The following is a 57671-nucleotide window of genomic DNA, read 5'->3' as shown; positions in this document are numbered from 1 at the left end:
CGTCACCCGCCCGGCCGGGCGTGAGTTTCGCCCGCTGGTGGAGACCATCGCCGCGGTCGGACAGACTTTTCCGCCGGTGGCGGTACTGGCGATTGCGGTGCCGGTGATGGGATTTGGACAGCAGCCCGCGATTATCGCGCTGATCCTTTACGGAGTACTGCCGATTCTGCAGGCGACGCTGGCGGGGCTGGCGTCAGTGCCCGCAGCGGCCATCAGCGTGGCGGAAGGGATGGGGATGAGCGGTTGGCAGCGTCTGCGCAACGTGGAGTTGCCGCTCGCCGCGCCGGTTATGCTGGCCGGGATCCGCACCTCGGTGATTATCAATATCGGTACGGCGGCCATTGCCTCCACGGTGGGGGCCAACACGCTGGGGACGCCGATTATTATCGGCTTAAGCGGGTTTAATACGGCCTATATTATCCAGGGGGCGCTGCTGGTGGCGCTGGCGGCGATTGTGGTGGATCGTGCCTTTGAGCGGCTGGCTAAGCGCCTCAGCCGACACCGCCACGGACAATAAACGAATACCCTGCCAGCATCACGCCGCCAATACCGCTAACGGCCATGAGAATGAACAGGGTGATAACCGCGACTTTGGTTGCCTTCATAATGTGCTCCTGATGTTAACAGAGCGATTATACGGTGAAGCACGGCTGTTAATGAACCATTAATTGCCTTTCAGCGGGAACACGGGATAGCCATGCGCCTGCCACTGCGTAAGCTGTTGCTTCTGCGCTGCGGTAGGGGACTCGCCGCACCAGACCAACAGCGTCTGCCCGTCGAACAGCTCCGGGCGCAGCTGCACCAGCGAGTGCGCCAGCACGTCGACGCGCCAGCCCTCCTGCGCGGCTATCCACGCCTCCAGCCAAAGGCGGGTGGTATCCTGCACATTCCAGCCCACAACCAGCGCATCCTTGCTGTTCTTCTTTCGCGCGGTGGCCAGACAGATGCAGATGTAGTTGATCAATACCCCGTCCAGCGCACTCAGCAGCGCCTGCAGCGTGGGCTGCTGGGACTGGAGTCGGCGGCGTAACGGGACGAACAGGTGCGAAATTAAGGTTTGCGCCGGGTATTCGCTGCCGCGCTCCTTGAGCCACACGCGCAGGCGATGCAGATGGCCGGATTGCAGATAACGCAGCAGCACCTCCTGCTGTTCGCGCCAGATGTCCTGCTCCTCCTGGCCCTCCGGGCTCAGTAGCGTCTTGACCTTGCCGACCTGCACGCCGTTATCAATCCAGCCCTTGATCTCCCGGATGCGATCGATATCTGCATCGGTAAACAGCCGGTGCCCGCCGTCGGTTCGCTGTGGTTTGAGTAGTCCGTAACGTCGTTGCCATGCGCGTAACGTTACAGGGTTGATATCACACAGGAGTGCCACTTCCCCAATCGTGTAGAGCGCCATGTTTTCCCCCGGCTTGCACATGCCCAGATTAACTGTAGACGCAGTTTGCTGAACCAGGAAGGATTGCTCTTTTTTTGCACTATTAATATGAATTTCGGAATACGTTGAGTAAAAGGTGTGATGCCTGACACGAAAACACATTTTTATCCGCGTGCTGCCAGGCAAGTTAAGACGCTTCAGTGTATGTTACGCGGTTTTAGCGTTGTGGTTTGTGGGCATGTACGAATTTAATCTGGTGTTGCTGCTGCTTCAGCAGATGTGTGTGTTTCTGGTCATCGCGTGGCTGATGAGTAAAACACGCCTGTTTATCCCCCTGATGCAGGTCACCGTCCGCCTGCCGCACAAGCTGCTCTGCTACGTTACCTTCTCCATCTTCTGCATCCTTGGCACCTATCTCGGCCTGCACATTGAAGACTCCATTGCCAACACCCGGGCGATTGGCGCGGTGATGGGCGGCCTGCTCGGCGGCCCGGTGGTCGGCGGGCTGGTGGGCCTGACCGGGGGGCTGCACCGCTATTCGATGGGCGGAATGACAGCGCTGAGCTGTATGATCTCGACCATCGTCGAAGGGCTGCTCGGCGGCCTGGTCCACAGCGTGATGGTCCGGCGCGGTCGCCCTGATAAAGTCTTTAGTCCGCTCACGGCGGGGATGGTCACCCTGGTTGCCGAGCTGGTGCAGATGCTGATCATTTTACTCATCGCCCGCCCGTTCGAGGATGCCCTGCATCTGGTCGGCAGCATTGCCGCGCCGATGATGGTCACTAACACGGTGGGCGCCGCGCTGTTTATGCGCATTCTGCTCGACAAGCGGGCGATGTTTGAAAAGTACACCTCCGCCTTCTCGGCCACCGCGCTGAAGGTCGCAGCCTCGACGGAGGGGATCCTGCGCCAGGGCTTTAACGAAGAGAACAGCATGAAGGTGGCCCAGGTCCTGCATCAGGAGCTGGATATCAGCGCCGTCGCCATTACCGATCGCGAAAAACTGCTGGCCTTTACCGGCACCGGGGACGATCACCACCTGCCCGGGAGACCGATTTCGTCCCCCTATACGCTTCGCGCGATTGAGACCGGTGAGGTAGTCTACGCCGACGGTAACGAAGTGCCGTACCGCTGCTCGCTGCACCCGCAGTGCAAGCTGGGCTCAACACTGGTGATCCCGTTGCGCGGCGAAAATCAGCGGGTGATGGGCACCATTAAGCTGTACGAAGCGAAAAACCGCCTGTTCAGCTCCATCAACCGAACCCTGGGGGAGGGGATTGCCCAGCTGCTGTCGGCGCAAATCCTTGCCGGACAGTACGAGCGGCAGAAGGCGCTGCTGACCCAGTCTGAAATCAAGCTCCTGCACGCTCAGGTCAACCCGCATTTTCTGTTTAATGCCCTGAACACCCTGAAGGCGGTGATCCGCCGGGACAGCGAACAGGCAACGCAGCTGGTGCAGTTTCTCTCGACCTTTTTCCGCAAGAACCTGAAGCGGCCGTCGGAGATTGTCACCCTGGCCGATGAGATCGAACATGTGAACGCTTATCTGCAAATTGAGCAGGCACGGTTTCAGTCGCGCCTGCATGTCACGCTCTCGGTGCCGGATGAACTGGCCTGGCAGCAGCTGCCGGCCTTTACCCTGCAGCCGATCGTCGAGAATGCGATTAAGCACGGCACCTCACAGCTGCTGGGCACCGGAGAAATTGCCATCACCGCCAGCCGCTTTAACCGCTATCTGGTGCTGGATATTGAAGATAACGCCGGGCTCTATACCTCAACTACCGAGGGCGGCGGCCTGGGGATGGGGCTGGTGGATAAACGCCTGCGCGCCCATTTTGGTGAGGATTGCGGTATTACCGTTGTCTGCGAGCCGGACTGCTTTACCCGCATAACCTTAAGACTGCCTCTGGAGGAGCACGCATGATGAATGTGCTGATTGTCGATGATGAGCCTTTGGCGCGGGAAAACCTGCGGTTTTTGCTGCAGGAGCAGAGTGATATCGAGATTGTTGGCGAATGTTCCAACGCCATCGAAGCCATCGGCGCGGTGCATAAGCTGCGCCCGGACGTGCTGTTCCTGGATATCCAGATGCCGCGCATCAGCGGCCTGGAGATGGTAGGAATGCTCGACCCGGAGCATCGACCCTACATCGTGTTTCTCACTGCTTTTGACGAGTACGCGGTCAAAGCCTTTGAAGAGCACGCATTTGACTACCTGCTGAAACCCATCGAAGAGCAGCGGCTGGAAAAGACCCTAAACCGTCTGCGCCAGGAGCGCAACGTGCAGGACGTGTCCCTGCTGGCGGAACATCAGCAGCCGCTGAAGTTTATCCCCTGTACCGGCCACAGCCGCATTTATCTCCTGCAGATGGACGACGTGGCCTTCGTCAGCAGCCGGATGAGCGGGGTATTTGTCACCAGCGGTGAGGGCAAAGAGGGCTTTACCGAGCTGACCCTGCGCACTCTGGAGAGCCGCACGCCGCTGCTGCGCTGTCATCGCCAGTATCTTGTCAACATGGCGCACCTGAAAGAGATCCGCCTGGAGGAGAACGGGCAGGCGGAGCTGGTGCTGCGGGCCGGGCAGACGGTGCCGGTCAGCCGTCGCTATCTGAAAAGTTTGAAAGAGGCGATAGGGCTGTAAAACTGGTACACTGCGCGGCAGAGCATCATCGACAGTTAAAGGCACACATGATTAGCAATGACATTCTTCGTAGCCTGCGCTACACCCTGAAAGCAAACAATAACGACATGGTGCGCATTCTTGCGCTTTCCGATATGGAATCCACGTCGGCAGGTTTCGACACCTGGATGACCAAAGAAGATGAAGACGGGTTTGTTCGCTGCCCGGACATCATCCTGTCAGGTTTCCTGAACGGTCTGATCTACGACAAGCGCGGCAAAGATGAGTCCGCGCCTGAGCTGGCGCTGGAGCGTCGGGTGAACAACAACACGGTGCTGAAAAAGCTGCGCATCGCCTTTTCCCTGAAGACTGACGATATTCTGGCGATCATGACCGAGCAGAAATACCGCGTCTCAATGCCGGAAATCACCGCCATGATGCGCGCCCCGGATCATAAAAACTACCGCGAGTGCGGGGACCAGTTCCTGCGTAATTTCCTGCGCGGATTGACGCACCGGGTGCATCACCCGAAAGCGTGATGCGGCAGGGTGCGGCCTGATGCCCTCACCCCGACCCTCTCCCACGGGGAGAGGGAGAAAACAAAATGCTATAAAAAAAGCCGGATGATTAATCCGGCTTTTTTGTTATTTCACCTGCTGACCAGGCTTCGCGCCTTCATCAGGGCTTAACAGGAAGATGTCCTTCCCGCCAGGACCTGCGGCCATCACCATCCCTTCCGAGATGCCGAAGCGCATCTTGCGTGGGGCGAGGTTCGCCACCATCACTGTCTGACGACCAATCAGCACCTGCGGGTCCGGGTAAGCAGAACGGATGCCGGAGAAGACGTTGCGCTTCTCGCCGCCCAGGTCCAGGGTCAGACGCAGCAGCTTGTCAGAGCCTTCGACGAATTCCGCGTTCTCAATCAGCGCCACGCGCAGGTCAACTTTGGCGAAATCATCAAAAGTAATGGTCTCCTGAATCGGATCGTCCGCCAGCGGGCCGGTAACCGGTGCGGCTGCGGCTTTCACCTCTTCTTTCGACGCCTCAACCAGCGCTTCGACCTGCTTCATCTCAATGCGGTTGTACAGCGCCTTGAAGGCGTTCAGCTTGTGGCCGAGCAGCGGCTGGTTAATGCTGTCCCAGCTCAGTTCGGTGTTCAGGAACGCTTCGGTACGCGCGGCCAGCTGTGGCAGTACCGGCTTCAGATAGGACATCAGCACGCGGAACAGGTTGATACCCATGGAGCAGATCGCCTGCAGGTCGGCATCGCGGCCTTCCTGTTTGGCGACTACCCACGGCGCCTGCTCGTCAACGTAGCGGTTAGCCAGATCGGCCAGGGCCATGATCTCACGCACCGCTTTACCGAATTCACGGCTTTCCCAGGCTTCGCCAATCACGGTAGCCGCGTCGGTGAAGGTTTTGTACAGCGCCGGATCCGCCAGTTCAGCCGCCATTACGCCGTCAAAACGTTTGGCGATAAAGCCGGCGTTACGGGAGGCCAGGTTGACCACTTTATTGACGATGTCGGCGTTGACGCGCTGGACGAAATCTTCCAGGTTCAGGTCGATATCGTCGATACGGGAAGAGAGCTTCGCCGTGTAGTAGTAGCGCAGGCTGTCGGCATCAAAGTGGTTCAGCCAGGTGCTGGCCTTGATGAAGGTGCCGCGGGATTTGGACATCTTCGCGCCGTTCACCGTCACATAGCCGTGTACGAACAGGTTGGTAGGCTTGCGGAAACCGCTGCCTTCCAGCATTGCCGGCCAGAACAGGCTGTGGAAGTAGACGATGTCTTTGCCGATGAAGTGGTACAGTTCGGCGTCGGAATCTTTCTTCCAGTATTCCTCGAAGCTGGTGGTGTCGCCGCGTTTGTCGCACAGATTCTTGAAGGAACCCATGTAGCCGATTGGCGCATCCAGCCAGACGTAGAAGTATTTGCCCGGCGCGTTCGGGATTTCGAAGCCGAAGTAAGGCGCATCGCGGGAGATATCCCACTGCTGCAGGCCGGATTCAAACCACTCCTGCATTTTGTTCGCCACCTGCTCCTGCAGCGCGCCGCTGCGGGTCCACGCCTGCAGCATTTCGCTAAAGGACGGCAGGTCGAAGAAGAAGTGTTCGGAGTCACGCATCTCTGGCGTCGCACCGGATACCACGGATTTCGGCTCAATCAGCTCGGTCGGGCTGTAGGTCGCGCCGCACACTTCGCAGTTATCGCCATACTGATCCGGGGATTTACATTTCGGGCAGGTGCCTTTCACAAAACGGTCCGGCAGGAACATGCCTTTTTCCGGATCGTAGAGCTGAGAGATGGTGCGGTTTTTAATAAAACCGTTCTCTTTCAGACGGGTGTAGATCAGCTCCGACAGCTCACGGTTCTCGTCGCTGTGCGTGGAGTGATAGTTGTCGTAGCTGATGTCGAAGCCAGCAAAATCCGTCTGATGCTCCTGACTCATTTCAGTAATCATCTGTTCCGGGCTGATACCAAGCTGCTGAGCTTTCAGCATGATCGGCGTGCCGTGTGCGTCATCTGCACAGATGAAGTTAACCTGATGGCCGCGCATTCGCTGGTAACGGACCCAGACATCAGCCTGGATATGCTCCAGCATGTGGCCGAGGTGGATTGAGCCGTTTGCGTACGGCAGAGCGCACGTTACCAGAATTTTTTTCGCGACTTGAGTCATAGTGGACATTACTTCTTTGGTAGTGAAAAGGGCTTTGATAGTACCAAATGGGGCATTATTAAGTAAGCACAAACCATGGCCTTTCAGGTAAACTTGTTCAACAAAGCTCTTATCCACAATAACAAAAGGAGTCGGGATGAGTTCTCAATCCCAGGCCAAATCACCGGAAGCCTTGCGCGCAATGGTCGCCGGAACGCTGGCTAATTTTCAGCACCCCACCCTGAAGCACAATCTCACTGCTCTCAAGGCGTTGCATCACGTGGCGTGGCTGGATGATACCCTGCATGTTGAGCTGCAGATGCCGTTCGTCTGGAACAACGCGTTTGAGACGCTGAAAGAGCAAACCAGTGCTGAGTTGCTGCGCATCACCGGGGCGAAGGCCATTGACTGGAAATTGTCCCACGCTATCGCCACCCTGAAGCGGGTGAAAAACCAACCGGGCATCAACGGCGTGAAGAACATTATCGCCATCAGTTCCGGCAAGGGTGGGGTGGGCAAATCCTCCACCGCCGTGAACCTGGCGCTGGCGCTGGCTGCCGAAGGGGCGAAGGTCGGTATCCTCGATGCCGATATCTACGGGCCTTCCATTCCGAACATGCTGGGCGCCGAAAATCAACGTCCAACCTCGCCGGATGGCACCCATATGGCACCGATCATGGCTTACGGCCTGGCAACCAACTCGATTGGTTACCTGGTGACCGACGACAATGCCATGGTGTGGCGCGGGCCGATGGCCAGCAAAGCGCTGTTGCAGATGTTGCAGGAGACGATGTGGCCGGATCTTGATTATCTGGTGCTGGATATGCCTCCGGGTACCGGTGACATTCAGCTGACGCTGGCGCAAAACATCCCCGTTACCGGGGCGGTAGTGGTTACTACGCCGCAGGATATCGCGCTGATCGACGCCAAAAAGGGCATCGTGATGTTTGAGAAGGTTGAAGTGCCGGTGCTGGGCGTGGTCGAAAACATGAGCATGCATATCTGCAGTAACTGCGGTCATCATGAAGCGATCTTTGGCGCAGGCGGGGCAGAGAAGCTGGCGGCGCAGTATCACACCCAGCTGCTGGGGCAGATGCCGCTGCACATTACGCTGCGTGAAGATCTCGACAGCGGGAAGCCGACCGTGGTCAACCGTCCTGAAAGTGAGTTTGCTGAGATGTATCGCCAGCTGGCGGATCGCGTCGCGGCCCAGCTCTACTGGCAGGGGGAAGTGATCCCGGGCGATATCGCGTTCCGCGCGGTGTAACATTTGGGTGCGGCCTGATGCCCTCACCCCGGCCCTCTCCCACGGGAGAGGGTGCAAACACAAAAAACGGTCACCTCAGGGCGACCGTTTTACGTTTACCTTGCGATTAACGGTGGTAGAAGATATCGCCGTTATACGCTTTGTAGATCTTGCCGTCGGTATCACCCACCAGCACGTAGTTCTCACCCATATAGGTCCAGTGCGTGCCAGCTTGTGGTTCAGGCAGGTTGCGCAGCTTATATTGCTTGATGGTGTACTCGGGTGTCAGATACTGTGCCGGGGCGAAATCACCAATCTTAAATTTCGTAAAATCGGCTACAAACTCCTGTTCCTCATAGGCCTGGATGCCAGAGGGTGCCGCTGCGGCTTGTGGTGCAGCAAACGCCGCGCTCGCCAGTGACATCAGTACGCCCAGAAGTAGAATTTTACCTTTCGTCATTTTTTCTCCAGATTAACCGTGGCCATTACTCTTGGTCTGCTGATTCGTGACCGAGCAACAGATACTCTATTTTATGTTTTGCCGGCTGGCTGGGCTGGTAAAAAATGTAACAAATCAACACATCCTTGTACATGCCGGGCTGGTTCTAATTATTTTTATCGTGAATGCATTGTTATTTTACCTTTATATTTTCTATGTTTCCTTTTATAAAATCCGAAAGCCATCCCCAATGCCACTATAGTCGTGTTCCAGTTGTATTATTTTGTTTGTAGAATGCTTATGATAAAGCCTAATTTATTGGTGTTGTTTTTGCTTTCTCCTATCTAAAGAAGTTACCAGACAATCGTCAGCCCGGCTGGTGCATTTCTTTTGTCAGGTTATTTTATTGTAACTCTCTGATATTAATTAATATTTTAAATATTAATTACGTATATCTATTGCCGGGAGTTATCCAGGAATTAATGGGCTATTAACGTAATTCGTAGAGTATTATTAATTAATGACAATCCCACTCCGCACCGGCGCGGGTTTTTTGGCCGCTCTGTTATTAGCAGTCTGCACAATTACGCCCGGCCAACATATCAATACTTCTGGGAAAAATAACGTTGCTGTCGCCGACAGTTCGCTTGATTTGGATAAGAAAGTGGATGTCTGGCCGTTAACACCCTCCGTCATTGAACAGCTCCGCGGCGATCGTGAGAAATCTCAGTCAAATCCGAATCTGGACGAGGAATTAAAAAACTGGGAATACCGGATTGGCCCCGGGGATGTGCTGATGATCACCGTCTGGGATCACCCGGAACTCACCACGCCGGCCGGGCAGTATCGTAGCGCCAGCGATACCGGTAACTGGGTTGGTGCCGACGGCACGCTCTTTTATCCCTATGTCGGTAAGCTCCAGGTTGCAGGCAAGACCCTCGCTCAGGTGCGCCAGGAGATCACCGCCCGGCTGGACAGGGTGATTGAAAGCCCGCAGGTCGATGTCAGTATCGCGGCGTTCCGTTCGCAGAAAGCCTATGTCACTGGCGAAGTGGTCAAATCTGGCCAGCAGCCGATTACCAATATCCCCCTGACCATTATGGATGCGATCAATGCGGCGGGTGGGCTATCGGCCGATGCCGACTGGCGCAACGTGGTACTCACCCACGACGGCAAAGATACGCGAATTTCCCTCTACGCCCTGATGCAGCACGGCGATCTCACGCAAAACCGCCTGCTGTGGCCCGGGGATATTCTGTTTATCCCGCGCAATGATGCCCTGAAAGTCTTTGTCATGGGCGAGGTGGTGAAACAGAGCACCCTGAAGATGGATCGCAGCGGTATGACGCTGGCAGAAGCGTTGGCCAGTGCCGGTGGTCTGAATCAGGACATGGCCGATGCGACCGGCATCTTCGTCATCCGCTCCACCACCGGGAAAAGCCCGGACGGCAAAATTGCGCGCATCTGGCAGCTGAATGCCCGCGACGCGTCTGCCATGGTGCTCGGCACAGAGTTTCAACTCCAGCCCTACGATATCGTCTATGTGACGACGGCGCCGGTCTCTCGCTGGAACCGGGTGCTGACCCAGCTGGTGCCTACCATCAGCGGTGTACATGATCTGACGGAAACCGTGCGCTTTATTAAGTCGTGGCCTGAATAATGATCCAGTCCATTCTGGTGGTGTGTACTGGAAATATATGCCGCTCCCCGCTCGGGGAGCGGCTCTTACAGCAGCAGTTACCGGCATTATCCATCGCTTCGGCGGGCATTTGCGGTCTGGCCGGTCATCCGGCAGATCGCCATGCCCAGCAGATCGCGGCGATGTATGGCCTGTCGCTGGCAGATCACGTTGCCCGCCCGCTCACGGCGGCAATGATGCGGGAATACGATCTGATCCTCGCCATGGAGTCAGGGCAAATTAACCGGATTTCGCTCATCGCACCGGAGGCGCGTGGTAAGGCCTTGCTGTATGGGCAATGGCTAAGGGAACAGGAGATCCCCGATCCGTACGGTAAAGGCATGGAAGCCTTTGAATATGTTTTTCGCCTGCTTGGCGAAGCAAGTCAGGAATGGACTAACCGACTTACAGTAAAGGGATTACGGTCATGTCGTCGAAAAACGTGAATGCACAGGGTTATGCTGTTGATAATCAAGAGTTGGATCTGGCACGTCTTCTGGGGGAGTTAATTGATCATCGCGTGTGTATTCTTAGCGTCACGCTATTGTTTGCGCTCTGCGGGACGTTGTATGCGTTATTTGCATCGCCGGTCTATGTCGCAGATGCCATGGTGCAAGTCGAAAATAAGCAGCAGAACAGCATTCTCAAAACCTTAAACCAGCTGGCGCCGGAGCGGGCATCGGATTCCGGCGCCGAGATGCAACTGCTGAAATCGCGGATGATCCTCGGTGAAACCGTGGAGGCATTGCGCTTACGCGATGAGATAACCCAGGTTCGTCTGCCGGTTATCGGTAAGGCCTGGGCGAAGCTTACCGGACAACCTGCCGCCGCAGTGATCCTCGATAATCTGACGCTTCCGGCCACCCAAAGCATGACCCTTACCGCCGAAGAGAACGGGCACTACCTGCTGGAAGGGGAGGGCTTTAGCGCGCGCGGTACCGTAGGGACACCGCTGCAGCACGCCGGAGTAACGATCGCCGTTCGCGAATTGACGGCACCGGCAGGGACGCGTTTCAGACTGCGGCAGCACGCGCAGCTGGAAGCGATAAACGCTCTGAGCCGCCAGTTTAGCGTCACGGAGCAGGGCAAAGAGAGCGGTATCCTCTCGCTGAGCCTGACCGGGCAGGATCCTGCGCGCATCGCCACCGTGCTGAATCACATTGCGCAGAGCTATCTGCAACAGAACATTGCTCGTCAGGCTGCGCAGGACTCGCAGAGCCTTAGTTTCCTTCAACGCCAACTGCCACAGGTGCGCGGTGAGCTGGAGTTGGCTGAAGAGCGTCTGAACACCTACCGTAAGCAGCGCGATTCGGTGGATTTGACCCTCGAAGCCAAGTCGGTGCTGGAGCAGATCGTTAACGTCGATAATCAGCTGAATGAGCTGACCTTCCGCGAAGCCGAGATCTCCCAGCACTTTAAAAAGGACCATCCCACCTATCGGGCGCTGCGTGAAAAACGTCAGACGTTAGAGAGCGAGCGGGAGCGGCTGAACAAACGGGTAGGGACGATGCCGTCGACGCAGCAGGAGATCCTGCGCCTCAGCCGCGATGTCGATTCTGGCCGGGCGGTTTACCTGCAGCTGCTAACCCGACAGCAGGAGCTGAACATCTCCCGCTCCAGCACCATCGGTAACGTACGTATTATCGATTCGGCGGTAACGCAGCCTGCACCCATTAAGCCGCGCAAGGCGTTAATCGTGGTCATTGCGACCCTGTTTGGCTTCTTCGTCTCGACAGGCGGGGTGCTGGCGAGATCGGCACTGCGACGCGGGATCAACGCCCCTGAACAGCTGGAAAGTGAAGGGATTAGCGTCTATGCCACCTTGCCTCATTCGGAGTGGCTGCACGGTAAAACCCGGGTGGGCAACCGCTATTTCTTCCACTACTGCAGACGGCATAAAACCACCGATGTGCCTTTTTTACCGATCGACAGGCCGCTGGATAATTTTGTCGAAGCGGTGCGCGGGTTACGTACCAGCCTGCACTTCGCCATGATGGATGCCGAAAATAACATTCTGATGTTCAGTGGCCCGTCTCAGGACTGCGGCAAAACGCTGGTCAGCACCTCGCTGGCAGCGCTGGTGACCCAGGTCGATCAGCGGGTGCTGTTTATCGATGCCGATATGCGTAAAGGCTACGTGCACAATATTTTTGGCCTGCGCAATGATGCCGGCCTGTCGGACGTGCTGTCAGGTAAAGTGGCCTTCCCGCAGGCAATTCAGACTTACGCCAGCGGCCAGTTTGATGTGGTGACCTGCGGGCATTATCCGCCGAATCCGTCCGAGCTGCTTATGCACGACCGTTTCCGCGAGTTTATGGTCTGGGCCAGCGCGCAGTACGACATGGTGATTGTCGATACTCCGCCGATTCTGGCCGTTACGGATGCCGCGCTGGTGGGCCGGGTGGCAGCCACCACGCTGCTGGTGGCGCGGTTTAACGTTACCAGCGTCCGGGAGATGGAGGTCAGCCAGCGTCGCCTGCAGCAGATGGGGGTCAACATTAAAGGGGCAATCCTGAACGACGTCGTGAAGTCGGCGGCCAGCTATTATGCTTCGGGTTACGATGCTTACGGCTATTCCGCAGCGCAGAGCGCAAAGAATAAAGCGAGATAACGAGGGGAATAAAGACCCGGCAGCGAGCGCTGCCGGGTTGAACAACTTACTTCGCCAGCAGCTCGTGCGCCGTGCGTTCCACCAGTGACAGCAGGACTTTGACATCCTCCAGCGTCACGATTGGGTTCAGCAGGGTCAGCTTCAGGCAGGTGATACCGTTATGCTCGGTCACACCGACGTTGGCACGGCCCGATTCCAGCAGCGCATCACCGATCTTCTGGTTGAGCAGCGCAATGGCCGCATCGTCCAGATTCAGTTCAGGGCGGAAGCGGAACAGCACGCTTGCCAGCTGGGGTGGCATCACCAGTTCCAGCTGTGGCTGTTCAGTCACATACGCGGCAACCTGCTGCGCCATGGTGACACCGTGATCGATGATCTCAGCGTATTTCTTCTGGCCCAGCGCCTCCAGGCTCATCCACAGCTTCAGCGCGTCGAAGCGACGGGTGGTCTGCAGGGATTTGGACACCAGGTTTGGTACGCCAGCCTCTTCGTCAAACTCAGAGTTAAGGTACGCCGCCTGATAACGCATCAGCTCATAGTGACGCGCCTCTTTCAGCAGGAATGCGCCGCAGCTGATGGTCTGGAAGAACTGCTTGTGGAAGTCCAGCGTCACGGAATCCACCAGCTCGATACCGTCGAGATAATCGCGATACTTCTCGGACATCAGCAGCGCGCCGCCCCAGGCCGCATCCACGTGAACCCAGATGTTCTGCTTCGCCGCCAGCTCTGCAATCGCACGCAGCGGATCGATAGCACCCGCATCCGTGGTGCCGGCAGTGGCAACAATCGCCAGAATCTGTTCGCCGTTGGCATTGCACTGCTCGATTTTCGCCGCCAGATCGTTCAGATCCATACGCGAACATTCGTCAGTTTTTACCTGAATAACGGACTGGTAGCCGAGGCCCATCAGCGCCATGTTCTTCTGCACGGAGAAGTGCGCGCTGTCGGAGCACAGAACGCGGATCTTACGCAGATCGCCCACCAGACCATCCTGCTGGACGGAGTGGCCCTGACGCGCGAAGAACGCATCGCGCGCCAGCATCAGACCCATCATGTTGCTCTGGGTGCCGCCGCTGGTGAAGACACCAGCGTCGCCAGGCTGGTAACCCAGACGGGTACGCAGCCACTCGATCAGTTTTATCTCGATAATGGTCGCAGACGGGCTCTGATCCCAGGAGTCCATGCTCTGGTTAGTGGCGTTGATCATCACTTCCGCCGCCTGGCTTACCACCAGGCTCGGGCAGTGAAGATGCGCCACGCACTGCGGATGATGCACCGCCAGGCTGTCTTTCAGGAAATATTCAACGGCACGCTCGATGGCGGTCTCGTTACCCAGCCCTTCCGGGCTGAAATCCAGGTTGATACGTTCGCGCAGCTCGGCGACCGTTTTACCCTGGTACATTTCCGGCTGTTTCAGCCACTGCATAACCGCCTGGGTGCTCTGCTCGATGGCCTGCTGATAGGCTTCGATGCTTTGCGCCGACGACGACAAAATCGGGTTTAAATCTGACATTGTATCCATTGTCTCCGGTTAGACTGGGCGAACGCCCGCAGCAAGCAGCGCCTGCTCAAATTTGTCCAGGAACACGTTCAGCTCCTGATCGCTGATCAGCAGGGAAGGCAGCAGACGCACAACGTTACCGTTACGACCGCCACGCTCCAGAATCAGACCGGCTTCGAAGCATTTCTTCTGGATCAGCGCAGACAGCTCGCCATCACCCGGGAAGCAGCCCATATGGTCAGCAGCTTCGTGCGGTTTCACGATCTCGATGCCGATCATCATGCCCAGACCGCGCACGTGACCGATGACCGGATAGCGTTTCTGCAGCTCAACCAGCTTCGCTTTCAGCCACTCGCCCTGGGCGGCAACTTTATCGGCAATGTTCTGCTCTTTGAGGATCTGCAGGGTGGTGAGGCCAGTGGCCATCGCCAGCTGGTTGCCACGGAAGGTACCGGTATGGTGACCAGGAGACCAGGCATCGAACTGCTTTTTGATACCCAGCACGGCCAGCGGCAGGCCGCCACCGACAGCTTTGGACATCACGACGATGTCTGGCTGGATACCTGCGTGTTCGAAGGCGAAGAATTTACCGGTACGGGCAAAGCCTGCCTGAACTTCGTCGAGGATCAGCAGAATGCCGTGCTCTTCGGTCACTTTACGGATGCGCTGCAGCCACTCAACCGGTGCCGGGTTCACGCCGCCTTCGCCCTGAACGGCTTCCAGGATCACAGCTGCAGGTTTACGCACGCCGCTTTCAACGTCGTTGATCAGGTTTTCGAAGTAGTAGGTCAGGGCTTTCACACCCGCTTCGCCGCCGATACCCAGCGGGCAGCGGTACTCGTGCGGGTAAGGCATGAACTGCACTTCTGGCATCATGCCGTCAACCGCTTCTTTCGGAGACAGGTTGCCGGTCACGGACAGCGCGCCGTGGGTCATGCCGTGATAAGCACCGGAGAAGCTGATAATGCCGCTGCGGCCGGTCACTTTTTTCGCCAGCTTCAGCGCGGCTTCAACAGCGTCCGCACCGGATGGGCCGGTAAACTGCAGGCAGTACTCTTTGCCCTGACCTGGCAGCATGGAGAGCAGGTATTCTGAGAACGCGTCTTTCAACGGCGTGGTCAGATCCAGGGTATGTAACGGCAAGCCGCTGGTAATGACACTTTGGATGCTTTTCAGCACATCAGGATGGTTATGACCCAGCGCCAGCGTTCCCGCTCCGGCCAGGCAATCCAGATACTCTTTATTATCCGCGTCGGTGATCCACACCCCGTCCGCCTTAGTAATAGCTAAAGGCAGTTTGCGCGGATAACTCCTGACGTTGGATTCCATTTCAGCCTGACGGGCCAGATAGGTTTCGTTAGTTTTGAAAGAAGAGGCATTCAAAGTATCAATACGGACTTTATCCGTCATCATATCACTCCTACAACCGCAGCTCAGCACGTGGCCACGATTGAATAATTAATTAAGAAAATGAGAAGGGCATCAAAAATCGCGGCCAATATAGAGCCTTTTTGCGTAGGGCTCAATGGTTAATTGTTTATCGTTTTGTTACGCGCGTTGAAACAACGCGCGTAAGCCGTAACCCCGCATGGCAACTGAGGTTTCCTGGGGGGCACTCCGGGGGAAAAAGTGGGGTATTTTAGAATGCTTTAGGACTACTTTGAACAACGTTCAGAATCCCGTGATCGCGACCATGGGTTTTATTCCATGACGCATCAGTGACGCCGTCCGCGTCGAGAGAAATCGACAGGATATAACCGGCTCCTTTGATCTCGTAAAAATTAGCATTCAACCGCTTCACCGTGGCTTTTTTGCCGTTGATGATGGCCTGGGTGAAGCCATTGTTGATGGTGGCTTTGATACCGTTAGCGCTAAAAGAGGCTTCGCGCAGCGGATCGGCAACATGGGCCGCCTGGCCATGTTGTACGGCGTCATGGGCATTTTCTAAGGCCTGTTTTTCGGCAGCAGCATTGATCGTGGCCTGACGGTTCTGGTCTGCGATATAGCACGCATCACGGCTGACGCCTTTTGCTTCACACTGCGCTAACCGCTGCTCTTCAGAGACGCAGCCCGCCAGCAACACAGCAACTACACCCACCAACAGAATCTTTTTCATACATTAACCTTAAAGGAGTGAGGAAGGTTTTCCCCGGTTGTTGATTCGATAATTATTATTGGCCTGGCCACTTTTTGCTGGTGTCTATATTAGAGACGCAACAGTGGCGCGCGCTGAATATCACGCAAGGGGCGTTTTCTCAGGTTGACGAAGATCACATTTAGCACGGATAGCTAAAAACTTGAGATTTGTCCTGGTGAATGGTTACTCACGAGTTACGGGAAGGTTTAAGGTATGTATGTCCTAGTTGTGCTGAGAGAAACGTTAGAACTCAGAAAGGTTAGCGCATTCCATTTTGCACGCGATTTATTCTACTGCAATGTATGTAATTGATATGATCGGTCTTAGGCGATTTCTTTATAATAGAACTACAGGGGCATTGCTACCCCTGATTGTTCAGAAAATTATTCAGCTCTAAATTTAAACATAATTAATAAAACGATAAAGCACAATGTTCCAATTACCATTGAAAAATATTTTATATAAAACCATGAAATGTCACTTTTGTCTAAATTTTTAAAAAAAATAATTTCCTCTTGTGTTAATGTCTTTTTTGTTGCTGGAAAATTCGTGAAAAGCAATGCGCAAATCAAATAGGACTCTTTATAACCCCAAAAGAAAAAACCACCATTTTTCCCCACTATCATTGAGAATGGTGTATACCCAAACTGTTTTTTAAATTTTTCGACTATAGCATCAAATTTTCTTTCTGTTAATTTACCATAGATTAGATAGAATAAAAAAGATAGAAAAAATAAAGACAGTAAAATGATTAAAGATATATCAAAGGGTTTCATTCAGTCTCCTCGAACAGGGTATAGAGCGAGTTACCTACTTTCTCTCCTCCCCAGTTGCCAGCCGTACCACCAGCGAAACCTAGAGTTCCACCAGCGATAAGTGTACAAGCCAGGCCTGCTGTTCCAGCGGTTCCAATGCCAAGGGCGATACACGGAGGAACTGCAAGAGAGCCTGTTAAAATACTGCCACCAACTCTCCCTGAGAAACTGCCTATTTCAGTGTATTTCTTCCTGATGCATTTAGCTTCACGACCAATTGAGCAAGCCTCATTTATCTCATTCATTGAGTAAACCGCACTGAACCCAATACCTACGTAGCCAGTATATTTCATAGCTTTAACGTATTTAGCTGCTCGTTCAATGTGAGTGGCATAGCCTTCAATGTCACTGATCCCCGTTCCATTCCATTTGTGGGTAATAGAACTGCTGGAGAGGCCGAGCGCGTTTTTTATTTTGGTATACTCTCCGAATTTCATCGCCTTATTCAGGAAGCTAACTTTGAGTATAGACTCAAGCTCTTTAAATAACTGGCTACGTCTCACGTAAAATTTTTCACCAATCAACGCACCTCTTGTTAAGTAGGTATTCTTATATGTATCCTGGATCTCTTTAAGAATTTTTTCGATATTCTCAAAGTATTTCCCAACAGGATCAGCGGCAAGGCCAATTCCAGTATCAGCGTATCTGGTGAAATTAGCTATGGTGGCGTAATGCTTATGGAGGAAGTTAGCTTCCTGGTGTGTCAACGGTTCCAGTGCGGTATCAATGCGCTGTTTTGCCGCTTTCATGTGAGCGATTTGTTCGTCGTCCTGCATTTCAGGATCAACCAGAAGCATAATCGAACCGGCTTTAAAGCTTTTGGCTGCCCCGTTCAGCGTAGCGAATAGCTCTTTGGCACCTGCTGGTGGAGTGCCTGTAAATAGCAGACGTTGCCAGGCTTCTGTAGTACCGCCGTAGGGGAGCACGGCGAAACCTGCATCTGTGCCTTTTTTCCTTTTCGCTGTCTGGGCGTGTTGTTCTGGTTCTGCCTCTGAACTTAAGTTCGGCATAAGTGCATTTGGTACAAGAGCAACAGCCGCAGCACTTGAATTTTTTGATAGATATGGAGTTTCTTGTTCGTAACAGTCAGGAATAGAAGGGATGAATTTGGCTTTGCAGGGGCAGGAACTGATACTATCCAGTGTTCCAGCCAGTCTTCTACCTTTGCCCCAGATGTCAGTGGTACCACCCAGTATTTTATATGTACCAGGATGCTTTCCGCATGACACCAGGTCACCTTCGCGCGCTCCGGCTACACCATACCAGCTTAGTGTTTCATCCCCTGTGAGTATCTTCCCTTTACAGGTTGTTGGATCACCAACCCGTAGATAAAAACCTAGCGCCATAATTCTCTCCGTTTGTTATGTCAAGATTTATGATGGCTATTCTATAAACAAAAACCTGGCAAGCAACAAACATCATACTTAAGTTAAATTTATTTTGTTTATATCAGCTTGGTTGAGTGTTGATGTAAATCAACCCCCAATTTGCTTTTCACGTTGAAAATATCACGATGCTTTTGTAACTGTATCAAGTACCGCCAATCATTGCTTATTTCAGGGATGAAAAGTAGAGTGCAACGGCGATTATTGCATTCGATTCGTCATAATGTCTGCTTTTCGGCATTGGCTGACTGGGTGAAAAACATTCGGCACCTACAGCAAACCTGAGGTCAAAGGTAAAGAGGAGGGATCGCTAAACGATATTGACATACGTTCCCCTTATCCTCTGCTTCTTTTGTGATTGATGGGTTGGACAGGGAGTAAACGGTTAGAATGAGAATAAGCCAAATAAAAATATATTTGGCTTTTTTTGTCACGCTTTGATAAATAGATAAGAGGAAATGACATTAGAAAGGAGTAAAATAGTAGTTATCAAAAATAATGTGAACTTGACTTTTAGCCATGATGTCATTTCATTGGGTAAAGTTCTGATGAAATCATAATGGTCTGAGTTCATACCTCTAACTATGAAATTGCTTTTTTTTACAATGAGAGGGAAGAAGAAATAAAAATATTTTTGGAATGTAAAAAATAGCCCCCCTGCCTGGGCAAGTATTATTCCATTTGGTAGAAATCCAAATCGCTCGCGGAAAAGTTCACACAATATAATATGATGCTTATTTTTTAATGCGGAATACCCATATGTTATGATTGTAGAAACCATAAAGAGTACGAATAAAATAGCAGATGTAATATTCACGCTATTTACCTATCGAGTTATAAATCATCTCACCAAAGCCTTCACCTTTGTCTGAGAAGTATTCACCAGCAAGGATACCGCCACCACTCCCAAGTATTACACCACAGGCTAATGCGCCAGCCCCACCCACCTCTATTGTTGTAACACCCAAAACTAAAGAGCAGATACCCATACCAATAGCACCTCCTGCATATCCGCCAGCAAGCCCCCCTGCGAAACTACCAATCTCAGTATATTTTTTCCTATTACATGCAGCCTCTCGACCGGTTGAACAAGCCTCATTTATCTCATTGATTGAGTGAACCGCACTAAACGCTATTCCAACGTAACCAGTATAACGCATCGCTTTGGTATATTTAGCCGCTCGCTCGATATGCGTTGCGTAACCTTCAATATCACTTATCCCTGTTTCATTCCATTTATGAGTGATTGAACTGGTAGATAAGCCAAGCGCATTTTTAATTTTCGTATACTCACCAAACTTCATGGCCTTATTCAGGAAACCAACTTTGAGCACACGGTCAAGTTCAGTGAATAGCTGAGCACGTCTAACATAAAACTGTTCGCCGATTAATGCACCTCTTGTTATGTAGGTATTCTTGTATGTATCCTGGATCTCTTTAAGAATCTTTTCGATATTCTCAAAATATTTCCCAGCTGGATCGGCTGCAAGCCCTATACCTTTATCGGCAATATTAGAGAAGTTAGCAATCGTGGCGTAATGCTTATGGAGGAAGTTAGCTTCCTGGTGTGTCAACGGTTCCAGTGCGGTATCAATGCGCTGTTTTGCCGCTTTCATGTGAGCGATTTGTTCGTCGTCCTGCATTTCAGGATCAACCAGAAGCATAATCGAACCGGCTTTATAGCTTTTGTCTGTACCGTTCAGCGTAGCGAATAGCTCTTTGGCACCTGCTGGTGGAGTGCCTGTAAATAGCAGACGTTGCCAGGCCTCTGTAGTACCACCACAGGGGAGAACAGCAAAACCTGCATCAATACCTGTTTTCTTTTTAGCTGCCTGTGCGTGTTGTTCTGGTTCTGCTTGCGGTTGTTGAGATGCAGCAAAAGCGGCTGCTGCGGTTGCCGCTTCTGCCAGATACCTTGCCGTCGCCTGAGAAGGGGATTCACCTGGGCCTATCCAGCCCAAAGGGGCTATGATTCGGTTAGAACCAGAAGGGCATCCACATAAAACGATACAACTGTCTACGGCGACAGGGATCTGGTGAATTGTGCGGTGTGGCTCACCTTCAACAACTTTCCCTTCTTTGCCACATTTCAGGCAAGCGGTGGTCTTGTCACCCAGAACAATTGGGCGGCGACCAAGGATGTTACCAAAAGAAAGTGATGGGATGAGTTTTGCGCCAGTTGTAGTTTGATCACCAAACAAAGCCATTCCCCGCCCTAAAACGTTTGGACGCATTCCCCCCATTTACGCCACCTTTGCAACAGTCAGAAAATCGTCTGGCATTGATTCACTCTCGCGAACAGTGAACACTAATCCATAATCTGGGGTGCTGATAATCACATCTCCGTTATCAAGCAAGCTACCAACCAGCGCAACTCCTTTACCTTCCCATTCGCTTAACTGCCCGGCGCTGGAGATGATGACAGCCTTCGTTCCGTCTGGATAAGTAACGGTTGCACCTTCTGTAATCATGCTGACCCATTGACCGTTATCAAGCTGGACTTTCATACCCTGGCTCGGATCTGGGTTAGGTTCATCTACAATGCCACCCCGAAGAGTGAGACTTCCGGCAACGGCTGCGCGATAGATGGCTATAACTGGATGGTGTTTGGCGTACTCTTGCTGTTCGATAACGAGTTGGCGGGCTTCTTCATTCATTTCGGATAGTTGCTTGTCGGCATAACGGGCAGCTTCAAAAGATGCGCTGATTTCCAGGGTAAGATCGTTGTTGTACTGTTTCATAAGTCCCTCTACTTGTTATAGAAATAATCACAGAGGTCATTTTACAAGCAATAACCACATGCACAACAAGTATTAGGCCTAAGTGAAACTATGTTTCTTGCATCGCTCCTTTTTTGCTGGCTGGGGTGGGGGTTATAAAAGGGGTTATGCGTATTTTCACAGTGAAGAAGCGATAACCAGGAGGGCGAGCTTGCGTCAGCATGCCACTTCCCCTAAGCTGGCAAAAAGTAAGTTAATTTGTACCAAATGACTCGGGGTGCCCTTCTTCGTTGAAGGCTGAGAAATACCCGTACCACCTGATCTGGATAATGCCAGCGTAGTTTTTTCAGGTGTGTTGAAAAACAACAACTTACACAAGTTTCTACCACAACGTAGATTCTTGAGGTAAGTTCATGAAAGCACCACAGGCTGTAAAATATACAGAATACCGCTCTAACGGCTATCAAACTCAAATCCCTTTCCCGGATGGTTCACGACTCCGCAAAGCTCTACTCACGAAAGACGCTAAGCAAGCGGCTAGGGTGATGACGTTGCTCAATCCTCTTATCTCACGAATCAAAACAGGTGAGGTTAGTAAGGATGATCTTTGCTCACATATTGATGACTTGATTAATCCAACTCACGAACAGAGAACCTACTCAAAAGTAATCTCTAATCGGGCAGCTATTGCCTGTACTCCTGAGCCGGATAAATATCTATCCCTTGCTGATGCTTGGGAGTTATGCCAACACATTAAAGGTACAGGTAACAGTAAACCATTAAGAGGTAAGAAAGTTACTGGTGCATGGTCGCGTGATCGTTCTATTAACGTTAACCGTCATATGCAAGTGCTCTTTGAATTGTTTGGAGCCGATAAGAATATTCACACCATCACGGAAGAAGATATGTTGATGGTGAAAGATGTGATTAAAAATATGCCTAAGCGCCGCCTTGCTCAATACAGCGGTTTAAGTATTGGTGAATTACTTGCTTGCGATGATGTATCCGATGAAGATAAAGCGGGTAACTCAACGTTAGTACAGCATTTCAAAACCTTCTCGTTATTCTTCAAATCATTCCTTACAGATGAAGAAAGGATATTAGAGAGATCTCCTATTGAGCGTATCAGCATCAAAGAAGTATGAATCGCCACGGATAATCTAGACACTTCCGAGCCGTTGATAATACTGGTTTTCATATTCTGTCGGTGACATCTGATCGCTGGAACCATGCCGACGCTTACTGTTATAAAACATTTCGATGTAATCAAAAATATCACTGCGGGCTTCTTCCCGCGTTCCGTAGCTCTTTTTCTTTATCCGTTCGCGTTTCAACAACTGGAAAAAGCTTTCTGCAACCGCATTATCATGGCAGTTACCGCGACGGCTCATGCTGCCCTCCAGGCCGTGTGATTTCAGGAACGACTGCCACTCATGGCTTGTGTACTGACTGCCCTGATCCGAATGAACCAGCACCTGTTTTTGGGGATTACGCCGCCATACAGCCATCAGCAGTGCGTTCAGGGCAATGTCCTTTGTCATCCGGGATTGCATGGACCAGCCGATAATTTTGCGTGAGAACAGATCAACAACCACGGCAAGATACAGCCAGCCTTCGCGGGTCCTGATGTAGGTTATGTCCGTTACCCAACGCTCATCCGGAGCATCCGGATTAAACTGTCGCTGGAGCCTGTTGGGCGACACGATACTGGCCTCGCCTTTACGTGCCCGCGGGCTCCGGTATCCGACCTGAGCCTTTATCCCGACACGTTTCATCAGTCGCCAGACTCTGTTCACTCCGCACTGTTGCCCGCTGTCCCGCAGATCCAGATGGATTTTGCGATAACCATAGACGCATCCCGATTCCAGCCAGAACTGTTTAATCTGTCCTGTCAGTCTCAGGTCTGCCTGATGGCGTTGTGAATGCGGCTGCTGAAGCCAGGCGTAAAAACCACTGGGATGAACATCCAGCACCCGACAGAGCAGGCGAACAGGCCAGCAACAGGAGTTGTCACGGATAAAGGCGTACCTCAGTCGGACAGCTTTGCGAAGTACGCCGCGGCTTTTTTTAATATGTCCCGTTCGTCGGTAACCCGCTTCAGCTCTTTCTGGAGACGGCGGATCTCGGCCTGAGCATCTGACTGTTCTTTATTAATGGAAGGATCCGGACCGTACTTCTTTATCCAGGCGTAAAGGCTGTGGGTGGTGATATCGAGACGTGTTGCAACGCTGGCAACAGAATAACCGCGATCAACAACCTGTTTGACTGCTTCAGTTTTAAACTCTTCGGGATAACGCTTACCGCTCATGGGCACCTCTCTTTAAGCCATCTTAAATGACTCGGAGGTGTCTGTTAAACCCGTGGCGATTCACAACATCAAGAGTAGCTAACCCCTCACGCCAGATGCTAGTAATAGGTGCTGGTTCAAACTGACAACGGTACTCAATGATTTGAGCAGTAGCAGAGAAAGTTAATAACGATAGTGAAGCAATGATGAAGCGCCCCATATGCAGTTTAGATGACCTGCCCCCAGGATTAGATACAAGGCTCAGTTAGTAATGTCGGATCCTTCACTCTCAGAATTACCCTTTCTCCAGCTCGCTGCAAATTCAGACGGCGTCTGATAATTCAGCGTGGAGTGCGGGCGACATTCGTTATAATCCTGACGCCATTCGCTGATGGTTTTCCTGGCATGATTGACGTCGCTGAACCAGTGTTCATTCAGGCATTCATCGCGAAAGCGTCCGTTAAAACTCTCAATAAATCCGTTCTGCGTCGGCTTGCCGGGCTGGATAAGTCGCAGCTCCACTCCATGCTCAAAGGCCCACTGATCGAGCGCGCGGCAGGTAAACTCCGGGCCCTGATCGGTTCTTATCGTAGCCGGATAGCCGCGAAACAGCGCAATGCTGTCCAGAATACGCGTGACCTGCACGCCTGAAATCCCGAAGGCAACAGTGACCGTCAGGCATTCCTTTGTGAAGTCATCGACGCAGGTAAGGCACTTGATCCTGCGACCAGTAGCCAGCGCATCCATGACGAAATCCATCGACCAGGTCAGGTTGGGCGCCTCCGGGCGGAGCAGCGGCAGACGTTCTGTTGCCAGCCCTTTACGACGACGTCTGCGTTTAACGCCCAGCCCGTTCAGATGATAAAGGCGGTACACGCGCTTGTGATTAACCAGAAGCCCTTCACGGCGCAGTAACTGCCATATGCGGCGGTAGCCAAAACGCCTGCGCTCCAGTGCCAGTTCAGTAATGCGCCCTGATAAATGGGCATCAGCCGCCGGACGCTGAGCGTCATAGCGGCAGGTCGACAGGGACAAACCTGTGAGTCTGCAGGCACGACGTTGCGACAGACCGGTCGCATCACACATCAACACCACGACTTCGCGCTTCTGGTCTGTCGTCAGTACTTTCGCCCAAGAGCCACCTGAAGCGCCTCCTTATCCAGCATGGCCTCGGCGAGCAGCTTCTTGAGTCTGGCGTTCTCTTCCTCAAGCGACTTCAGGCGCTTAACCTCAGGCACCTCCATGCCGCCATACTTCTTACGCCAGGTATAAAACGTGGCGTCGGAAATGGCGTGCTTACGGCAGAGTTCACGGGCAGAAACTCCGGCTTCAGCCTCGCGGAGAATACTGATGATCTGTTCGTCGGAAAAACGCTTCTTCATGGGGATGTCCTCATGTGGCTTATGAAGACATTACTAACATCGCGGTGTATTAATCAACGGGGAGCAGGTCAGCATCAGTCATTATTAATACCAATCCCTTATGTTTGTTTGATCACGTACATTAAGAGAACTACAGAAGCCCCTTCATATGAAAAGGAATCTCTCTGCATAGAGATACTGATTATATGTTGGGGCTTTTTTGTTTACGCAGGAACAAGGATAGTTAAAATGAAATTCAAAGATCTGAATGTTGGTGATTCGTTTGAATCAAAAAACTATGGAATATTCATAATTGAAGAGATACTTAATTCAAAGAATATCATAATCTGTTTCCCTGATACTGGTTATAGAACTACAGTTCAAGCTGGTAGCATCAGGAGCCGTAGCGTAAAAGACTCATTGAAACCTACAGTGTATGGGATTGGAGTTAAAGGTTACGAACTACCTTCTCAAGTTAATGGGAAGATGGTTAAAGAGTACGTTTGCTGGAAGGAAATGATCAGAAGGGTTGCAGATGAAAGACATTTAGAGCGTTTCCCTACATATCGTGAATGCTCTGTATGTGAAAGATGGTTGTACTATCCTAATTTCTACCATGACATTAAGAGTTTACATGGTTATCATGATTGGTACAACTGTGATAAGTCTCATCAATATAGCTTAGATAAAGATATTCTGATTCCTGGAAACAGAATTTATTCCCCTCATGCTTGCCAGTTCGTTACAGCAACTGAGAACAGTTTAGATGCAAATCGACGCCGCCATAATAAGCATTCAAAAGAAGCCCGCTAATGCGGGTTATGTAATATGTGTTATCGGGTTATTATTGCTCTCTTCTCTATCCATAGTGATAATCTTTCACACTTCACTTCAATACTTTCATTTAATCGAAACTTAACAAAGATACAATTGTGTTTCTTTGAAACATCACCTTCAATCATTGCCGTTTTAACACCTTGCTTTGTATTAATTATCATAAGAGCTAGACGTAAACTTTCAATATAAAAATGAGCATGTAAACCTTTTGTATACCCATAAAGAAAATGATTGGTAGTATAATGTATATCAAAACCCTTCAAACAAGGTTGAATAACTTCTTTTTCGAATGCTTCATGCTCCGGATTGACGAGTGGCCTTTCTCTTCTGATTTGATTAAAATTACCAATCAATTCTAAAGGTGCTACAGGAGGTGTGTAATTCTGTATTGACTCATCAGCGCTTATTATTCCCTTTTTCTCATGTCTTAACCTTTCGAAGATGTTTAAAATTTTTTCTACGTCATGTACGGTTAAATTTCTTACTTCTGTAATTCCCTCAAAGCCATTTCGGTCGCTATAAATCTTATTGGTGAAAAAACTTAGCAATGATTGTTCTATATTAACTGCTTCTTTTTCCTCACCGATAAAGACAGATGATTTTATAATAAAGTTATGTTTGAAGCTGTTTATCCTAACCCTGTGATTGATCTCTTCTACTCTTCTATGGGGGTCATTTGATATACCTATCTTGTAAATTCCAGTATTCAAGGAATCTTTCAAAAGATAGATATGATAGTTATAACCTCTGGAAGATGAACAACTAAAACGATCACCAACCCAATAATCTCTTTCAATTCTTGTATTACTAGATCTTCCGGCGCTTCTATTTCCTTTACTCATGTCAGAAAACCTTGCACGATAGTTAATTAATATGCGAATTCATAAATACCAGGTAGTGCGTACTCAACTTTTTCTTTTATTGGCATTTGCCAACGTAAAAGTTTTCTCTCTGTACTTAAGCTATAATGCTCAACAGACCGAACTTCATCTATAAATTCACTATTTAAACTTAACTCGAGCGCTTGTATTATTATCATGCAAGCATTCCAATATGCATTTATTGCTATTTTTATGTCATCCTCACATGAGAATTTCGTAATGAATTTTTTACTTACGTTATCTTCACCAGGAAATTTCATAACGTAGAGATCTTTATTTTCAATTGGTTTGAAAAATAAGATTCTATGCATATTGTCAAGAATAGTCTCAATAGATGCTATGTAATTAAATAATGAATTTACATTATCGCGTTGTGGGTTATCTAATTTTTCTTTCAATGCAATCCATAGATTATCTACTCGGCGTACGAAATTTTCATCAGCGATGAATACACCAGAACTAGTAGACGCCATTGGATAAGCATATCTATAAACTGAATAACAATTTTCAAACTCTAAAGTATATTTTTCGCCAACTACCAAAAAGCTTTTAAATGGTAAGCTTTCAAACATCTCAATAGTGTTTTTTCTATGAGAGTAAAAACCATCGGCCTTGTTTTTTCTTTCTGCTTCTTTTATCTGTTTATCAGTCTGAATGGTTCGATGTATGTTATTTACAACTACGCCAAAGGGAATTGATAAGGATAATAATCCTAACGGCAATTTGCTGATTTCAATGAATTTATTAAATCCATCTGCATCAAGTTTAAGATCGTATTCTCTCCAGCATATAAACCCTATCATTAAGAATGAAACTATAGGTATTATGATCGCTGCTTTAAATAATTGTTGATGAGTTAGAGGCTCAGCATTCATGTTGAATGCTTTAACCTTAAATAAATAGAAAATATGTAGTGCTAAATATAAGAGGAAGAGTGCAAATATACCTGAATTCAATGTCATTTTATCATGCCTTTGATATTTTATTATTGGTAAATTTTGGATCGCATAATAAAGAGTGCTAAAAGCAGCTTCACAAACACCCCAAGTATAAGTTTAGCTATTAAACTAACGCTTTTAACTCTCTTTACTATGAAATCTGATTGTCAATTCTAAATTGTTTTTGTGCCGAATGAAAGCGGGTTTAATATTTCGGATGATTTATAACCTTGCTCAATCCTCTTCTGTCAACCCTCCTCCCTTAAATCCCTCTGGCTCCCATGTACAGCGCTAGCGTTGCCGGATTAATGATGCTAACACTAACCTCTCTCACGTTACTACAGGCCGTTAGATAGCGGTTTCTCACGGCAATTATGTTTGTGGTAATTGTGGTAAAATATGTGGTAATCGTGTGGTAAATGGTTAATTAATGCCCAATCCATTGAATGAAAACAGCCACTCAGTTATAATCCGCTAAACACTTGATTCTTGTGTAATTTGACTCGGGGTGCTTTCCTTGTGAAGGCTGAGAAATACCCGTACCACCTGATCTGGACAATGCCAGCGTAGGGAAGTCAGATGCCCTTCGGGCAATCGCTTCTTCGCGCAAGGCAGGAGCGATACCATGCAGCCTGACCTGCTCAATTTACACGCCTTACACCATTTCCGAACCCGTTCCCCGCTGACCCACTGTATGACCAACGACGTGGTGCAGACCTTTACCGCCAACGTATTGCTGGCCCTCGGCGCATCACCGGCGATGGTGATCGAAGCCGAAGAGGCTGAACAGTTCTCCGCTATTGCCGATGCGCTGCTGATTAACGTCGGGACCCTGACCGCCTCGCGTGCCCAGGCGATGCGCCGGGCGATTGAAAGTGCGGTGGCGGCGGGTAAACCCTGGACGCTCGATCCGGTGGCCGTTGGCGCCCTGGCGTACCGGACCCGTTTTTGTCAGCAAATTCTCGCCCTCAAACCGGCAGCCATTCGCGGCAATGCCTCTGAAATTCTGGCCCTTGCCGGGATGAGTGCAGGCGGACGCGGCGTCGACACCACCGATACCGCCGCCAGCGCGCTGCCGGCAGCCCAGGCGCTGGCCCGGCAGACTAATGCGATTGTGGTGGTGACCGGGGAGGTGGATTACGTTACTGACGGGCTGCGGACCCTGACCATTACCGGCGGCGATCCGCTGATGACCCGCGTGGTGGGCACCGGTTGCGCCCTATCGGCGGTCGTGGCGGCCAGCTGCTCACTGCCGGGCGACCGACTGGATAATATCACCGCGACCTGCGGCTGGATGAAACGGGCCGGGACGCTGGCGGCAGCGCAGAGTCGTGGTCCGGGCAGTTTTGCCCCGGCGTTTCTGGATGCCCTGTGGGATCTGGGGGCGCAATCATGAAACGGATTAATGCCCTCACCATCGCCGGCACCGACCCGAGCGGCGGGGCCGGGATCCAGGCCGACCTGAAAACCTTCTCGGCGCTTGGGGCCTACGGCTGCTCGGTGATCACCGCCCTGGTGGCGCAGAACACCCGCGGGGTGCAGTCGGTCTATCGCATCGAGCCGGACTTCGTGGCGGCGCAGCTGGAGTCGGTGTTCAGCGATGTGCGCATCGACACCACCAAGATCGGCATGCTAGCCGAAACCGATATCGTCGAGGCCGTGGCGGAGCAGCTCCTGCGGCATCGGGTCAAAAACGTGGTGCTGGACACGGTGATGCTGGCGAAAAGCGGCGATCCGCTGCTGTCACCCTCCGCCGTCGACACGCTGCGTAAAAAGCTGTTGCCGCAGGTGGCGATGATCACCCCCAACTTGCCCGAAGCGGCGGCACTGCTGGATGCCCCGCATGCACAAAACGAGCGAGAAATGAAAGAGCAGGGCACTGCGTTACTCGCCCTGGGTTGCGGTGCGGTGCTGATGAAGGGCGGTCATCTGGATGACGCTGAAAGCCCCGACTGGCTGTTCACCCGCGAAGGAGCCACGCGCTTTACCGCCCCGCGTATCAACACCAAAAACACCCACGGCACCGGCTGTACCCTCTCCGCCGCGCTGGCAGCGCTACGTCCACGCCATGACAACTGGCCCGATACGGTGCAGGAAGCCAAGCGCTGGCTCTCTGCCGCGCTGGCTAAAGCCGATAGTCTGGAGGTGGGTCACGGTATTGGTCCGGTACACCATTTTCATGCATGGTGGTAAGCCTTATACTGGCAGGACACATCAGGCCTGAGAAAAACAGAGATGGAACAAGCGCATACCCGGCTAATTGCTCAACTGACTGAACGGATCGCTGCCCCTGACAATACGCCGCTGTATCTGAAGTTTGCTGAAACCGTAAAAAATGCGGTGCGCAGCGGGGTGCTGGAGCATGGAAATATTCTGCCAGGCGAGCGCGATCTGAGCCAGTTGACCGGGGTGTCGCGCATTACCGTGCGTAAAGCGATGCAGGCGCTGGAAGCAGAGGGTGTGGTGACGCGCGCCCGTGGCTACGGGACGCAAATCAATAACATTTTTGAATATTCACTCAAAGAAGCGCGCGGGTTTTCTCAGCAGGTGGTGCTGGGCGGTAAAAAGCCCAATACGCTATGGGTCAATAAGCGCGTGGTGAAGTGTCCGGAAGAGGTCGCTGCTCAGTTGTCGATTGCCCCGGAAAGTGATGTCTTTCTGCTGAAACGTATTCGCTACGTGGATGATGACGCCGTCTCGATTGAAGAATCCTGGGTTCCGGTGGCACTGATCCAGGACCCGGACGCCATTGGTATTTCGCTGTACGACTACTTCCGCAGCCAGAATATCTTTCCGCAGCGTACCCGTTCTCGCGTCAGTGCCCGCATGCCGGACATTGAATTTCAGACCCACATTAAAATGGATGACAAAATACCGGTGCTGGTGATCAAGCAGGTTGCGCTTGACCAGCAACACCGGCCCATCGAGTACAGCATCAGCTACTGTCGCAGCGATCTATACGTTTTTGTGTGCGAGGAGTAACTCCTCGCGCGTGGGGGCACAATCTCCCCCGCGATGGCTGACCACCCAGGCGGCCACGGCATTGCCCAGCATCACGGCCTCAGCAATACCCCATCCCGCCGCCAGGCCGGCAAGCGTGCCACCTGCGTGGCTGTCGCCTGCACCAATGGTGTCGACCACGGTGGCCGGAAAGGCAGGAACATGACCCGAGGCGTCAGCGTCATACCAGATCGCACCATCTTTGTCGTGACGGACAATCAGCACTGAGCCGAACCGTTGCTGCCAGTGGGCACCTAGCATCTCATCCTCTACACCCCATCTTTCAGCGGCAAGTTGTGCCTCCTGGCGATTGAGCGACACGATCGGCTTGCAGGCCATAATCCGTGTCATCAGCGCATCAGGAATATCCGCAATCCGTGGCCCAAAGTCGATAAACGTGGTCACGTCCTGAAGGCCTTCCAGCCAGCCTGTCAGTAACTCACCGCACGGCGATGCCAGCTGATAACCGGACAGATAGACCAGACTATTTTGCGGCACGTTAAGCGCATCAAGCCAGGGCTGCTGCCACTGATTCTCCACCCCGCTAAACGACATAAACGTTCGCTCGCCGTCAGGCTCCACCAGCGCCAGGCACCAGCCGTTATCGCCGGTTTCGGCTTCCACCACGCTGTGAAGATCCTGTCTGGCCATCGCTTGACGAATAATGTCCGCCCACACGCCATGGCCGACGGGCAGCGCATTTTGTGCGGTGATCCCCAGGCGTTTCAGGGCGATGGCAATGTTTAACGCGCAGCCGCCGATGTTGACGCCCTGCTGTTTGAGCTCGATATCACACCCGCGCCAGGGCAGGGCGTAGGCATCGGCGATAACGTCAATCACCGCTGCCCCCAGTACCGTGACCGGGCGTGTGGCGTGTAATGCGTCAAGACGCCGGGAAAAAGAACTCATACCGCCTCCCTTTGCTCCCGGTAGTGCAGGAGTTTTTCGCCATAATGGCCAAAATCGAGCTGGTTAACGGCGTCGAGTTCGTCCTTTAGCCCCGGGTCAATCGCCTGCACGCCGTGCAGGGCCCCACAGATAGCCGTTGCCATCGCGCCAATGGTGTCCGTATCACCGCCCAGATTGGCGCATAACATGGCGCAGCGGTTCGGGTCAGTACCGGCCAGCTCGACCATCGCAATCGCCGCCGGAACCGACTCAATGGTACTGGTTCCCGCCCCGACGAGTTGATACACCTGCTCGCTGGCGGACTCTGTGCCATTGGCATCCCGCACGGTTTTAAGCGCCAGCTCAATGCGCGCGGCAAGCGACGCACTGAAGGTGGTGGTGTTGGCTTCCTGTGCAGAGCGGGCAACAGCCGGCAGGGCATCGGCAATGTTCTGCCAGCGCTCACCGTCGATGGCGCACGATATCGCCCACGCAATCACCACCGCACCGGCGATGGCAAGGTCCGATTTATGGGTCGGGCTGGAGGCCAGCGCGACCTGTTCAACAAAGTGCTCCAGACGCGAAGCCGGGAGCAGGCAGCCCAGCGGGGAGGCGCGCATCGCTGCCCCATTGGTGACGCCGTTGTTTTCCAGTTCGCTGACCGGCTTGCCGTCGCGAATGGCGTTGAGGGCGATTTTCGATGTCGGGCCGAGTACGTTCTTATTAAAGGCGTCGAAGTCGAGCGCCCAGTGCAGGATGTGTTTGCCGATAACATCCGCATCAATCTGCCCGTCGCACTCGATAATCGCATCGGCCAGACACAACGCCATTGAGGTATCATCGGTGAACTCAGCGCGGTCGAAATAACAGGCCGCGTTATTTTCCGCCGGGCCGGGCAAGAAACGGTCAATCCAGCCGAAATGCGCTTTTACACGCTTTCTCGGCCACAGCTCCGATGGCATGCCCATCGCATCCCCTAAAGCCTGCCCGTAAAGCGCACCGAGAATACGTTGTTGTTTCATTTAACTTCCCCTTGTGTCAGCGCGGTATCGCCATCAACCACCTCAATTGCGGTGATCTCTTTATCCGATTCGCGGAAAAACAGCATAAACAGCACGGCAATCACCGCAATCATGATTGCACCAAACGTCCACATTCCGGCCCAGTTGAAGGTCAACCCATTCACCGGCTCTTTGTAAGCGAACATTTTTTCCATCATTACGCCGCCCAGACGGTAACCCAGCAGGCTACCAAAGCCCTGACAGCATAGCGTAATCAAGCCCTGCGCCGCGGTACGCATATGCGCCGGCGCTTTTTTGTCCACGTAGATGTACGCGGTCACGTAATAGAAGTCGTAGCTCACGCCGTGCAGCAGGATGCCGAGGAACAGCAGGGCGTAGGTGAAGTATTGTTCCGCTCCGCCGTAAACAAAGAAGCCATAGCGAATGGCGGCGGTGATAAGACCCAGCAACAAGACCTTCTTAATACCAAAGCGTTTGGTAAAGAATGGCAGAGCCAGCATAAAGAAAATTTCTGAGAACTGACCGAGCGTCATCCAGCCCGTCGCGTTTTTCATACCCACTTCCGTCAGATATCCGGTGGCGAAGATGTAGTAGAACGCCAGCGGCATCGCGAACAGGAACGAGCAGAAGAAGAATACCAGGAAGTTCTTATCGCGCAGCAGGATCAGCGCATCCAGCCCCAGCATCACCTTGAAGTCCAGCTTGCCGGTACTCTTCGGCGGCGTATTCGGCAGGAACAGCGCGAACACGCCGAGCAGGGCAGAGCTGGCGGCGGTCATCAGCAGCGGAATATTGGTGTCGGAGATATCGCTATAGCCCATCATCTGCGGCAGGAACCCACAGGCCAGGCCGGAGGCGATCCAGCCGATAGTGCCCATCACGCGAATGCGTGGGAAATCCGCCTCGACATCGTCAACATTAGCAAAAGCGATACTGTTGGTCAGGGCGATGGTCGGCATATAGGTCAGGGAGTAGGCCAGCAGCAGCGGGAAGAAGGTGCTGAACTGGGTTTGTTGCGCGGCGAAGTACATCAGAATGGCACCGGCAAACATCAGCACCGCCAGCACTTTCTGAGCAGCAAAGAAGCGATCGGTCAGCGAGCCGACCAGGATTGGCGAGAGGATCGCTGCAATCGCGGTACAGGCATAAGACCAGCCGATTTCTCCGGCGCTGAAGCCGCTTTTACTCAGCCACAGCCACAGCGGCACAAACCATGCGCCCCAGATAAACCATTCAACAAACATCATGAATGACAGTTGGACTTTCGTTTTCATTGTTTAATCCTGCATGTCAGAGAGGGTACGCCTTTAACATACCATTCAATGATACCTTTTAAATACCTTTGTGGTGATTGTTTGATCGGTGTAACAAAATTGTTGTACACGAAACGCGCCAGCGACCGGTACGGAAAAAACGCTGCGGGCGGTGGAAATAGAGGAGAGGCAGTACCAGGCTTAGTCTGCTCACAAAAATGTGAGCCTGGATAATTTGCGCCGACATCACGTCGGCACTGACGGGAGGAAAACCATGACTGATATTACGCAATTGCTGGGCAAAGATGCCGACAGCCTGTTACAGCATCGTTGTATGACCATTCCAGCCGACCATCTTTACCTGCCGGGTCACGACTACGTCGACCGCGTGATGGTGGACAACAACCGTCCGCCAGCGGTGCTGCGAAACATGCAGACGCTGTACAACACCGGACGTCTGGGCGGGACGGGGTATCTGTCGATCCTGCCAGTGGACCAGGGCGTGGAGCACTCCGCGGGTGCGTCCTTTGCCGCCAACCCGCTCTATTTCGATCCGAAGAACATCGTGGAACTGGCGATTGAGGCGGGCTGTAACTGCGTGGCCTCCACTTACGGCGTGCTGGCGTCGGTCTCGCGACGTTACGCGCACCGCATTCCGTTCCTGGTCAAGCTCAACCACAACGAAACCCTGAGTTACCCCACCGAATATGACCAGACGCTTTACGCCAGCGTTGAGCAGGCTTTCAACCTCGGCGCGGTCGCGGTGGGTGCTACCATCTATTTCGGCTCAGAGCAGTCGCGCCGTCAGATAGAAGAGATCTCAGCCGCCTTCGAGCGTGCCCATGAGCTGGGTCTGGTGACCGTGCTGTGGGCCTATCTGCGTAACCCGGCCTTCAGCAAAGACGGGACGGACTACCACGTTTCTGCCGATTTAACCGGCCAGGCCAACCATCTGGCGGCCACTATCGGGGCGGACATCGTCAAGCAGAAAATGGCCGAAAACAACGGCGGCTATACCGCGGTGAAGTTTGGCTATACCGACGATCGGGTGTACAGCAAACTGACCAGCGATAACCCCATCGACCTGGTGCGCTACCAGCTGGCGAACTGCTATATGGGCCGTGCCGGGTTGATCAACTCCGGCGGCGCGGCAGGCGGGGAAACCGATCTCACCGATGCGGTGCGCACGGCCGTTATCAATAAACGCGCGGGCGGGATGGGTCTGATCCTCGGTCGCAAGGCGTTTAAGAAATCGATGGCCGATGGCGTGAAGTTGATTAACGCCGTGCAGGATGTCTATCTGGATAAGAAAGTGACCATCGCGTAACCATACTGCCGGGTGGCGACTACGTCTTACCCGGCCTACAAACTTCATTCAAAAATCCCTCCCGATCCACTTCACACTTCCCCTGGCTTTTGTGAAAAGTGTCACTCCCCCCCGTGCAGATGCACAAGAAATGGTCAGCGCTTAGCGGAATTTGTCTAAGGCAGTGGATGAATTTTGCGCTTACAGTTAGTTTCGAAACAGCTTTTCAAAATGCTAAAGGCACTGAACCTACGTTGTTTTAAGGACTAATAATGAAAATCGAATCTGTAAACGTCACCGTCTTTCAGTATCCCACGCGCCGTGTCTCCGATACTGCCGGGCACTCCCACCCGGGCCCGGAGAGTCTGGCCAAAATGGCGATGCTGACCATTACCGCAGACGATGGCACCAAAGGGTATTCATTTGCACCACCGGAAGTGGTGCGCCCTTTTGTGGTCAATACCTTCTTTCGTAAAGTGATGGTCGGCCAGGACGCGTTCAATCGTGAGAAGATCTGGCAGGAGTTGGCACACTGGCAGCGCGGCAGCGCCCATCAGCTGACCGAACGCGCGCTGGGGTTTGTGGAGCAGGCGCTGTGGGATCTGATTGGCCGTAAACTCAATATGCCGGTGTGGAAACTGCTCGGCGGCTACCGCGACAAAGTCCCGGCCTACGGCAGCACTATGTGCGGCGATGACCTGCCGGGTGGCCTGTCCACGCCGGAAGAGTACGCCAGCTTTGCCGAGACGCTGGTCGCCCGCGGATACAAAGCCATCAAGCTGCACACCTGGATGCCGCCGGTCTCCTTCGCTCCTAATCCAAAGATGGACGTCAAGGCCTGCGCTGCGGTGCGTGAAGCGGTCGGCCCGGATATCGATCTGATGATCGACGGCTATCACTGGTACAGCCGCACCGAAGCGCTGTACATCGGCAAGGAGCTGGAGAAGCTCAACTTCGCGTGGTTCGAAGAGCCGATGGAAGAGGAGAGCATGTCCTCCTATGCCTGGCTGGCGGAAAATCTCTCCATTCCGATCATCGGGCCGGAAAGCCTGGGCGGCAAGCACCACAGCCGCGCCGACTGGATCAAAGCCGGGGCCTGCGACATCCTGCGCGCCGGATCGAACGGTGTCGGCGGTATTTCGCCGACCCTGAAAGTGGCGAACCTCGCAGAGTCGTTCGGCATGGACTGCGAAGTGCACGGCAACGGCGCGGCGAGCCTGGCGGTGATTGGCGCCATCAAGAACTGCCGCTGGTATGAGCGCGGGCTGCTGCACCCGTTCCTCGATTACGACGAACCGGCGGCGTATCTGCACAGCCTGATCGACCCGATGGATGATGAAGGCATGGTCAGCCTGCCGACGCGCCCGGGACTCGGCGAAGACATTAATTTTGCGTATATCGAAGCCAATACCGTCAGCCACGACTGACAAATAAAAACGTACCCTACAGGCGATATATACATGAAAAGAACCCTCCTCACCGGAGCGTGTTTACTCGCGCTCGCGCTGATGATGGGGAGCGGTGCGGCGTACGCAAAAACGCCGCCCGATCAGCTCATCATCGGTATGAACATGAACAACCTGCTGACTCTCGATCCGGCCGCGATGACCGGTAACGAAGTGGTCGGCATTGTGGTCAATCTCTACGATTCGCTGGTGGAACTGGACCCCAACACCCTCACCAACGTCAAACCGGCGCTGGCGAAATCCTGGGACATCTCCCCGGACGGTAAAACCCTGACCTTCCATCTGCGCGATAACGTCACCTTCCACTCCGGCAACCCGCTCACTGCCGAGGACGTGGTGTGGTCGATGCGCCGCCTGCTGCACCTGAACCTGGCTCAGGCCTCGGTGTGGAAATCTTATGGGTTTTCTAAGAAGAATATCGATCAGCAGATTAAAGCCCTCGATGACCACACCGTGCAGCTCACCCTGCCGAAGGCTAACGATCCGCAGCTGGTGATCTACTCCCTCGGCGCGCTGGGCAACCTCGGTGTGCTGGACCGCAAAACGGTACTCAGCCACGAGGTCAACAGCGACTGGGGCAACCGCTGGCTGACCACCAACGAAGCCGGTTCCGGGCCCTTTATGCTCGACACCTGGCAGGCCAAAGACGTACTGCGCATGCAGCGCAACCCGACCTACTGGCGCGAAGCGCCGAAGATGAACCGCGTGGTCCTGCGCCACTTCCAGGAGTCGCAAACCCTGCGCCTGATGGTGGAGAAGGGCGATCTGGATATCGCCAGCAACATGGCGGTGGCGGACATCAACGCCCTGCGTAAAGATCCGCAGCTGACGGTGGAAGCCGTGCAGAAGGGTACGGTCTACTACGTGGCGATGAGCATGAAGGAGGCGCACTTTGCCAACCCGAAAGTGCGCGAAGCGGTACGCTACCTGATTGACTATCAGGGTATCAACAAGGCGCTGATGCCGGGCTACGGCGTGCTGCACCAGCGGCCGATCAAGGCCGGGATGCCGTCAACGCTGCCGGATCCCGGCTACAAGCTGGATATCCCGCGCGCCAAAAAACTGCTGGCAGAAGCGGGCTACCCGGATGGCTTCGACACCACCCTGCGGGTGCTGGCAGATCAGCCGTTCCTTAATATCGCCATCGCCGTGCAGTCCACCCTGATGCAGGCGGGCATTAACGCCAAAATCATCACCGGCACCGGGAACCAGATCTACGGCGCGATGCGCGAGCGCAAGTTCGACATGCTGGTCGGACGCGGCGGCAGCGGGGTAGAGCCCCATCCGCACTCCAGCCTGCGCGCGCTGGTCTACAACCCTGACAACAGCGACGAGGCCCGGCTGACCAATTTCCAGGGCTGGCGCACCGGTTTTTACGACAAACCGCTGAACGAGATGATTGACAAGGCCCTGCTGGAGCGCGATCCGCAGAAACAGATCGCCGATTACCAGCAGATCCAGGTGCGTTACGACCAGCTGATCCCGGCCTTGCTCCCGCTGTCGCAGATGGTTGATTCGGTGGTTGTGCGCAACGAAGTCAAAAACTTCCAGTCGCATCCGTCGGCCACCACCTTCCTGCGCGAAGTGTACAAAACCGGAGGTGAAAAATGAGCGTTGTGATCCTCGCCCCGGGCTCCCGCACCCGCCGTTTCTCAAAACGGCTAACCCAGGTGCTGGTGACCCTGTTCGGCCTGCTGGTGCTGACCTTCTTTATTGGCCGGGTGATGCCGGTGGATCCGGTGCTGGCGATTGTCGGCCCGGATGCCGACCACAGCACCTATCAGCAGGTTTATCAGCAGCTGGGCTTTGACAAGTCCCTGCTGACCCAGTTCGGTATCTACCTTAACAACCTGCTGCACGGCGATTTCGGCAATGCCCTGCTGACCGGCAAACCGGTGCTGGATGACATTATGCGCGTCTTCCCGGCGACCCTCGAGCTGGCGACGATGGCGATTATTGTCGGGGCCGGTCTGGGTATCCCCCTGGGGGTGCTGGCCGCCGCACGGCGTAACAGCGTCTCAGATTATGTGGTGCGCATCATCAGCCTCGCCGGTTACTCCACGCCGATCTTCTGGGTCGGGATGATGGGGCTGCTGCTGTTCTACGCCTGGCTCGGCTGGGTGGGCGGTGCAGGACGGCTGGATCTGGGCCTGGATGGCCTTGTGCCGCGTCGCACCGGATTGATGACCGTCGACGCCCTGCTGGCAGGCAACAGCGCGGTGTTCTGGAACGCCATTAACCATCTGGTGCTGCCGGCCTCGCTGCTGGGCTTCCACTCCCTGGCCTACATCAGCCGCATGACCCGCAGCTTTATGCTGGCCCAGCTGTCGCAGGAGTTCATTATTACCGCCCGGGTGAAAGGGTTAACCGAGCGGCAGGTGATCTGGAACCACGCGTTCCGCAACATCCTCGTTCAGTTACTCACGGTGGTGGCGCTGGCCTACGGGTCGCTGCTGGAAGGGGCGGTGCTGATTGAAACTGTCTTCTCCTGGCCCGGCTTTGGCTCCTATCTTACCGGCAGCCTGCTGCTGGGGGACATGAACGCGGTGATGGGCTGCGTCCTGCTGGTGGGGATCATCTTCGTGATGCTCAACCTGCTCTCCGACATGCTGTATCAACTCTTTGACCCGAGGACGAAATCATGACCGTTTCTCTGGATACACCCCTGCAACCCGTTCGCAGCGAAGGACGTCAGCGTCTGGCGCGGATGGCCCGTCGCTCGCTGGGCTTTGCCGGGCAGATGGCGCGTAACCCGCTGACGGCGATTGGCGGCGGCATCATCCTGCTGCTGTTGATCGTCGCGGCCTTCGCGCCGTGGATTGCGCCGTACAACCCGCTGGTACAGGATCTGAATAACGCCCTGGTGGCGCCGAACGCCCAACACTGGTTCGGCACCGACGAGTTTGGCCGGGATATCTTCAGCCGCCTGGTGTACGGCTCGCGCATTACGCTCTATATCGTCCTGCTGGTCTCCGTGACCGTCGGCCCGCTGGGGCTGCTGCTGGGGGTTACCGCCGGGTACTTTGGCGGTAAGGTCGATGCGGTGCTGATGCGCGTTACCGATATCTTTATCTCCTTCCCAAGTCTGGTGCTGGCGCTGGCGTTTGTCGCCGCCCTCGGTCCGGGGCTGGAGCACGTGGTGATTGCGATTACCATCACTGCCTGGCCGCCGATTGCCCGTCTGGCCCGGGCCGAAACCCTCTCGCTGCGCCAGGCCGACTTTATCTCTGCCGTGCGTCTGCAGGGGGCCTCCCCGGTACGGGTGCTGTGGCGGCATATTGTGCCCCTGTGCCTGCCGTCGGTGATTATCCGTATCACCATGAACATGGCCGGGATCATCCTGACCGCCGCCGGTCTCGGCTTCCTCGGTCTCGGCGCACAGCCGCCGGAGCCGGAGTGGGGGGCGATGATCTCCAGCGGGCGCACCTACATGATGGAGTGCTGGTGGGTAGTGACTATTCCGGGGCTGGCGATCCTGATTAACAGCCTGGCGTTCAACTTCTTAGGAGATGGCTTACGTGACATCCTCGATCCTCGCAGCAACTGATGCGCCACTGCTGGACGTGCGTGACCTGCACATCGACTTTATCAACGGACGCGCGGTTACCAACGCGGTGCGCGGCGTCTCCTTTCAACTGGGGCGTGAGAAGCTGGCGATTGTCGGCGAGTCGGGCTCCGGCAAATCCACCGTCGGACGGGCGCTGCTGCGCCTGCACCCGGCCAAAGCGCAGATCACCGCCACCCGGATGCAGTTTGGCGATGTGGATTTGCAGAAGGTCAGCGAGGCGCAGATGCGCGGTATTCGCGGCAAGCGTATCTCGATGATCATGCAGGACCCGAAGTACTCCCTTAACCCGGTGGTCTGCGTCGGGGATCAGATTGCCGAGGCCTGGCTGACCCACCATCCGGGGCGCAAGGCGGAGGCGAAAGCCAAAGTGCTGGAGATGCTCGATGTGGTGCGCATTCGCCAGCCGGAGCGGGTCTATCAGCTCTATCCGCACGAGATTTCCGGCGGGCAAGGGCAGCGCATCATGATCGCTATGATGCTGATCACCGACCCGGAACTGGTGATCGCCGATGAGCCCACCTCGGCACTGGACGTCTCGGTGCGCCTGCAGGTACTGGGATTGCTGGATGATTTAGTCCAGTCCCGCGGGCTGGGGCTGATCTTTATCAGTCACGACATCAACCTGGTGCGCAGCTTCTGTGACCGGGTGCTGGTGATGTACGCCGGGCGGGTAGTGGAGTCGATTGCCGCCTGCGATCTGCACAACGCCCGGCACCCGTATACGCAGGGGCTGATCAATGCCCTGCCGGAGATGAATCACCGCCGCCCGGTGCTGCCGGTGTTGCAGCGCCAGGCCAGCTGGCTGACCGAATAAGGAGCGAAGATGATCGAGGTAAAAAACCTGAATCTGGCCTTTGGCGAAGGCGAGAAACGCAGCCAGGTGTTGTATGACGTCAATATTAACGTCCAGCCGGGGGAGATTTATGGCCTGGTGGGGGAGTCGGGCTCGGGTAAAACCACGGTGCTGAAGTGCCTGGCCGGGTTGTTCACCCACTGGGACGGGGCGCTGGCGATCAACGGTCAGCCGCTGGAGCGGCGCATCAGCCCCCAGCGCTGTCGGCTGGTGCAGATGGTGTTTCAGGATCCCTACGGTTCGCTGCACCCGCGGCATACCATCGGCGATATTCTGGAGGAGCCGCTGCAAATCCACGGCATCAACGACCGGGATCGGCGCATTCACGCGCTGCTGGATAAAGTGGGCCTTAATCGCGCCTTCCGCGATCGCTATCCGCATCAGCTCTCCGGCGGCCAGCGTCAGCGCGTGGCGATTGCCCGGGCGCTGATCCTCGAACCTCAGGTGCTGTTGCTCGACGAGCCGACCTCAGCGCTGGACGTCTCGGTGCAGGCGGAGATCTTAAACCTGCTGGCGGAGCTGCAGCGTGAGTCGAAGCTCACCTACCTGATGGTGACCCATGACCTGGGGGTGATCGCCCATCTGTGCCAGAAGGTGGCGGTGATGCAATACGGCAAGATCCTCGAAACCCTGACGGTGGATGACCTGGTGGCAGGGCAGGCGCAAACGGATTACACCCGGATGCTGGTCAACGCCAGCCAACAGTATTCCCGCGAGATGGCCCGGGAGGTGGCGGTGTATTAGTGGGTTCGGTGCGGCCTGATGCCGGGTGGCGCTGCGCTTACCCGGCCTACGATCTTGCCCCCTCTCCCTTGAGGGAGAGGGCTGGGGTGAGGGGGAACCGGCCGCACCAATCCCGTAAATTCAACGCAGAAGCGGGCAATCCGGCGGCAACCGGCACTGGAGGGCGCCAGGCAACAGCGCGATGCGGAAATGATCGCCGCTCAGCGGTTCGCCATCCAGATTAAAGGTCATGCCGTGTGGGGCAACGACCTCAAACCAGGCTGACTGACCGTCGATGACGTTCGGGCTCTCTTCCGGTCTGGTCAGCGTCGTCAGCAGCGCCGGAAGCAGTTCGTTGGCGGAAAAAATGCGCAGCTGGAGCTGTCCATCGTTAATCAATGCATCCGGGCAGAGCTGTTGCCCGCCTCCCGCCTGACGGCCATTGCCGATACCGATCACCAGCGCATCGCCCTCCCAGCGAAAGTTCTCGCCGCGAATTTCACACGTATCAGGCTTGAGTAAATCCATTCGCGCCAGACCGTGGATCAGGTACGAGACACCGCCCAGTGCGGCTTTCATTTTCTCCGGCGTTTCGCTGGTAATACGGGTGCCAAACCCGCCGGTCGCCATATTGATAAAGCAGGTAGTGTCGTTGACCCGGGCGATATCCACCGCCGTGGCTTTACCGGCGATCGCCAGCTGCAGGGCCTTGTCGAGGCTCTCGGGGATCCCGGCGCTGGTGGCAAAATCGTTGGCGGTGCCGAGCGGCAGAATGCCCAGCGCCGGACGCTGCGCGTCGGGCAGGTCTATCAGCGCCGTCGCCACCTCATTGATGGTGCCATCGCCGCCGCCCGCAATGACGGTCTCCACCCCAAGGTCGCACGCTTCCTGAATATAACGGGCTGCATCACCTTTCTCCCATGTCACGCGGACATGGATCACCACTCCTTCTTCCCGAAGAAGCGTCACGGCTTCGCGCAACAGGTCGTTGCCTGTCCCTTTGCCGTTCAGAATTAATAAACTTGCCGGATAGGTCGCCATCCACATTGCTCCTGTGCTGATCTTTCAAAAGTGTATCGCAGCGCGGACAAAAGCGGGTAAGAAGAGGATGAAAGGATAAAAATTAAATGAGTGGCGAGCCAAAACGTGCGCCACTCGGACCGGACTTTTATGAGGCGATGGCGCCATATGGGCATAACGCGAACACACAATCAGAGTGATGTTTGCAGTGGGTAATAAGGGTGCCATCGTTGCCAGGGCATCCCGAATTCGCGACAAATGATGACCAAAAGGTAGCGTTATAAGGGAAGGTGCGCAGGATATGAAGCTTTCTTAATGTGCCGTCTACGGCAATTCCGAAGGGGCCGGTAATAAGAACCGAGCCAGTGCTGATAAAGTAATCACCTTTATACCAGATTATCAATCTGAGATTTTTAACAGTCAGAACGTGAATGAATATTGTTCCGGTACGAGGGCACACCATCCTGTTTTCTACCACCCAGTACATATATTTCTCCTTCTCCTTAAGTGAAATTTCATTCATAAGAAGAATAGCATTCTATATGTGCCTGAATACCCAGCCTTTAATAAATTGATGATTTCAGTTACTTCTCGTTGAAAATAAAGATAAATTTACATTAATGACGCTTATGGAAGCGTTGTGATAGCGTTCTGTAAGAAGGGAGCGGGGCGTTTTTGAGACAAAAAAATTAGCCTGCGTAAGGGAGATTACTCAGGCTAAGGAGGTGGTTCCTGGTACAGCTAGCATTTATGGGTTATGTTTTTCAGCGTCATAGATAATACCCGTATCAAACGCAGCGGTATGTGATCGAATTCTAAGAATCATCTCATACCAGAAAATAACCCCTAAAATCACCCGACGTGCGGATTACGGGTATTTTCTCCGGTGAAATTACGCATCAGCAGGGCATAATCCAGGGAAATATCTTCCGGCACCGGCAGCCAGACGGTATGGCCGTCTCCCGGCGCGACCGATACCGCTTCACCTTTCCCGTTTTCCATATGTTCGAGGGTGAAGTTGACGTTGCCTTGCGGGGTCATCAACTCCAGGCTGTTACCCACGAGGAATTTGTTTTTCACCGCCACGGCTGCCAGAGGGCCTTTGCGCTCGCCGGTGAACTCACCGACAAACTGCTGGCGCTCGGAAAGCGAGTGACCGTAGTCGTAGTTCTGGTAGTCGTCATGGGTATGACGACGCAGGAAGCCTTCGGTATAGCCGCGGTGCGCCAGCCCTTCCAGGGTTTCCAGCAGGGTCGGGTCGAAGGGTTTGCCCGCCGCCGCGTCGTCGATCGCCTTGCGATAGACTTGGGCGGTTCGCGCGCAGTAGTAATAGGATTTGGTGCGGCCTTCGATTTTCAGCGAGTGCACGCCCATCTGGGTCAGGCGCTCAACGTGGGCGATGGCGCGCAGATCTTTCGAGTTCATGATGTAGGTACCGTGCTCGTCTTCGAACGCGGTCATGTACTCGCCCGGACGCTGGGCCTCTTCAATCATAAACACGCTGTCGGTCGGCGCCCCGATGCCCAGCGTCGGCTCAATGGTCTGCACCGGGATCGGCTCATGCTTGTGCACGATGTTGCCGACATCATCCTGCTTCCCTTCCTGGACCTTGTATTCCCAGCGGCAGGCGTTGGTACAGGTGCCCTGGTTCGGGTCACGCTTGTTGATATAACCCGAGAGCAGGCAACGGCCAGAGTAAGCCATGCACAGCGCACCGTGGACGAAAATCTCCAGCTCCATCTCAGGAACCTGGCTGCGGATCTCTTCGATCTCTTCCAGCGACAGCTCGCGGGAGAGGATCACGCGGGTCAGCCCCATCTGCTGCCAGAATTTCACCGTCGCCCAGTTAACGGCATTGGCCTGCACCGAGAGGTGAATATCCATCTCCGGGAAGTTCTCCCGCACCAGCATAATTAAACCCGGGTCCGACATGATCAGCGCATCCGGCCCCATCTCTACCACCGGTTTCAGGTCGCGGATAAAGGTTTTCAGCTTGGCGTTGTGCGGCGCGATGTTCACCACCACGTAGAATTTTTTCCCCTGCGCGTGGGCTTCGTTGATGCCGAGCTGCAGATTCTCGTGGTTGAATTCATTATTACGCACGCGCAGTGAGTAACGCGGTTGGCCCGCATAGACGGCATCGGCGCCATAGGCGAAGGCGTAACGCATATTTTTCAGCGTTCCCGCCGGGGAGAGGAGTTCCGGTTTAAACATGTTTGTTCTCGTTCTGATGACAGGTCAGATGCGCACACCAGGTGGGCGCCGGGAGGAGATCCCATACTTTAAGGGCGGGCATTGTAACGCTGCGGGGCAGGGAGGTAAACCGTTATCCGGTGAGCAGTTAAGGTCCCGGCTTAAGAATTTCCTTATGCATCTGGTTATTTATTCTCAACGACATCGCGCCGTTTCTCATACCTCGCCATAGCCGGGGTGACTATTATATCGCCTGGAAAAGCCGTTCTGGCCCACAGGGATGATTGCCGCGCAGGCTGCGCACAAAAACTTAATGATCACAGCATATTACCCGTAGAAGGCTACTTTTCAGGGTTTAATTTTAAGGACAATCTTTTATGCATGTTTCACGTAGGGTAGCGAATCGTTACGATCCTTTTTCCCGTCTGATGCACTGGGTGGTGGCGGCAGTGATTATTTATGCCATGTGTATGGGGTATATTCTTCATGCGCTGGAAGGGACACGCTGGTTCCACTTTTTCTCAGTGCTGAACATGTCTCTTGGCACCCTGGCAACCCCTATTATGCTGGTGCGCTTCATCTGGCGCTTCTTCCGCCCGTCGGTGCCATATCCTGCAAGCGTGGCAGGCCGTAAAAAACAGCTGGTGGTGTTTCTGCATGAAATCTTTTACCTGACAATCATGCTGGTGCTGGTTAGCGGGTTTTTAATGCTGCATAAGGACTACCATTTCTTTGGTTTAGTCCACGTTTCCCGGCCCGTTAACGTTGATGTGATTAACGACTTCTTCTTCAAAATCCATCGGGTGAGCTGCATCGTACTCGGTGTGATATTGCTCATGCACGTCGCGGCGGTAATCAAATACACCCTCAGCGGCCAACGCGAGATTTTGCGTCGCATGTTGTAAAGGGGTGACTTCAGAGGGGTGATATTCGGCAGGGGAGAGAAATAAATCCTTCAGATAACAAAACGCCGACGGCAGGACAGTACCGTCGGCGTTTCATTCACCGGGGCGATTAGAGATCGTCCTGGGTATGATCCACAATAATTTCCAGCGTTTTACGGATGATATCCGCTTTGACAACGTCGCGTGTGGACTCAATCTGCTGGATCAATCGTAAGATGATCGCTTTGTTGGTCAGCGGTTCCTTCGCCTCCACAATCGCGCCCACAATGGATTCAAGCAGCGCCCACTCTTCGGCTAACAAACCACCGGCGCTACGGAAATAGTTGGATAACGCAGCATTAGGCAGTTGTTCATAAAAATCTGGTTTCTGGAGCATTGCCTGACTCATAGTGTCGCACCGGTTAGGTTAATAAATGAATAATACAGTCAGTGTTTTTTGCTGTCGGCTTGCTGTCTGGTGCCAAACAGGGGATACACATTGCTGTTGTTTCGACCATCCGTGTCCCATTCCTGCTGTTCATTCATCGGCTTGCGTTGCGCGCCGCCCTTACCATCGTTGGAAATTTCCAGGATAATTTGGGAAAGCACATTCCGACGCTGGCCGTCTCGCTCTGTCGATAACATTTGTTGTAGCCTTTGCAGCAAAAGCTTCATGCTGATGGGGCCGTTATCCTTAAGCAGAGAAAGAGTGGCTTCGCCAATAAGTTCATCAGTAAGTCGTTCATGGTCACTTCTGTTCATAACTACGTCTCTGTTGCCACACCTACCTGTAAGAGGAATTGCGGCATTAAGTCAGTCTGTGGCGACAGTATAAAAAAACTGTCCCGAAGAAAAAACTGACTTGAAAACAATTCAATTAGCAGCTGTGGGCGTACGTCTCTTAACGATCAAACAGCAGGCCAATCAGCGTCTGGTAACGGCTCTCCTCTTCCTGATCCGTTGCCTGTTCCATCCGGTAAAGCAGTCGGGTGCAGATGGATTTTCGGTTGAGGATTTTCCCTTCCCGAAGGAGCTCCACGACGATTTGTCCCAGCGTTTCCTGCTGGGAAGGCTGGTTTGCTTTATTAAAATACTGGGTAATGGCATTGGCTGTATTCGGTGCAAACCCGTTCTCGCGCATATGTCACTCCTGAAATCCGCAGAGCTAAAAAATGGTTAATGTCTTGTTAACTGATGAATACTGTACAGGCTAATTGTACAAGTTAACAAATATATTTTGATCAATACGTGCTAAACCCTAAATATCAATGCGTTAACTGTAATAAAATGAGCAAAAAAGAAAGAAAATATTGTACATTTTCGGTGATTTTTGCCGTTATTTGCGCAAAAGAAAAAGGGTGTAGTCACCCCCGGATGGGTTAACAAGACGTAACGCCAACCATCTGATACTTTGGACTTTCATTCACCTCCTCTATTGGAAACATATGCTCACTACCATCATTTACCGTAGTCACTACCGTGACCACGTACCGGTTACTGTGCTGGAAGACATGGTTGTTGCAGCTAACAAAAAGAACAGCGAAGCCGGGGTCAGCGGCATTCTTCTGTTCAACGGCAAGCTCTTTTTTCAGCTGCTGGAAGGGCCGGAGGAGAGCGTAAGAGCCATTTACCGCGCCATATGTGAAGACCCGCGCCACCACAACGTGGTGGAGCTGCTGTGCGATTATTCTCCCTCACGGCGCTTCGGCAAGTGCGGTATGGAACTCTTTGATTTACGTCGATACGATCCTGAAGAGGTCCTGCAAAACGTGCTGGATAAAGGCACGACCAAGTACCAGTTGACCTATAACGACAGGTCGCTGCAGTTCTTCAGAACCTTCGTCGAAGAGAGTGAAAAAGAGAACTACTTTGAGCTGCCGTCAGGGGAGCAGTGGGACTTTATTGCCGATAATGATGCCCCCAGCGTTCGTTCCCTGACGCGGCGCTACAGCGAGGTGTGCAACTTTGCCTTCCAGCCGATTATCGATCCGCTGGCGCGGGAAATTGTCTCGCTGGAAGCCCTGATCCGCACCCCGGAAGGGGCCCTGTCCCGGAACTGGTTCGAGGGGTATGTGGGGGATGAACTTTACGAAGCCGACCTGAAAAGTAAGAGCGTTGCGTTTGCGATGGCCAGCGCGCTGGGGCTGGGCGATCAGAGCCTCTCTGTAAACCTGCTCCCGATGACGCTGGTCAACGTGCCCAATGCGGTCAGCTATCTGATTCAGGAGATAGAGGCCAACGGGCTGGTGCCTGAGCAGATCGTGGTGGAGTTCACGGAGAACGAAGTCATCTCCCGTCTCGACGAATTCACCGGTGCGGTGCGTGAGTTAAAGGCCGCCGGGATCGGCGTGACCATCGACCACTTCGGCGGCGGTTTTGCCGGGCTGCTGCTGCTGGCGCAGTTCCAGCCAGACCGGATTAAGATTAACCGTGACCTGATCCGCGACGTGCACAAGAGCGGTCCACGCCAGGCTATCGTGCTGGCCATCATCAAATGTTGTACAGCTTTGGAAATTCTGATCTCCGTGGTCGGTGTTGAGCAGCCAGAAGAGTGGATGTGGCTCGAATCCGCCGGGATTTCTCACTTCCAGGGACACCTGTTTGCCCACCCTCAACTTGCCGGCATCCCGCCTGTGTCATGGCCTGAGCCGCGCGACACCTTCTGAAACTGATACTCATCGGGCAGTGATACAATTCTGTTGTACAATATAACAAGTTGTACACCCCGGTGAGATTCGTTACCTTGGGTAACGAATATATCGGTCAGGAAGGGAGAATCGATGGCCTTTTACAGTATTGGCGATGTGGCTGAACGCTGCGGCATAAACCCCGTTACCCTGCGCGCATGGCAGCGCCGGTACGGGTTGCTCAAGCCTCAGCGCAGCGAAGGCGGGCATCGACAATTTGATGACGACGACATCCTGCGCATTGAAGAGATCAAGCGCTGGATTGAGCGTGGCGTGCCGGTTGGCAAGGTCAAAGCGCTGCTTGATCAAGGAAAAGCGCCTGAGCCCGGCGACTGGTCTGCGCTGCAGGAAGAGATGATTAGTACCTTACGTCAGGTTAACCCGACCAAACTGCGTGCGAAAATGGCGGCCTTCATTGCGCTCCATCCGGTGGATACCCTGATTGACAACGTCTTTGAGCCCCTGCGCAATACCCTGAGCCTCGATCGTGATACTGCACGCGCCATGCGCAGTCTGCTGGATGGCATTCTGATTGAGCATGCCGTATCAAGCCTCACTGCCTCGCGTGTTAAAGCGGGCAGGGATGCATTACTGATCGGGTGGGGAATTGAGGACCGTACCGGTCTGTGGCTGGAGGGCTGGCGTTTATCCCAGCAAGGCTGGCGCATTGATGTCTTTGCCGAACCCCTTGATTTACCCCATCCGGAGTTCTTCCCCGGGCAACAAATTCTGGTCTGGACGGGCCGGGTGATTTCTCCAGAACAGCTTCAGCAGCTGGACCACTGGCAAAAGCAGGGCTATGCCATCAGGGCATACGGCGCGGCGAACGCGGCCTGATCGGCTTACCCGCCGCAGCGGGTACTGTTTTTCCTCTTACTATCCCATACGGCACGCATCCGCTTCCCAGCGATACCCCACGCCATATACCGCCCGAATAAACGACTGATCCGCGTCGAGGGATTCCAGCTTGCGACGCAGGTTTTTGATATGGCTGTCGATGGTACGGTCGGTCACCACCCGGTAGTCATCATACAGATGGTTCAGCAGCTGCTCGCGGGAGAAGACCTTGCCCGGCTCGTGGGAGAGGGTTTTCAGCAGGCGGAACTCGGCGGGGGTGAGATCCAGCAGCTTGCTGCGCCAGCTGGCCTGGAAACGGCTTTCGTCGATGATCAACGGACTTTCGGCATCCAGCGCCTGCAATTCACGCTGCGGTTTGCAGCGGCGGAGAATGGTTTTCACCCGGGCCACCACTTCGCGCGGGCTGTAGGGTTTGCAGATGTAATCATCGGCGCCGATCTCCAGCCCCAGCAGGCGGTCGATCTCTTCGATTTTGGCGGTCACCATCACGATCGGCACTTCAGAGAAGCGGCGGATCTCGCGGCACAGGGTCAGGCCGTCGGTGCCGGGCAGCATCAGATCGAGCAGGATCAGATCCGGCGGGGTGTGGCGCACATACGGCAGAACCTGATCGCCGTGGCTGATAAGCGACGGGGCATAACTTGCCGCCCGCAGATAGTCGATTAATAACTGCCCAAGCTTAGGCTCATCCTCCACGATCAGGATGCGGGGTGTGTTTTCGTCAATGGGTAACTCAGTCATACTTCTCTCGATAAATCGCGTTCCAGCGGTAGCTCTACTGTAATGCTAACCCCGCCAAAAGGCGAATGGGCGGCGCGGATGGTGCCCCCGTGGGCCTCAACGATGTTGACGCAGATCGCCAGCCCCAGGCCGGAGCCGCCGCTGGCACGGTTGCGGGAGCCTTCGGTGCGATAAAAACGTTCAAACAGCCTGTTGAGCTGCTCGTCAGAGACGCCGGGCGCGGTGTCGGCAAAGGTCAGCGCAAAACGGTGATCTTCGCATTTGCCGGAAATACGCAGCATGCCCCCGGGGTCGGTATAGCGCAGGCAGTTTTCCAGCAGGTTGTTGAAGAGCTGCATCAGCCGGTCGCGATCGCCAAACACCACCGCGTTCTCCGGCAACGACAGCTCGATGCGCAGGTCGCGGCTGGCAAAGCGTTCGCGGAAGACGCCGCTGGCCATTTCCAGAATGTTAATTACATCCACCGGCGCTTTCTGATAGGCCAGCGCCCCCTCGTCGGACATCGACAGCTGATGCAGGTCGTCCACCAGTTTGGTCAGCGTGCCAACTTCCGCCTGCAATGAGGTGACGGATTCCGGGGTGAACTGGCGCACGCCATCCTGAATCGCCTCCAGCTCGCCGCGCAGCACCGCCAGCGGGGTGCGTAGCTCGTGGGAGATATCGGCCATAAAATCCCGCCGCATCTGCTGGTTCTTCTCAAGCGTACTGGCGAGCTGGTTAAAGTCCTGCGCCAGCTTGCCCAGTTCGTCCTGGCTGCGGGTATCCACCCGGGTGGTAAAATCCCCCGCCGCCAGTTGATGCGTGCCTTCCACCAGCCGTTTGACCGGGGCTAGCAGTCCACGCGCCAGCGGGAAGGTCGCCAGGGCTGCCAGCAGGGTAGAGAGGGCGACAATCAGCCAGCTGGTCTGGCGCTGCTGCCGGTCAAAGTTGATGTCGGTATTGCGCGTCAGCCTCTCCACCGGGGAGGCGATCACCCAGCCGACGGCAGCGCCGTTCACCGTAATGGCCCGCTTTGTGCCGTCCGGCGGCACCGGGGCGCGCGGGCCGACCAGCACTCTCATCTCCTGGTCGATCACCCAGAACTGGGTCCGCCAGCCGTGGGGAGGCATGCCCGGGCCGGGGCGATCGTCGTCGGTGTCGTGCTCCAGCGAGCGCAGGATCTGGAAAATAAACCGGTCATTGTTGCGTAAAAAACGCCAGTTGCCGTGCAGGGCGTACTGCTCGGCCAGGGCATCGCTTAACCCCTGTAGCCGCTGCTCGTTACCGTGTTTGATGTAGTCGATAAAGCCGCGCTCAAAGCTGACCCGCACCGCCCAGTGCATGGTGATCAGCAATACGATGCAGGTGGCAAAGATGGCCAGAAACAGCTTGCCGGTAATGCCGGGCCGCCAGAACTTCATGGTTCACTCCTTTTGCGCCGCCTGAGGACGACATTCTTGCTGGTATCATCCGGAACCCGGGCGAAAACAATGGCCGGCAGGGCGATAATCACCGCCATGCTCAGGTAGGTGTAGAGGAATACCTGATGGACGACGGGGCTGTCGGCGGTCAGGTGGTGCTGGCCGTACATGCCCAGCAGCAGCCCGGCGATGGTCACCCCGACGCTCATCGATAGCTGCATAATCATCGACAGCAGGCTGTTGCCGCTGCTCGCCTGCTCATCGGGCAGATCTTTCAGGGTCAGGGTGTTCATGGAGGAGAAGCGGATGGAGTTGATCATCCCCTGGCAGAACAGCACCAGCGGCAGGACGTAGTACCAGCCCAGCAGCGCCACGGCCATAAACAGCAGGCTCACCAGCGCCAGCCCGAGGGTGGAGGCTACCAGCACCCGGCGATAGCCGAGCGCGTTCACCACCTGGACCACAATGCGCTTCATCCCCATGCTGCCGAGCACCATCGGGATCATCATCAGCCCGGCGTGGAACGGTGAGAATCCGAGGCCAATCTGCAAAAAGACCGGGGTCATAAACGGCAGCATCCCGCTGCCGATGCGCCCGACAAAGCTGCCGAGCAGCCCCAGCCGGTAGGTGGTATTACGAAACAGGCTCAGGCTGAACAGGGCGCGATCGTTATCCCGGGCATGCCACAGATACCAGAGAATGGAGATCACCCCGATAGCGACCAGTCCGGCCAGTGACAGGGTGGAGATCCCCAGCCCTTTCTGCCCGTCCAGCGCCAGGGTGAGGGTCGCCATGCCCGCCGCCAGCAGGAAGAAACCCACCAGATCGAAGCGCCGGGTCTGCATTTTGTAGTTCGGCATCAGCCAGAGGGTGGCGATCGCCCCGATAATGCCCACCGGCAGGTTAATCAGGAAGATCCAGTGCCAGGAGGCATACTCCACCAGCATTCCGCCGAGGGCCGGGCCGAGCAGCGGCCCCACCTGGCCGGGCAGGGTGACGAAGGTCATCGCCGCCATGTACTGCGCGCGCGGGACGATCTTCATCACCGTCAGCCTGCCGACCGGGACCATCATCGCCCCGCCGACGCCCTGCAACACCCGGGCCATCACCAGCCCGTTCAGCGTCTCCGCCCGGGCGCAGAACAGCGATCCGGCGGTAAACAGCACGATGGCGGTAAAGAAGACATTGCGCACCCCGACCTTATCCGCCAGCCAGCCGCTGGCGGGCAGCATCACCGCCACCGTCAGCACATAGGCGACGATCACCATATGCATATGCAGCGGGCTCTCCCCCAGGCTTTGCGCCATTGAGGGGAGGGCGGTGTTTACGATGGTCGTATCCAGGGCCTGCATAAAAAAGCCGAAGGCGACAATCCATAGCTGCCAGCGAACGTTGGCGGGGAGATCAGTCATTAGCCGGTTACCGTCTCTTTCTGTTTACGTGAAAAACGCACCCGTAAGCGATCAAAGAACAGATAGACCACCGGGGTGGTGTACAGGGTCAGCAGCTGGCTCATCACCAGCCCGCCGACAATGGTGATCCCCAGCGGCTGACGCAGCTCTGCGCCGTCACCTGCGGAGATCACCAACGGCAGAGCGCCAAACAGCGCCGCCAGGGTAGTCATCATGATCGGACGAAAACGCAGCAGGCAGGCCTGGAAAATCGCCTCCTGCGGGGTCATGTTGCCGTTGCGCTGCGCCTCCAGCGCAAAGTCGACCATCATGATGGCGTTTTTCTTCACGATCCCGATTAACAGCATAATGCCAATCAGGGCAATCAGGCTGAACGGCGCGCCAAACAGCTCCAGCGCCAGCAGCGCCCCCACGCCCGCCGAGGGGAGGGTGGAGAGAATGGTCAGCGGATGGACGTAGCTCTCATACAGCACCCCGAGGACGATATAGACCGTGGCAATCGCCGCCAGAATCAGGATCACCTGCGAGTTCATGGTCTCCTGGAATACCTGAGCGGTACCGGCAAAGCTGCCGCGCACCGTTGAGGGCACCCCGAGCTGGGTCATGGCGCGATTAATAGCATCGCTGGCTTCCGACAGGGATTTGCCGGTCGGCAGGTTAAACGACACCGTTGACGCCGCCGACAGCCCCTGGTGGTTCACCGACAGCGGCGCGTTCGAAGGCTGCCAGCGGGCGAAGTACGCCAGCGGGATCGCCTTGCCGTCGTTATTAATCACAAACATCTTATCCAGGGCGCTGATGTCCTGGGTGTAGCGCGGATCGACCTCCATCACCACCTTGTACTGGTTCATCGGCTGATAGATGGTGGAGATCTGCCGCTGGCCGAAGGCGTTGTTCAGCAGGCTGTTGGCGGCACTGACATCGATGCCCAGTCGGGACATGGTTTCGCGATCGTAGGTAAGGGCCATCTCCGCGCCATTGTCCTGCTGATCGGAGTTAACGTCCGCCAGCTCCGGCAGAGCCGCCAGCGCCTTACGAATTTTCGGTTCCCACTCCCGCAAGGCGGCGAGATCGTCCGACAGCAGGGTGTACTGGTAGCTGGCGTTCGACTGACGCCCGCCGACGCGGATATCCTGCACCGCCACCAGGAACATGTTGGCCCCCGGCTCTTTGGCGAGTTTCACCCTGAGGCGGTCGATCACCTGCTGGGCGGTTTCGTTGCGCTCGTCGCGCGCCTTGAGGGTAATAAACATCATCCCGCTGTTGACCCTTGAGCCGCCGGTAAAGCCGGTGACGTTATCCACGGCCGGGTCTTCGCGGATGATCTTCATGAAATCCTGCAGCTTGCCGCGCATCGCCTGGAAGGAGATGCTCTGGTCGGCCTGAATGCCGCCCATCAGCACCCCGGTGTCCTGCTCCGGGAAGAAGGTTTTTGGGATGGTGATGTACATCCAGACGTTAAGCGCGATGGTGCCGATCAGCACCAGCCCGACAATCCGGGTGTGGTTCAGCACCCACTTCAGCGATTTGCCATAGCTTTCCTGCAGCGCCATCAGCATCCGGCCAAAGCCTTTTTTGCGCGGCTGCGACTGGGGCGGGCTGCGCTTAAGCATCCAGCCGCACATCATCGGCGTCAGGGTTAAGGAGACTAACAGCGAAATGCCGATCGCCACCGACAGCGTCACCGCAAATTCCCGCAGCAGACGCCCCGGAAGGCCGTCCATCAGCAGCAGGGGCAGGAACACCGCCACCAGCGACAGGCTCATGGAGAGCACCGTAAAGCCCACTTCCCGGCTGCCCTGCAACGCCGCCTGGAGCGGTTTCATCCCCGCTTCGAGGTGGCGGGAGATATTCTCCAGCACCACGATGGCGTCATCCACCACAAAGCCGGTGGCGATGGTCAGGGCCATCAGCGACAGGTTGTTGAGGCTGAATCCGCACAGGTACATGGCGGCAAAGGTGCCGATCAGCGATACCGGCACCGCCACCGCCGGGATCAGCGTTGCGCGTCCGGAGCGCAGGAACAGGAACACCACCAGGATCACCAGCGCTACCGAGATGATCAGCGACTGCTCCACCTCCTCCAGCGAGGCGCGGATGGTGGGGGAGCGGTCCTGGGCAATCTGCAGGTCGATGGCCGCCGGAATGGTCTCCTGCAGCTCCGGCAGACGGGCGCGGATGCTGTTCACCGTCTCAATAATGTTGGCTTCCGGCAGCTTGCGGATCATCAGCAAAATCGCCGGTTTGGCGTTGGTCATCCCGGCGTTGCGCACGTCCTGCACCGAGTCGGTGACGCTCGCCACGTCGCTTAAGCGCACCGCCGCGCCGTTGTTGTAGTGGATGATTAAGGGCTGATATTCCGCGGCGGTTTTAAGCTCGTCGTTGGTCTGGATCTGCCAGCGGTGGCTGGCATCCTCCACTGATCCCTGAGGTCTACGCACGTTGGCGTTGCTGATGGCGCTGCGCACGTCATCCAGCGACACGCCCTGGTTAAACAGCGCCTGCGGATTCAGCCCCACGCGCACCGCGGGCAGGGAGCTGCCGCCGACGTCGACATCGCCCACGCCGTCGATCTGGGCGATGGTCTGCGCCAGCTGGGTGGAGGCGAAATCGTACAGCTGCCCCTGGGAGTAAGTATCCGAGGTCAGGGTCAGGATCATGATTGGCGAGTCGGACGGGTTAGCTTTGCGGTAGGTCGGCCGGCTCGGCATCCCGCTCGGGAGCAGGCTTTGCGCGGCGTTAATCGCCGCCTGCACGTCCCGTGCCGCGCCGTTGATGTCGCGGTTAAAGTTAAATTCCAGAATGATGCGCGTGCTGCCGAGGGAGCTGCTGGAGGTCATCTCGTTGACCCCGGCAATGCGCCCGAGGGAGCGCTCCAGCGGCGTCGCTACCGACGAGGCCATGGTCTCCGGCGAAGCCCCGGGCAGCGAGGCGCTGACCATGATCACCGGGAAATCCACCTGCGGCAGCGGGGCCACCGGCAGCAGCCGGAAGCCGAGCACGCCGCAGAGGGTGATGGCGAGCGAGATTAAAATCGTCGCCACCGGGCGGTAAATGAAGAGGGCGAAAAACTTCACTTACGCCTCCTCTTCGTCACGTTTCGGGAAGCGGCTTTTGGTCCACAGCGCTAACCGGTCAAACAGCAGGTAGATCACCGGGGTGGTGAACAGGGTCAACACCTGGCTCACCAGCAGACCGCCCACCATGCCGATGCCTAACGGACGGCGCAGCTCGGCCCCGACCCCGGTGCTGAGCATCAGCGGCAGGGCACCGAGCAGCGCCGCGAGGGTGGTCATCAGGATCGGACGGAAACGCAGCAGGCAGGCCTGATAGATTGCCTCCCGCGGCGGCATGCCCTGCTCACGCTCGGCGGCGAGGGCAAAGTCGATCATCATGATGGCGTTCTTCTTGACGATGCCGATCAGCAGGATGATGCCGATGATCGCAATCACGTCCAGCTCGCTGCCCGCTAACATCAGCGCCAGCAGGGCCCCCACGCCCGCGGTCGGCAGGGTCGAGAGAATGGTGATCGGGTGGATAAAGCTCTCATACAGCACCCCCAGCACGATGTACATCGCCACCACCGCAGCAACGATCAGCCAGATGGTGCTCCCGAGCGCCGCCTGGAAGGCGAGGGTGCTGCCCTGGAATTTGGTCTGGATGTCGGTCGGGAAGCTGAGGTATTTCTCGGCGTCGGTGATGGCCTGCACCGCTTCGCCCAGCGAGTAATCGTCCGGGACGTTAAACGAGATGGTGGTGGACGGGAACTGATCCAGATGGTTCACCGCCAGCGGGGTATAGCGCTCCTCCACTTTGGCGATGGCGCTGAGCGGCACAATCCCGCCGCTGCTGCTGGTCAGGCGTACCGAATCGAGCGCCGCCAGGCCTGGGGTCTGTTGGGTGTCGTGCTCCAGCACCACCCGATACTGGTTGGCCTGGGTGTAGATGGTGGAGATCAGGCGCTGGCCGAAGGCGTTGTACAGCGCGTTATCCACGTCCGCCATGGAGATCCCCAGGCGGCTGGCGCTGTCGCGATCGACGTTGATGTACGCTGCGAGGCCTTTGTCCTGCCAGTCGCTGCTGACGTCGGAGAGCTGCGGTAGCTGCTGCAGCTCATCCACCAGCTGCGGCACCCAGGTGCTGAGGGCCTCGAGGCTGGTGGCCTGCAGGGTGAACTGATACTGGGTGCGGCTCACCGTGGTGTCGATGGTCAGATCCTGGGTCGGCTGCAGGTACAGCTCCACGCCCGGGACTTTCGCCACCGCGCTCTGCAGGCGGTCGATCACCGTGTTAACCCGGTCGTCACGATCGTCCAGCGGCTTGAGGTTGATCTGCAGGCGGGCGCTGTTGAGCGACGGGTTGGTGCCGTCGACCCCGACGAAGGCGGTCAGGCTCTCCACCGCCGGATCTTTCATGATCGCTTCCGAGACCGCCTGCTGGCGCTGGGCCATGCTGGCGAACGACACCGACTGCGGCGCCTGGAGGGTGCCCTGAATAATGCCGTTATCCTGGATCGGGAAGAAACCTTTCGGGATCATCACCCACAGCAGCACGCTCAGGGCCAGGGTGCCCAGCGCCACGCCGAGGGTCGCCCACGGGTGGTTGAGCACTTTTGCCAGCATGCGGCCATAGGCGGCAATAATGCGCTCAAACATCCGCTCTGAGGCGCGGGAGAAGCGGTTCTGCTTGCGCAGGGATTCATGGCTCAGCATGCGGGCACACATCATCGGCGTCAGGGTCAGGGAGACCACCGCCGAAATGAGGATCGCCACCGCCAGGGTTACGGCAAACTCGCGGAACAGGCGGCCGACGATATCGCCCATAAACAGCAGTGGGATCAGCACCGCAATCAGCGAGAAGGTGAGGGAGATAATGGTGAAACCGATCTCGCCTGCCCCTTTCAGCGC

At 54.9% G+C, this 57671-nt stretch carries 52 protein-coding genes and 2 riboswitches (2 of these 54 only partly in view); of the genes, 23 read left to right on the top strand and 29 right to left on the bottom strand.

The window, feature by feature from the left end; all coding sequences use genetic code 11:
• A protein-coding gene (locus tag G7090_RS15385; RefSeq protein WP_166182977.1) for an ABC transporter permease crosses the window boundary here: on the top strand, positions 1-517 show its 3' portion. 221 nt of this gene lie to the left of the window's left edge; 517 of the gene's 738 nt are visible here — the last part of the coding sequence; its start codon lies off the left edge, out of view; it ends in the stop codon at positions 515-517.
• Here G7090_RS15385 and G7090_RS15380 read toward each other — a convergent pair.
• Positions 492-605: a protein YohO gene (locus G7090_RS15380; protein WP_106995318.1), complete on the bottom strand. Its 114-nt coding sequence runs from the start codon at positions 603-605 to the stop codon at positions 492-494. The two genes, G7090_RS15385 and G7090_RS15380, sit on opposite strands and share 26 nt — an antisense overlap.
• Positions 606-664: 59 nt before the next feature.
• Positions 665-1399, bottom strand: coding sequence for an HTH-type transcriptional regulator MlrA (mlrA, locus tag G7090_RS15375; protein ID WP_106995317.1), 735 nt, complete (start codon positions 1397-1399; stop codon positions 665-667).
• 217 nt (positions 1400-1616) lie between these two features.
• Between mlrA and G7090_RS15370 the strand changes: the two genes are divergently transcribed.
• The 3 genes from G7090_RS15370 to G7090_RS15360 are packed head-to-tail and all read left to right on the top strand — an operon-like array spanning position 1617 to position 4536.
• Positions 1617-3302: a sensor histidine kinase gene (locus G7090_RS15370; RefSeq protein WP_166182976.1), complete on the top strand. Its 1686-nt coding sequence runs from the start codon at positions 1617-1619 to the stop codon at positions 3300-3302.
• On the top strand, positions 3299-4018 hold the full coding sequence (gene btsR, locus G7090_RS15365; protein ID WP_166182975.1) for a two-component system response regulator BtsR: 720 nt from the start codon (positions 3299-3301) through the stop codon (positions 4016-4018). Before G7090_RS15370 ends, btsR begins: the two co-directional genes overlap by 4 nt.
• 47 nt (positions 4019-4065) lie before the next feature.
• Entirely contained in the window at positions 4066-4536 is a 471-nt protein-coding gene (locus G7090_RS15360) for a DUF1456 family protein (protein ID WP_106995314.1), read from the top strand.
• A 105-nt stretch (positions 4537-4641) separates the two neighbouring features.
• On the opposite strand, the gene metG is transcribed toward G7090_RS15360, so the two are convergent.
• Complete coding sequence (gene metG / locus G7090_RS15355) at positions 4642-6675, bottom strand: methionine--tRNA ligase (RefSeq protein WP_106995313.1); 2034 nt, start codon at positions 6673-6675, stop codon at positions 4642-4644.
• Between the two features lie 136 nt (positions 6676-6811).
• On the opposite strand from metG, the gene apbC reads away from it, so the two are divergent.
• Positions 6812-7921 carry an iron-sulfur cluster carrier protein ApbC gene (gene apbC, locus G7090_RS15350; protein ID WP_166182974.1) on the top strand — a complete coding sequence of 370 codons (1110 nt, stop codon included), beginning with the start codon at positions 6812-6814 and terminating at the stop codon, positions 7919-7921.
• 106 nt (positions 7922-8027) lie between these two features.
• Here apbC and G7090_RS15345 read toward each other — a convergent pair whose 3' ends face one another.
• A complete protein-coding gene (locus G7090_RS15345; RefSeq protein ID WP_032612537.1) occupies positions 8028-8360 on the bottom strand; it encodes an RcnB family protein in 333 nt (110 codons plus the stop codon).
• Positions 8361-8859: 499 nt separating this feature from the next.
• Between G7090_RS15345 and G7090_RS15340 the strand changes: the two genes are divergently transcribed.
• Genes G7090_RS15340 through G7090_RS15330 form a run of 3 tightly spaced genes read left to right on the top strand, consistent with a single transcriptional unit; the run spans position 8860 to position 12628 of the window.
• The gene (locus tag G7090_RS15340; protein ID WP_166182973.1) at positions 8860-9999 is read left to right on the top strand and encodes a polysaccharide export protein; all 1140 of its coding nucleotides are present in this window, start codon (positions 8860-8862) and stop codon (positions 9997-9999) included.
• Positions 9999-10463 (top strand): protein tyrosine phosphatase, encoded by a 465-nt coding sequence (locus tag G7090_RS15335; protein ID WP_106995309.1) that lies wholly within the window; start codon positions 9999-10001, stop codon positions 10461-10463. The genes G7090_RS15340 and G7090_RS15335 overlap by 1 nt, the downstream gene beginning before the upstream one ends.
• Positions 10445-12628, top strand: a complete 2184-nt coding sequence (locus G7090_RS15330; protein WP_166182972.1) for a polysaccharide biosynthesis tyrosine autokinase — start codon at positions 10445-10447, stop codon at positions 12626-12628. Before G7090_RS15335 ends, G7090_RS15330 begins: the two co-directional genes overlap by 19 nt.
• Positions 12629-12674: 46 nt before the next feature.
• Here G7090_RS15330 and G7090_RS15325 read toward each other — a convergent pair whose 3' ends face one another.
• The 7 genes from G7090_RS15325 to G7090_RS15290 all read right to left on the bottom strand — a co-directional run bounded on the left by G7090_RS15325 (position 12675) and on the right by G7090_RS15290 (position 21207).
• A complete protein-coding gene (locus G7090_RS15325; protein WP_166182971.1) occupies positions 12675-14141 on the bottom strand; it encodes an aspartate aminotransferase family protein in 1467 nt (488 codons plus the stop codon).
• 18 nt (positions 14142-14159) lie between these two features.
• A complete protein-coding gene (locus G7090_RS15320) occupies positions 14160-15542 on the bottom strand; it encodes a diaminobutyrate--2-oxoglutarate transaminase (RefSeq protein WP_039031094.1) in 1383 nt (460 codons plus the stop codon).
• A 226-nt stretch (positions 15543-15768) separates the two neighbouring features.
• Positions 15769-16245: a hypothetical protein gene (locus G7090_RS15315; protein ID WP_166182970.1), complete on the bottom strand. Its 477-nt coding sequence runs from the start codon at positions 16243-16245 to the stop codon at positions 15769-15771.
• 404 nt (positions 16246-16649) lie between these two features.
• Entirely contained in the window at positions 16650-17042 is a 393-nt protein-coding gene (locus G7090_RS23810) for a hypothetical protein (protein WP_242685329.1), read from the bottom strand.
• Entirely contained in the window at positions 17039-18427 is a 1389-nt protein-coding gene (locus G7090_RS15300; protein ID WP_242685328.1) for a PAAR domain-containing protein, read from the bottom strand. The genes G7090_RS23810 and G7090_RS15300 overlap by 4 nt, the downstream gene beginning before the upstream one ends.
• Positions 18428-19284: 857 nt before the next feature.
• Complete coding sequence (locus G7090_RS15295) at positions 19285-20673, bottom strand: PAAR domain-containing protein (protein ID WP_166182969.1); 1389 nt, start codon at positions 20671-20673, stop codon at positions 19285-19287.
• Between the two features lie 36 nt (positions 20674-20709).
• Positions 20710-21207: a hypothetical protein gene (locus tag G7090_RS15290; RefSeq protein ID WP_207630075.1), complete on the bottom strand. Its 498-nt coding sequence runs from the start codon at positions 21205-21207 to the stop codon at positions 20710-20712.
• Positions 21208-21449: 242 nt separating this feature from the next.
• Positions 21450-21547, top strand: a riboswitch (TPP riboswitch).
• A gap of 52 nt (positions 21548-21599) precedes the next feature.
• On the opposite strand from G7090_RS15290, the gene G7090_RS15285 reads away from it, so the two are divergent.
• On the top strand, positions 21600-22331 hold the full coding sequence (locus G7090_RS15285; protein WP_166182968.1) for a hypothetical protein: 732 nt from the start codon (positions 21600-21602) through the stop codon (positions 22329-22331).
• A gap of 15 nt (positions 22332-22346) precedes the next feature.
• Here the strand turns inward: G7090_RS15285 and G7090_RS15280 are convergent.
• Both G7090_RS15280 and G7090_RS15275 read right to left on the bottom strand, forming a co-directional pair.
• Positions 22347-23494 (bottom strand): IS3 family transposase gene (locus G7090_RS15280; protein WP_166182117.1). Its coding sequence is split into 2 segments (ribosomal slippage): positions 22347-23257 and positions 23257-23494, totalling 1149 coding nucleotides; the frame shifts between segments, so codons are not numbered across the junction.
• A 240-nt stretch (positions 23495-23734) separates the two neighbouring features.
• Positions 23735-24855, bottom strand: a protein-coding gene (locus G7090_RS15275) for an IS3 family transposase (protein ID WP_118929462.1) whose coding sequence is annotated in 2 segments (ribosomal slippage) — positions 23735-24597 and positions 24597-24855 — 1122 coding nt in all. Because the reading frame shifts where the segments join, the coding sequence is not laid out codon by codon here.
• Positions 24856-25083: 228 nt separating this feature from the next.
• Between G7090_RS15275 and G7090_RS15270 the strand changes: the two genes are divergently transcribed.
• Positions 25084-25647, top strand: a complete 564-nt coding sequence (locus G7090_RS15270) for a hypothetical protein (protein WP_166182967.1) — start codon at positions 25084-25086, stop codon at positions 25645-25647.
• 20 nt (positions 25648-25667) lie between these two features.
• Here G7090_RS15270 and G7090_RS15265 read toward each other — a convergent pair whose 3' ends face one another.
• Complete coding sequence (locus tag G7090_RS15265) at positions 25668-26513, bottom strand: GIY-YIG nuclease family protein (RefSeq protein ID WP_166182966.1); 846 nt, start codon at positions 26511-26513, stop codon at positions 25668-25670.
• Between the two features lie 26 nt (positions 26514-26539).
• The gene (locus G7090_RS15260) at positions 26540-27514 is read right to left on the bottom strand and encodes a hypothetical protein (protein WP_166182965.1); all 975 of its coding nucleotides are present in this window, start codon (positions 27512-27514) and stop codon (positions 26540-26542) included.
• Positions 27515-27984: 470 nt separating this feature from the next.
• A riboswitch (TPP riboswitch) is annotated at positions 27985-28080 on the top strand.
• Positions 28081-28115: 35 nt separating this feature from the next.
• Between G7090_RS15260 and thiM the strand changes: the two genes are divergently transcribed.
• The 3 genes from thiM to G7090_RS15245 are packed head-to-tail and all read left to right on the top strand — an operon-like array spanning position 28116 to position 30472.
• Positions 28116-28886 carry a hydroxyethylthiazole kinase gene (thiM, locus tag G7090_RS15255; protein ID WP_166182964.1) on the top strand — a complete coding sequence of 257 codons (771 nt, stop codon included), beginning with the start codon at positions 28116-28118 and terminating at the stop codon, positions 28884-28886.
• Positions 28883-29683: a bifunctional hydroxymethylpyrimidine kinase/phosphomethylpyrimidine kinase gene (thiD, locus tag G7090_RS15250; RefSeq protein WP_166182963.1), complete on the top strand. Its 801-nt coding sequence runs from the start codon at positions 28883-28885 to the stop codon at positions 29681-29683. Before thiM ends, thiD begins: the two co-directional genes overlap by 4 nt.
• Positions 29684-29725: 42 nt before the next feature.
• Positions 29726-30472, top strand: a complete 747-nt coding sequence (locus G7090_RS15245) for a GntR family transcriptional regulator (RefSeq protein ID WP_106993533.1) — start codon at positions 29726-29728, stop codon at positions 30470-30472.
• On the opposite strand, the gene G7090_RS15240 is transcribed toward G7090_RS15245, so the two are convergent.
• Genes G7090_RS15240 through G7090_RS15230 form a run of 3 tightly spaced genes read right to left on the bottom strand, consistent with a single transcriptional unit; the run spans position 30446 to position 33674 of the window.
• Positions 30446-31399 carry a PfkB family carbohydrate kinase gene (locus G7090_RS15240; RefSeq protein ID WP_166182962.1) on the bottom strand — a complete coding sequence of 318 codons (954 nt, stop codon included), beginning with the start codon at positions 31397-31399 and terminating at the stop codon, positions 30446-30448. The two genes, G7090_RS15245 and G7090_RS15240, sit on opposite strands and share 27 nt — an antisense overlap.
• Positions 31396-32400 (bottom strand): ADP-ribosylglycohydrolase family protein, encoded by a 1005-nt coding sequence (locus G7090_RS15235; RefSeq protein ID WP_166182961.1) that lies wholly within the window; start codon positions 32398-32400, stop codon positions 31396-31398. Before G7090_RS15235 ends, G7090_RS15240 begins: the two co-directional genes overlap by 4 nt.
• Positions 32397-33674, bottom strand: coding sequence for a nucleoside permease (locus G7090_RS15230; protein ID WP_106993530.1), 1278 nt, complete (start codon positions 33672-33674; stop codon positions 32397-32399). Before G7090_RS15230 ends, G7090_RS15235 begins: the two co-directional genes overlap by 4 nt.
• Positions 33675-33927: 253 nt before the next feature.
• On the opposite strand from G7090_RS15230, the gene fbaB reads away from it, so the two are divergent.
• From fbaB to G7090_RS15195, 7 genes are all read left to right on the top strand, one after another.
• Positions 33928-34980 (top strand): class I fructose-bisphosphate aldolase, encoded by a 1053-nt coding sequence (gene fbaB / locus G7090_RS15225; protein WP_106993529.1) that lies wholly within the window; start codon positions 33928-33930, stop codon positions 34978-34980.
• Positions 34981-35231: 251 nt separating this feature from the next.
• On the top strand, positions 35232-36386 hold the full coding sequence (locus tag G7090_RS15220; protein ID WP_106993528.1) for a mandelate racemase family protein: 1155 nt from the start codon (positions 35232-35234) through the stop codon (positions 36384-36386).
• 33 nt (positions 36387-36419) lie between these two features.
• Positions 36420-38036 carry an ABC transporter substrate-binding protein gene (locus G7090_RS15215; RefSeq protein ID WP_166182960.1) on the top strand — a complete coding sequence of 539 codons (1617 nt, stop codon included), beginning with the start codon at positions 36420-36422 and terminating at the stop codon, positions 38034-38036.
• Positions 38033-39070, top strand: coding sequence for an ABC transporter permease (locus G7090_RS15210; protein ID WP_166182959.1), 1038 nt, complete (start codon positions 38033-38035; stop codon positions 39068-39070). The genes G7090_RS15215 and G7090_RS15210 overlap by 4 nt, the downstream gene beginning before the upstream one ends.
• On the top strand, positions 39067-39972 hold the full coding sequence (locus tag G7090_RS15205; RefSeq protein ID WP_106993525.1) for an ABC transporter permease: 906 nt from the start codon (positions 39067-39069) through the stop codon (positions 39970-39972). Before G7090_RS15210 ends, G7090_RS15205 begins: the two co-directional genes overlap by 4 nt.
• On the top strand, positions 39935-40807 hold the full coding sequence (locus G7090_RS15200) for an ABC transporter ATP-binding protein (RefSeq protein ID WP_371811703.1): 873 nt from the start codon (positions 39935-39937) through the stop codon (positions 40805-40807). The genes G7090_RS15205 and G7090_RS15200 overlap by 38 nt, the downstream gene beginning before the upstream one ends.
• Before the next feature lie 9 nt (positions 40808-40816).
• Positions 40817-41590 carry an ABC transporter ATP-binding protein gene (locus G7090_RS15195; RefSeq protein ID WP_106993524.1) on the top strand — a complete coding sequence of 258 codons (774 nt, stop codon included), beginning with the start codon at positions 40817-40819 and terminating at the stop codon, positions 41588-41590.
• Between the two features lie 120 nt (positions 41591-41710).
• Here G7090_RS15195 and yegS read toward each other — a convergent pair whose 3' ends face one another.
• From yegS to yegQ, 3 genes are all read right to left on the bottom strand, one after another.
• Positions 41711-42610 (bottom strand): lipid kinase YegS, encoded by a 900-nt coding sequence (yegS, locus tag G7090_RS15190; protein WP_106993523.1) that lies wholly within the window; start codon positions 42608-42610, stop codon positions 41711-41713.
• 127 nt (positions 42611-42737) lie between these two features.
• Positions 42738-43076, bottom strand: coding sequence for an anti-adapter protein iraM (locus G7090_RS15185; RefSeq protein ID WP_166182958.1), 339 nt, complete (start codon positions 43074-43076; stop codon positions 42738-42740).
• A gap of 365 nt (positions 43077-43441) precedes the next feature.
• Complete coding sequence (yegQ, locus tag G7090_RS15180; protein WP_106993521.1) at positions 43442-44803, bottom strand: tRNA 5-hydroxyuridine modification protein YegQ; 1362 nt, start codon at positions 44801-44803, stop codon at positions 43442-43444.
• Positions 44804-45159: 356 nt separating this feature from the next.
• Here yegQ and G7090_RS15175 point away from each other — a divergent pair, with 356 nt between their 5' ends.
• The gene (locus G7090_RS15175) at positions 45160-45687 is read left to right on the top strand and encodes a cytochrome b (RefSeq protein ID WP_166182957.1); all 528 of its coding nucleotides are present in this window, start codon (positions 45160-45162) and stop codon (positions 45685-45687) included.
• Positions 45688-45796: 109 nt separating this feature from the next.
• On the opposite strand, the gene G7090_RS15170 is transcribed toward G7090_RS15175, so the two are convergent.
• The 3 genes from G7090_RS15170 to ycgZ all read right to left on the bottom strand — a co-directional run bounded on the left by G7090_RS15170 (position 45797) and on the right by ycgZ (position 46807).
• A complete protein-coding gene (locus G7090_RS15170) occupies positions 45797-46063 on the bottom strand; it encodes a biofilm development regulator YmgB/AriR family protein (RefSeq protein ID WP_242685386.1) in 267 nt (88 codons plus the stop codon).
• Between the two features lie 50 nt (positions 46064-46113).
• Complete coding sequence (locus G7090_RS15165; protein ID WP_106993520.1) at positions 46114-46428, bottom strand: hypothetical protein; 315 nt, start codon at positions 46426-46428, stop codon at positions 46114-46116.
• 139 nt (positions 46429-46567) lie between these two features.
• Positions 46568-46807 (bottom strand): regulatory protein YcgZ, encoded by a 240-nt coding sequence (ycgZ, locus tag G7090_RS15160; protein WP_106993519.1) that lies wholly within the window; start codon positions 46805-46807, stop codon positions 46568-46570.
• 304 nt (positions 46808-47111) lie between these two features.
• On the opposite strand from ycgZ, the gene G7090_RS15155 reads away from it, so the two are divergent.
• Together G7090_RS15155 and G7090_RS15150 are read left to right on the top strand one after the other, a co-directional pair.
• Positions 47112-48332 (top strand): diguanylate phosphodiesterase, encoded by a 1221-nt coding sequence (locus G7090_RS15155; protein ID WP_166182955.1) that lies wholly within the window; start codon positions 47112-47114, stop codon positions 48330-48332.
• Between the two features lie 114 nt (positions 48333-48446).
• On the top strand, positions 48447-49190 hold the full coding sequence (locus G7090_RS15150) for a MerR family transcriptional regulator (protein ID WP_166182954.1): 744 nt from the start codon (positions 48447-48449) through the stop codon (positions 49188-49190).
• A 39-nt stretch (positions 49191-49229) separates the two neighbouring features.
• Here the strand turns inward: G7090_RS15150 and baeR are convergent, their stop codons facing one another.
• The 5 genes in view from baeR to G7090_RS15125 are tightly spaced (each overlapping or abutting the next) and all read right to left on the bottom strand, a layout consistent with a single transcriptional unit that may run on beyond the window.
• The gene (gene baeR / locus G7090_RS15145) at positions 49230-49952 is read right to left on the bottom strand and encodes a two-component system response regulator BaeR (RefSeq protein ID WP_106993516.1); all 723 of its coding nucleotides are present in this window, start codon (positions 49950-49952) and stop codon (positions 49230-49232) included.
• Positions 49949-51352, bottom strand: coding sequence for a two-component system sensor histidine kinase BaeS (baeS, locus tag G7090_RS15140; protein WP_106993515.1), 1404 nt, complete (start codon positions 51350-51352; stop codon positions 49949-49951). The genes baeR and baeS overlap by 4 nt, the downstream gene beginning before the upstream one ends.
• A complete protein-coding gene (locus tag G7090_RS15135; protein ID WP_166182953.1) occupies positions 51349-52764 on the bottom strand; it encodes an MFS transporter in 1416 nt (471 codons plus the stop codon). Before G7090_RS15135 ends, baeS begins: the two co-directional genes overlap by 4 nt.
• Entirely contained in the window at positions 52764-55841 is a 3078-nt protein-coding gene (gene mdtC, locus G7090_RS15130; protein ID WP_166182952.1) for a multidrug efflux RND transporter permease subunit MdtC, read from the bottom strand. The genes G7090_RS15135 and mdtC overlap by 1 nt, the downstream gene beginning before the upstream one ends.
• A protein-coding gene (locus tag G7090_RS15125; protein WP_166182951.1) for an MdtB/MuxB family multidrug efflux RND transporter permease subunit crosses the window boundary here: on the bottom strand, positions 55842-57671 show its 3' portion. The gene runs 1296 nt beyond the window's last position; only the last 1830 of its 3126 coding nucleotides appear in the window; the start codon falls outside the window, past its right edge; the stop codon is at positions 55842-55844. It abuts the gene before it with no gap.

It is taken from the genome of Leclercia sp. 29361 (genome assembly GCF_011290365.1).
GTDB lineage: Bacteria > Pseudomonadota > Gammaproteobacteria > Enterobacterales > Enterobacteriaceae > Enterobacter > Enterobacter tamurae.
This window is presented reverse-complemented; position numbering and strand designations above follow the sequence as displayed.

Excerpts from the sequence above, each read along its gene's own strand:
- G7090_RS15215 (WP_166182960.1), top strand. The coding sequence starts at position 36,420 with ATGAAAAGAACCCTCCTCACCGGAGCGTGTTTACTCGCGCTCGCGCTG.
- G7090_RS15195 (WP_106993524.1), top strand. The coding sequence starts at position 40,817 with ATGATCGAGGTAAAAAACCTGAATCTGGCCTTTGGCGAAGGCGAGAAA.
- G7090_RS15175 (WP_166182957.1), top strand. The coding sequence starts at position 45,160 with ATGCATGTTTCACGTAGGGTAGCGAATCGTTACGATCCTTTTTCCCGT.
- yegS (WP_106993523.1), bottom strand. The coding sequence starts at position 42,610 with ATGGCGACCTATCCGGCAAGTTTATTAATTCTGAACGGCAAAGGGACA.
- G7090_RS15335 (WP_106995309.1), top strand. The coding sequence starts at position 9,999 with ATGATCCAGTCCATTCTGGTGGTGTGTACTGGAAATATATGCCGCTCC.
- G7090_RS15235 (WP_166182961.1), bottom strand. The coding sequence starts at position 32,400 with ATGAAACAACAACGTATTCTCGGTGCGCTTTACGGGCAGGCTTTAGGG.
- G7090_RS15220 (WP_106993528.1), top strand. The coding sequence starts at position 35,232 with ATGAAAATCGAATCTGTAAACGTCACCGTCTTTCAGTATCCCACGCGC.
- apbC (WP_166182974.1), top strand. The coding sequence starts at position 6,812 with ATGAGTTCTCAATCCCAGGCCAAATCACCGGAAGCCTTGCGCGCAATG.
- G7090_RS15230 (WP_106993530.1), bottom strand. The coding sequence starts at position 33,674 with ATGAAAACGAAAGTCCAACTGTCATTCATGATGTTTGTTGAATGGTTT.
- baeR (WP_106993516.1), bottom strand. The coding sequence starts at position 49,952 with ATGACTGAGTTACCCATTGACGAAAACACACCCCGCATCCTGATCGTG.
- baeS (WP_106993515.1), bottom strand. The coding sequence starts at position 51,352 with ATGAAGTTCTGGCGGCCCGGCATTACCGGCAAGCTGTTTCTGGCCATC.
- G7090_RS15170 (WP_242685386.1), bottom strand. The coding sequence starts at position 46,063 with ATGCTCCAGAAACCAGATTTTTATGAACAACTGCCTAATGCTGCGTTA.
- G7090_RS15325 (WP_166182971.1), bottom strand. The coding sequence starts at position 14,141 with ATGTCAGATTTAAACCCGATTTTGTCGTCGTCGGCGCAAAGCATCGAA.
- G7090_RS15210 (WP_166182959.1), top strand. The coding sequence starts at position 38,033 with ATGAGCGTTGTGATCCTCGCCCCGGGCTCCCGCACCCGCCGTTTCTCA.
- G7090_RS23810 (WP_242685329.1), bottom strand. The coding sequence starts at position 17,042 with ATGAAACCCTTTGATATATCTTTAATCATTTTACTGTCTTTATTTTTT.
- G7090_RS15240 (WP_166182962.1), bottom strand. The coding sequence starts at position 31,399 with ATGAGTTCTTTTTCCCGGCGTCTTGACGCATTACACGCCACACGCCCG.
- btsR (WP_166182975.1), top strand. The coding sequence starts at position 3,299 with ATGATGAATGTGCTGATTGTCGATGATGAGCCTTTGGCGCGGGAAAAC.
- metG (WP_106995313.1), bottom strand. The coding sequence starts at position 6,675 with ATGACTCAAGTCGCGAAAAAAATTCTGGTAACGTGCGCTCTGCCGTAC.
- ycgZ (WP_106993519.1), bottom strand. The coding sequence starts at position 46,807 with ATGCGCGAGAACGGGTTTGCACCGAATACAGCCAATGCCATTACCCAG.
- G7090_RS15165 (WP_106993520.1), bottom strand. The coding sequence starts at position 46,428 with ATGAACAGAAGTGACCATGAACGACTTACTGATGAACTTATTGGCGAA.
- G7090_RS15135 (WP_166182953.1), bottom strand. The coding sequence starts at position 52,764 with ATGACTGATCTCCCCGCCAACGTTCGCTGGCAGCTATGGATTGTCGCC.
- G7090_RS15345 (WP_032612537.1), bottom strand. The coding sequence starts at position 8,360 with ATGACGAAAGGTAAAATTCTACTTCTGGGCGTACTGATGTCACTGGCG.
- G7090_RS15300 (WP_242685328.1), bottom strand. The coding sequence starts at position 18,427 with ATGGCGCTAGGTTTTTATCTACGGGTTGGTGATCCAACAACCTGTAAA.
- G7090_RS15270 (WP_166182967.1), top strand. The coding sequence starts at position 25,084 with ATGAAATTCAAAGATCTGAATGTTGGTGATTCGTTTGAATCAAAAAAC.
- thiD (WP_166182963.1), top strand. The coding sequence starts at position 28,883 with ATGAAACGGATTAATGCCCTCACCATCGCCGGCACCGACCCGAGCGGC.
- G7090_RS15200 (WP_371811703.1), top strand. The coding sequence starts at position 39,935 with ATGGCTTACGTGACATCCTCGATCCTCGCAGCAACTGATGCGCCACTG.
- G7090_RS15370 (WP_166182976.1), top strand. The coding sequence starts at position 1,617 with ATGTACGAATTTAATCTGGTGTTGCTGCTGCTTCAGCAGATGTGTGTG.
- G7090_RS15330 (WP_166182972.1), top strand. The coding sequence starts at position 10,445 with ATGTCGTCGAAAAACGTGAATGCACAGGGTTATGCTGTTGATAATCAA.
- G7090_RS15320 (WP_039031094.1), bottom strand. The coding sequence starts at position 15,542 with ATGATGACGGATAAAGTCCGTATTGATACTTTGAATGCCTCTTCTTTC.
- G7090_RS15295 (WP_166182969.1), bottom strand. The coding sequence starts at position 20,673 with ATGGCTTTGTTTGGTGATCAAACTACAACTGGCGCAAAACTCATCCCA.
- G7090_RS15185 (WP_166182958.1), bottom strand. The coding sequence starts at position 43,076 with ATGTACTGGGTGGTAGAAAACAGGATGGTGTGCCCTCGTACCGGAACA.
- G7090_RS15315 (WP_166182970.1), bottom strand. The coding sequence starts at position 16,245 with ATGAAAAAGATTCTGTTGGTGGGTGTAGTTGCTGTGTTGCTGGCGGGC.
- G7090_RS15360 (WP_106995314.1), top strand. The coding sequence starts at position 4,066 with ATGATTAGCAATGACATTCTTCGTAGCCTGCGCTACACCCTGAAAGCA.
- G7090_RS15155 (WP_166182955.1), top strand. The coding sequence starts at position 47,112 with ATGCTCACTACCATCATTTACCGTAGTCACTACCGTGACCACGTACCG.
- G7090_RS15245 (WP_106993533.1), top strand. The coding sequence starts at position 29,726 with ATGGAACAAGCGCATACCCGGCTAATTGCTCAACTGACTGAACGGATC.
- thiM (WP_166182964.1), top strand. The coding sequence starts at position 28,116 with ATGCAGCCTGACCTGCTCAATTTACACGCCTTACACCATTTCCGAACC.
- fbaB (WP_106993529.1), top strand. The coding sequence starts at position 33,928 with ATGACTGATATTACGCAATTGCTGGGCAAAGATGCCGACAGCCTGTTA.
- G7090_RS15260 (WP_166182965.1), bottom strand. The coding sequence starts at position 27,514 with ATGACATTGAATTCAGGTATATTTGCACTCTTCCTCTTATATTTAGCA.
- G7090_RS15290 (WP_207630075.1), bottom strand. The coding sequence starts at position 21,207 with ATGAAACAGTACAACAACGATCTTACCCTGGAAATCAGCGCATCTTTT.
- G7090_RS15265 (WP_166182966.1), bottom strand. The coding sequence starts at position 26,513 with ATGAGTAAAGGAAATAGAAGCGCCGGAAGATCTAGTAATACAAGAATT.
- G7090_RS15205 (WP_106993525.1), top strand. The coding sequence starts at position 39,067 with ATGACCGTTTCTCTGGATACACCCCTGCAACCCGTTCGCAGCGAAGGA.
- yegQ (WP_106993521.1), bottom strand. The coding sequence starts at position 44,803 with ATGTTTAAACCGGAACTCCTCTCCCCGGCGGGAACGCTGAAAAATATG.
- mlrA (WP_106995317.1), bottom strand. The coding sequence starts at position 1,399 with ATGGCGCTCTACACGATTGGGGAAGTGGCACTCCTGTGTGATATCAAC.
- G7090_RS15380 (WP_106995318.1), bottom strand. The coding sequence starts at position 605 with ATGAAGGCAACCAAAGTCGCGGTTATCACCCTGTTCATTCTCATGGCC.
- G7090_RS15340 (WP_166182973.1), top strand. The coding sequence starts at position 8,860 with ATGACAATCCCACTCCGCACCGGCGCGGGTTTTTTGGCCGCTCTGTTA.
- G7090_RS15285 (WP_166182968.1), top strand. The coding sequence starts at position 21,600 with ATGAAAGCACCACAGGCTGTAAAATATACAGAATACCGCTCTAACGGC.
- G7090_RS15150 (WP_166182954.1), top strand. The coding sequence starts at position 48,447 with ATGGCCTTTTACAGTATTGGCGATGTGGCTGAACGCTGCGGCATAAAC.